The organism is Paraburkholderia sp. RCC_158 (genome assembly GCF_041355255.1).
GTDB lineage: Bacteria > Pseudomonadota > Gammaproteobacteria > Burkholderiales > Burkholderiaceae > Paraburkholderia > Paraburkholderia graminis.
Genome location: NZ_JBFUPM010000027.1, coordinates 1 through 57,671 on the forward strand (window position 1 = coordinate 1; position 57,671 = coordinate 57,671).

Below are 57,671 nucleotides of genomic sequence, written 5' to 3' on the forward strand. Positions count from 1 at the left end.
AAACCCCGCAACCCGGCGCGCGTCGCGCATCAAGCGCCCACACTTATCGGCTGTTAGTTTTTAAAGATCGGTTCGCATACTTCGCAGCGCCCGCTTCAACCACCCGGCACTGCTTCGTTCTGCGTCGCTGCATCAGCAGCAGAGAAGCGAGATTATGAAGATCGAGTGACAAGCCGTCAACCCCCTCCTCGAATTTTCTTTTGCATGCGCGCACGACGCTCGTCACGTTCGCGCGCTACATATATATAGAGAGCTTCCACATAGGACGACGAGGGCAACCTGGGACAACGCACTCGTGTGAACACGAGCAAGTTGGTCTATAGTTACAGGTCTGCCATTCGTCGGTCGCGCACAGTATGAAGACCGGCAACAACATGCGACGAATTGCTGCGCACAATGCGCGCGAAGGCGCAAGCTCGTATATAATGCGAGCCGCGCGAATTTCGCACATTCTATCGGCCCGCTCCAAGCGGGCTCATCTTTTTTGCTCCCCAGAGCACACAGCCTTATAACCGCGTTGAGTCACTCAGGTGATGTTGAGCCATGCTCGAAACGCCTGACGGTCGCGTCTTGCGTCTCATAGCGAAGCCTCTCGAGGAGAATACGTGAACCCTTTTGATCGCGAAGATTCGCAACACGAAACCGCAGCCTACACAAAGGCTCCGTCGGGCCGTACGCCCAAGGGCAAGGGTGCGGGCAAAGCGATCCCCGTGGCGGCCGAACTGCCGCCGCAGCAAGCCGAAGAGCGTCAGCGCCAGATGCGTGCGCTGATCCAGTTGGGCAAGGAGCAAGGCTACCTGACCCATGCCCAGATCAACGACCACCTGCCCGATAACTTCGCGCAGACGGCGGCGATCGACAGCATCGTCAGCGCGTTCAACGACATGGGCGTGCAGGTCTACGAGCAGGCCCCGGACGCCGAAACGCTGCTGCTGAACTCGAACGCCCCCGCTGTCGTCTCCGACGATCAGGCGGACGAAGAAACCGAAGTCGCGTTGTCCACGGTCGACTCCGAGTTCGGCCGCACGACCGACCCGGTGCGCATGTACATGCGCGAAATGGGCGCAACCGAGCTACTGACGCGCGCGGGCGAAATCGCGATCGCGAAGCGCATCGAAGACGGCCTGCACGAAATGGTGCAGGCAATCGCCGCATGCCCGCTCGCAATCTCCGCGATTCTGGCCAGCGCCCAGCAAGTCGCGGACGGCGAGTTGCGCATCGACGAACTCGTTGACGGCCTGAACGAAGACAACGTCCCTGCGGAAGAAGAAACCGCCAGCGCGGATGCCTCAGCCGATGTCGACGCGGATGCCGACGAAGACGACGACAGCGATAGCGACGACGACGTCGGCCCGGCCGACTCGTCGGCGGCAGACGAAGCACGCCTGAAGCAGCTCACGAGCGACTGCCTCGAAATCTTCGCGCAAGTCGGCATTCTGTACGACCAGATGAACGCGTCGCACACGCGCGGCGACGTCAGCTCGAAGGCGTACCAGAAGGCGCGTGAAGAGATCCAGCAGCATCTCGCGAAGATCCGCTTCACGGCGCGCACCATCGACCGTCTGTGCGGCGACGTGCAGCATCAGGTCGCGCAGGTGCGTGCAATCGAGCGCAACATTCTGCAGATCGTCGTCACGAAGAGCGGCATGCCACGCGAGAAGTTCATCGAATCGTTCTCGGGTCATGAAGCCGACCTCGGCTGGACCGAGCGTGCGGCGCGCGGCAACACGCCGTACGGCGCGGCGCTCGAGCGCCATCTGCCGGCAATTCAGTCGGAACAGCAAAAGCTGATCGACATCGAAGCCACCGTTTCGCTGCCGCTCAAGCATCTGAAAGAGATCAACCGCCAGATGGTCGCGGCTGAATCGAAGATGCGCAAGGCGAAGAGCGAGATGATCGAGGCGAATCTGCGTCTCGTCATTTCCATCGCGAAGAAGTACGTCAATCGCGGCATGCTGTTCCTCGATCTGATCCAGGAAGGCAACATCGGCTTGATGAAAGCGGTGGACAAGTTCGAATATCGTCGCGGCTGGAAGTTCTCGACGTACGCAACGTGGTGGGTCCGTCAGGCCGTGACGCGTTCGCTCGCGGACCAGGCGCGCACCATCCGCGTGCCGGTGCATATGATCGAGACGATCAACAAGCTCAACCGCATTTCGCGCGAGATTCTGCAGCAGACGGGTCAGGAAGCGCATCCGTCGGTGCTGGCCGAGCGCATGGATCTGTCGGAAGAGAAGGTGCGCGGCATTCTGAAGATCGCCAAGCAGCCGGTGTCGATGGAAACGCCTGTTGGCGACGACGGCGATGCCACGCTCGGCGACATGATCGAAGACTCGGCGGCTTCGTCGCCGGCGGATGCGGCGATGCAAGCCGACTTGCGCGCCGCCATCGACGACGCGCTCGACTCGTTGTCGCCGCGCGAAGCGAAGGTGCTGCGTATGCGCTACGGCATCAACACGAAGTCGGATCACACGCTGGAAGAAGTCGGCAAGCAGTTCGACGTCACGCGTGAGCGCATTCGCCAGATCGAGAGCAAGGCCATGCGCAAGCTCATGCATCCGAGCCGTGCCGATCGACTGAAGTCGTTCCTCGACCGCTAAGCAACAACCTCCGCATCACATCGCGCTTGCCGTGCACATCGCACGGCAAGCGCGCCCCGCCTCAAATCCTCAAGTCCTCAAGCAGCAGTTCGTCCGTTCAGCCGGACACGCTCGCGAACAGTCAAATAAGCAGCGAAATGATGCCGCCAAGGGCGATGCCCGCCGCGAGCCAACGTCCCGCTGTGTAAAAAGCATTGCGCTCTTCGTGCGGCTGATCCGGCCGTTCGAGTCCGAGCGTGCCATACGCAAACGACTTCACCGCCGACGAGTCCGAACCCGAAGCGCCTTCGCTTGCCGCATCAGGCGCAAGAGCCGCCGCAGCGGCGCCTTCGCTTGAGATATGCACAGCCGCGTCCTGCTCAGACGTGTTCGAGTTAGAGGAGCGCGACGCAGCGTCATCGCCCGAGCCGGCAGACGATAACGAAGCATTCTTCGCTGCACGAGCAGTGGCTTGTGATGTCGACGGCAATGCGCTGTCGATTTGCATTGCAACCTCCGTTCGTTTCTTCAAGGCTTGCGGCGCAGAGCCGCTTACAAGCTGTATCGACCGTGACCGGCTGAAACTTGAAGCCCTGTAAGGGAGGGTAAGTGCAAGCGCCCAACACCACTATCATTGTTGTCCACAGAAACTGGGAACAAGCCTGTGGATATCCTGCGCAAGACTCGCTCAAGTGTCTGAGCGCGCACAGTTTTCATCGCGTGCACGTGCTGCGGCTCGATCGTACGCAAGCGAACAAACACCCACCGCTCAAGGCATCACAAACGTCTTAACAAGCGTCAGTTCGCCGGCTTTGCGCATCGGTACGCGGATCGTTTCGCTCTTTTCGCTGGGCGTGTTTTCGTTGCTGATGATCGTCACCTGAGCGACCGTCATGTCGCTGCGGCCGCTGCCACTGCCGTAGTAATTCACGTAGACGAGATAGGTGCCCTTCAACGGCGCGGCCGACGAATAAATCTCCGGCCCATAGCCCGTCGTCACGTCGACGTCCAGCGCGCCGCCGTTCGGCATCACGCGCTCGCCGTACCATGCATGCGCGCCGTCGGGCGACATTACATGCAAGTCGAGGTCCGTGCCGTCGGTGTCCCACGCGAGCACGACGCGCAGCTTCGGCTGCGTCTTGCCGCTGTAGGCGTCGTAGAACTGTACGCGCTTGCGGCTGCCGTCCGGCGCGCGCAGTTCGACGCTGTTGCTGCCCGCAGGAAACGCATAGGGCCGCGAAAACTTGCCGTCCTCTTCGATGCGTTGCGGCAACGGCGTGCCATCGACCACCAGCGTACCGACCGTGTTGCCGTTCTTCTTCGGCGCGTTGCGAATCTGCCCCTGGATCAGCGCGAATCTGGATTGCCCTTCGGGCGTCGCCACCGATACCGCCGGATAATGCACGTCCTGCGTATAGCGTTCGTTGTCTCCGCTGGTATTGCGCCAGCCGTTCAGCGGCGCGCTCATGTCGATGTCGCTCGCCTGCGCGGCCGACATGCCCTGCAAGCATGCGAGCAGCAGCAAGCCGCGGCCCGCGTTCATCCATCCCGTCGTTCTGCGCTTCATCGTTACTGCTCCCGTCCCGCTATCAAAGTCGCTCGCTCTTCACGAGCATCAGGTCGCCGATTTTGCGCAGCGGCACCATCATCGTTTCGCGCCGTTCGTTCGGCGTGTTTTCGTTGAAGACCAGCGTCAACGTCGCGGTGATCACGTCGCGGTCGTGCGCGGCGGCGTCGAAGTTGTAGCCGGTCGAATCGAAATTGCCCCAGTAGTTCAGAAAGAAAAGCCACGTGCCATGCTCCGGCGCCGCCGACGAAAAAATCCCCGGCCCCGCGCCGTCCACGGAATCGACGTCGAAGCCGCTGCCGTCTTCCAAAGTCGGATTGCCGAAGAACGCGTGCAGGCCGCCTGGCGTAATCACATGCAAATCGACCTGCGCATGCGGGTCGTCCCACGTGACCATCGCGCGCAGCTTCGCCTGCGGCTTGCTGCGGTCCGCTTCGTAAAACTGCATGCGCTGACGCTGCCTGCCATCGGCGGAAATCAGTTCGATGCTGTTCGAGCCCGCACCGAACGCCCACGGCCGCGCGAACGCGCCTTCGTCGTCGGTATAGAGCGGCGTTGCATTGCCGTTGACGACGAGCGTCGGCGGCTTACGCGCGTGCTTGTCGATCTGCCTGAGGCGTCCTTCGATCAGCGTGCGATAGCGCTGCGCGCCGCGATCGATCGGCGGCCGCGGATAAGCCGCGACGAATTGCTCGCCTTCGTTCGTCAGCCCGCTATGACGCCAGCCGCCGAACGCGCCGGTCAGATCGGCGACAGCGCCGTCTTTCCCAGCCGCGTAGGCGTCAGCGAAAAGACCCGCGCCGAATGTGCCCACCACGCCCAAAGCAGCCGCACCCAGCAGCGTCGCGACACGCGAGCGAGCCCAACTCGCCGCCGAAGACCGCCTCAACCGGAATAAAAACGTCACGTCGTTCATTGGATCGGATTGTCGGTACGAATCAGCACGCGCGCGGTGCGCTCGACGAAATCTTCATCGAGCCCACGCGGATGGTGCTGAAACGCGAGGTGAACATATTCATGTGCGAGCGCGATGCGATCTTCCTCGCTCTGCAGGCGATACACATACACGCGATTGCGCTGCGCATCCGCATACGGACGTCCTTCGCGGACCGCGCAGACCGCCGGCAAATCGGGCGTCTCGTAGCCGGCTGCGCCGTCCATGCGCCGCGCCCACAACGGCGCGTTGCGCTGCAGCCATTCGCGCGCGCCGGCCACCGCGACGCAATCGCCGGACAACGGACTCTGGAACGAAGTCAGCGTCGCCTGCGGCCACGTGCGCGCGAGGATCGCGTCGAACGTCAGTCCCGTTTGCGCGGACGCCTTCGCGGCGAGCCAGCTCATTTGCCCAGGTGCGGCCTTGTCGTGGTGATACTGCACGGGCACGCCGGTGAGCACGAGCGCGTCGGTCACGTCCGCGGCACGGCGCGCCGCTGCGGTCGGCGCACGCGGCAGAACGCGCTGCGTGTTGCTGCTGTCGTCGATACGCAAGCAGCCGTGATCATGCGCGCCATGCTGTACGGCGTAAGTGCGCGCCGCCACGGCCAGCGCCTTGGCCGCTTCCGGCTGCGCCGTGTCGCCTTCGCGCTCGACCACTCGCGCCACATAGTCGTTCATGCCGAAGCGGCCGATCAGTTGCGGCACGCCCGCCGCATTGCGATCGAGCCGCAGTTCTCCGCGGCTCGTCACGCGCGCCCAGTTGCCGTTCGCAAAGCCCACGCGAAACTCGCCGTTCAGCGGCCCGTCGGGCACCATCGCCGTCGGTCGCTTCGGACTCTTCTCGCCGAGCACTTCGCGAATCGGATAGCGGCTGAAAAAATCGACGACGACGCATGCGCCGTCATCGGGCACAGCGACTTGCGTGAGCAGCGGCGCGATGCGCGGCGCAGCGGACGCGAGCACGCGCGCGCTGCCGCCAGGGCCGCCGAGCCAGATCGGCGTGCCGTCCGCGAGCCAGCCTGCCGCGCCGCCGATCGATGCGCCGGGCCGCGCCGCGTCGGGCATCGTCCAGGTCTTCGCGCGCAGCAGGCTGCCGTAGAGCGACACGGTGCCTTCGCCCCGGCCGCTCGTCAGCACCGAGACCAGCGTGCTTGCCGCCGCTTCCCGAGGGCGCGCCGGCGTCGCCTGCAATGCGGCAAGCAGTTGCGCGACGGGCACGCGCTGCGTCGGAGTCATCGCGTGAAGATTGCGCAGCCAGGCCGGCGCATTCGCGGCGGTCCAGTATTTGCGCCAGTCGACGGGATCGAGTTGCAGGCGCGCGGGCTCGAAAAAGCGCCCGCACGATTGCACGAGTGCGTGTTCGCGATCGATACGGCCGCCGGTCATGCAGCAATACACTTCTTCGGGATCGCCGCCGCTGCATGTGTAGTCCGGCGTCGCGATGTTGCGGTCCACGAGATAGCCGTAGACGAAGAGCTTCCATACGCTGCCGAGCGGCGTCTCCAATGTCGCGGGCAACGGCACGGCGGATTGCGGCGAGAGACCGACAGCGGCGCCGCCAGTGTCGGCCTGCCAAAGCTGGCTTTGTCCATCACGCAGCCACGCAAAGCGCAACGCCTGTTTGGACGCGGCACCGGACGCAACGAAAGCGGACGCCGATGCCAACGCCACCGCCGCATACCCGCGCTCGACATTCGCTGCAAACAACACGCACATCGCGGCCACGGCGAACGCGGTCCGTCGCCTTGCTGCAACGCGACCGCGTACCGACCTGACGAGCGTGCCGAGGAACATTGCCGACGCCTCGCTATTGAATGCGCAACGTCGTCGCGCGATCGCTCTTGCCGCCTTCGAACGCCTTCGCATCCGGCTGATACATGCGGAAGTAGCGCGCGGGCGGCAGCGCGAACGTGCCCGGCAATGCGAAGCGCACCAGTTGCCGCAACGCGACCGGACGGTCGAGCAAAGGCACCGGCTGATGATACGAAAGCTCGCCCATTTCATACGATGCCGCGCGCGCGAACGGTTGCGGCCCGCTCTCGCCTTCCTTCTCGCCAGGCAAGCCGTCGATCGACACGCCCCAACTCGTCGCTTCGACGCTGCCGCCAGGCGGCAGCGGCACGTCGAGCAGCCCATAGTGATAGGCGTTGCCCGAACGCGGCGTGAGCGTCACTTCGTCGACGTACAGCGCATTGCTGTCGATCGCATCGCCCGATTTCACGAGACGTGCGGTGAACGCCGAGCGACCGACGCTGCTCTCGGCGGCGCCCTGCTTCTTCGGATCGGCCTTCACTTCGAGCGGCTCGAGTTTGTAGAAGCGACGCGCGACCGTGATGTTCAGGCGACTGTCCTCGCTCGCATGACTGCGGAACGAGACGATTGCGCTGACGTCCGCGCGCGCGGCGCCTGCGTCGAGCGCGGACGGCAGTGCGGGCCCAGTCCATTTCCACAACGGCGTGCCGGTCGCTGTCGCAGCGCGCGTCCAACCCGCGCCTTGCAGCGACGGCAACGACGCAGCGGCCACGTCGCCGCCGAGCGCCTTGCGCAACCACAGCAGCGTCAACGCGCGGTCGAGCGTCGGGTAGTCGGCGCTGCTTTTCGCCAGCAACGCGGTCGCATCGACGCCCGCAGCATCGCCTGACATCGCAAGCAGGCTTTGCACGAGCGGCGCAGGATCGTTGCCCAACGCGACGCGTGCCGCGCTTGCCGCGGCATCGAAACCGTCCGGCATTTGAGCGCCCGTACCGCGTGCCATGCTCGCGACAAGCAGTGTCGCCATCTGTTTGCCGCGCGGCGAGTCGGCTTGCGCGAACACGATGCTGTCCGTCGGGCTGTATGCGGCATTGGCCGCAGCGCGAGCCGATGCTTTCGCCGTGGCCGCCGCATCGTTCATCAAGTCAGCCGCGACGCCCGATACCGGTGTCGCAACCGGCAAGCCCATCTGCTGCATGAACCACAGCGCCAACGCAGGATGCAACAGCGGCTCTTTCGCGCCAGCGTCGCGATACACCTCCATCGCGTGTTGCCAGTTGGCGGCGGGCAAGCTGATGCCGAGGCTGCGGCTCGCGAGCCAGTCCGCGTAATACGCGTAGGCCGTGATAAGCGCGCTGCCGCCGGTCGTGTCGCCCCACCAGCCGAACGTGCCGCCGACTCCCGCAAGCATCGCAAGACGTTGCCGCTGATTGCGCAGTAACGCTTCGATGCCCTGCGTCGAACTGGCGTTGTCACCACGGCCGATCGCGTCGTGTGCAAGCGCGAGCGGAATCAACCGGCTCGACGTCTGCTCGGCGCAGCCATACGGATAGTCGATCAGATCGTCGGCCACGCGCATGAACTGGCTCGCCGCATTGCCGACGAAACGCACGCTCACGTCCTGCGCGTCTTGCGGCAGATTGAGCGGCTTGCCGGTACCGTCGAGTGTGACGGTGTTCTGGTGCAGATCGAGCCAGCCGCTTGCGTCGAGTCGAATTGTGGTCTGCAAGCGATCCACGTCCTTATCGCCGCGGCGCAAGCTCGCGTTGATCACGCCGGCCTTCAACGCGCCGCTCGGCAGACGCAGATAGTTCGCGCCGCGCTTGAGCGTGACCTTCTGATTCAGCGACAGACCGCCGCCCTCGACTAGCCACTGCGCGTCCATATCCGCTTCGGTCTGATTGAAGGCGATCATGTCGATGGCCGGCTGATCGTTGACGCGGAAACGCGACGGCCCGCTCCACTTCAGATACAGCGCCTTGTCCGAGCGCACATACGCGGTGCGCTGACCGACCATGCCGTCGGGCGCGGCCGCGCGCACGGTGATGCGCCAGCGCGCGAGCGAGTCCGGCATCTTGAAGGTCATCGTCGCATGGCCGCTCGCGTCGGTTTTCAGATTGCCTTCCCACGCGGCCGTGTCCTGATCGTCGCGACGCGGCCGTTCCAGCACCTTCACGCCGCGCTCGTTGTAGTTCGCGCGTTGCGGGCCGCCGGGCGCGCCCTTGAGCGGCGAACGCGCGAGGTCGTAGGTAATGAACGACAGACTCGACGAGGTCCGCACGTTGTTGCGTCGCGGATGATAGAAAAAGTCGACGATGTTCGGCGCGATCTCCGGCTGCAGCACGTAGACCATTTCATCGACCACGCTCACCGTCAGATTCGCCGCTTCCGCTTTACCGTTCAACGTGCTGTCGAAGTTGAGCGTGACCGTGTCGCCGGGACCGTACACCGGCTTGTCGCTTTTCACACTCAGTTCGATCTGCGGCTGCGCGACCACGATGCCCGCGTTCTGAAACGCGTATTCGCCGGCATGCACGTACAGCACCGAGAACGTCATGTTGGGCGCGAAGTCCTCGCCGACCTTGATGCGCGCTTTCCATTGCATCGGCGTCACGCGTTGCAGTTGCAGCCAGTCGCCGCCTGCGCTCAGCAGCGCGCGCCGCTCGACGTTATCGCGTTCGAGCGTCAGCAACGCATCGTCGACGGGTAACGGGAAAGTGATCAGCGCCTCGGCCGTATCGCCGATCTTGTACTTGTCACGATCGAACACGATCTCGACGCTGCCCGGAATCGCCTTGAGCCCGTCGCCCGCGACCCAATGGCTGACGGCGGCGAGCAGATTGCCGCTATCGTCCTTCACCGACAGCATGTACGAACCGGGCTGATCGAATTGGACCGCGAACGACAGCTTGCCGCCCGCGCTCTTGGACTCACTCTTCGCTTCGCTCTTCAACGTGCCTTCGGCATGCGTTTGCGATTCGAGACGCGTCCACTCCCATTTTGCCGGCGCGTGCGCTGCGGGGTCGAGCGCGGCCAGCGCTTGCAGATCGAAGCTCACCGCTTCCTTCGGCTGCGAGAACGACTTCGCGGTTGTCAGGCGATACGGCGTCGCGCCGCGAGCAATCAGCACTTCGCGCGTCACGCGCACCTTGTACGCGGCGCCGTCCTGCGCGAACAGCGTCAGCGCATAACGGCTCGGCTCGGTCGCGGCCGGCAGCGTGAGGCTTGCGTTGCCGTCGCTGTCGGTCTTCAGTTCCTGCTGCTCCAGCTTGACGGGAAAGAGCCCCGCATAGCGTAATTCACCGTCGACGATCGTCACTTTCTGCGCCCGCAGCGTGACCGAAATCTTGCTGTCGCGCACTGGCTTGCCGTCGGGATAGCGCAACTGGATCTTGCCCTTCAGCGGCTCGCCGGTTGCGTAGTCGGCTTTATCCATCGACAGGTTGACGTCGAAATGCGGCTTCACGTATTCGGCGACGCGAAACGCGCTGCCATACACGTCGCCGTTGTAGTCGAAGCGCAGCGTGTAGCCGCCGGCGGTCGCGTCGGCGGGCAGCGTGAACGACGTGTCCGCGCCTGTATCGGAAGCGAAATGCGCCTTCGTGGTCGCGACCGGCGAGCCGTTCGGATCGAGCACGTCGAGCTTGATGTCGGCCTCCGCGGGCGCCGACGATTGCGTCGCGTTCTGGAACGTGCGGCCGATGAATTTCACATGCACGGGGTCGCCCGGACGATACATCGGCCGGTCCGTGACTGCGTAGATTTTCGTGTTGTAGATCTCGCTGTCGTAATAGAAGTTCTCGGACACGAACACGCCGCCCTGCGGATCGACGCCGAGCACATAGCTGCGCTCGGGGCTGACGTGTTGCAGCAGAAGCGCACCGTCGCCGCCCGTCGTGCCGCTTTGCAAAACGCCCACGCCGTCGGTCCAGTTCACGTCCGTATTCGCGACCGGCTTGCCGTTGTCGCGCCGCGTGGTCCACACGAGCATTCCGCTCGATGCCGCCTTCACGACCGCGACTGTATCCGACACGAACAGCAGCGTATGCGCGCGATAGTTGCCGATCACGGCTTCGACGATATAAAGCCCCGGCGGCAGCTTGCCGACCGGAATCATCACGTTGCCCGCGCTTGCCTCGATGAAGTTACTGCTGCTGCCCGCGAGGTTCACGCCTTTGGGCGGCTCGATCACTTTCGCGTCCCAGATCGGATAGCGAAAGCGCGCGACCATGTCATAGCCCTTCAGCGGCGCGAATTGCGAGTTCTGTTCAAATTGCGTCTGCTTGCCGGTTTGCTCGCCGAGCTTGAATTGCGGCGCGGCTTCGGTTGCCTTGCTGCGGGTCGCGAACGAAAGCACACGCTGCCATGCGCGGCGCGCCTCGGTGAACCAGCGGTCCCACAAATAAGCGAGCGTGTTCGCGAGCCCTTCGCCCTGATAATTCGGCGCGACATTCAGCCGATGCAAATTCTTCTGCGCCTTCAGAAAGTCGAGCGGTTTGCCCACGCGATACACGACGATGTCCGCGCCGCCGTAGGGCTGCAATGCGTCCTTGAAATCGCGGCCGGGCGCTTCGAGCCGAACCTGCGCCGTCTGATTGCTGCCGAAGCTCGCATCCGAGAGCAGGAAGAACGGTTGACCGTCCACCTTCTGCGAGCTGTAGTTGCTCGTCGGCGTGGCGTTCAAGGTGGGATTCGCGGCGATGCTGGACTCGGCGGCGGCAGCGCTCGACGATGCGTCGTCGCCGGCGAATGCGGCGCTGCTTGTCGCCGCGAGCGCGATGGCCGCAAGCAGCGTCGCCAGGATAAGTGCCGAGCGACGGCGCGTGCTGCGCAACCAGTGGCTCATCGCGACAACGGAATTCATTCGGGTCATGGTGTCAAAAAGTCCAAACGAAACACGCCGACGAAGTTCGGATTGCCGTCGAGCGGCTGCCAGCGGGAATCTTTCCATTGCATCAGGTCGGAAACGGCGACCGCGCGCAGACCGGTATCGGTCGGCGTGACGGTGCCTGTGTGATAAGCGATGTAGCGCTCGAGCCAGATCATCAGATGCTGGTCGTCGCCCTGATCGAAGAACAGCAGGTCGCCCGGCAGCGCCTGGTTGACGTCCTTCGAAACGAAACGGCTATTGCGTTGAATCAGCGCGATGGCCGACGCATATGCGCCCGTCGAGCCGTCGATCTGCGTCCAGCGATTCGCGATCGTGCGCTGCGATGCGGACAGTTGCAGTTCGGGCGGCAGACTGCTTGTGTCCGCAAGACCGGTCATGCCGTTCGCGCGCAGCCATTTGCTGTCGTGCATGCGCAGCGTTTCGCCGACGGCAAAGCGCACGAGGCCCGCGCAGTCGCGTTGCGTCCAGCGCGGCGTCGGGCCGCGGCGCATTTGCTGATCGACGATGCGCGTGAACCACGCGCGAAACGCAGCGGATTGTTGAGTGGTGAGTGCGTCGGGAGCGGGCGCTGTCGTGGTGATGCCGAGCGCGTGTGCATAGGGCACGACGGCGGTTAGTGCGAAAAACGTGGCGATGCGCGAGAGGCATGCGCGGCGAGAAGCCGTGGTGACGCTTGCGGTGTCCGCATCCCAGGCCGCGAGCGCGACTCCTCGCGCCGCTTGCGCCTCGCGAGGCGCACGCATAGCGCCTGCTACACGAAGGCGGCGCACTTAATCGCCCTCGGTGCCGGGCTGGTCCGCGGGCGCCTGAGTCGCGGCGTTGTTCGACGCGGTGTCGCCGCTGGCATCGTTGTTTGCATCGATCTTCGCACGATCGAACCACCACTCGACCGGCACCCAGCCCGTCGAGCCAGGCAAGCTCTGCGGCAGCGACAACGACAGCGCCGGATAGTGCGCGAGCGCGCGCAGCTTCGGCGTCAAATGCGTACGCGACGCGTTGCGGAATACGGCCTCCTGATCGGCCGGCAGCGCGGCGCCTGCTTCGCGTTCGATCAGCGCGGCCGCGGATGCAGGCGTCAGCGTGAGGATGGTGCGCGGCAAACGCTCCGGCGCGAGCGTATCGGCGAGCGCGGGGTAACGCTTGTCGAGCACCGCGAGCGTGTCGTCGACGAGACGCGCATCGGGGGAAAAAATCACATAGCCGTGCGCGAGTGCGAGCGTCACCGGGAAATAGCGTTCCGCCGATAACTGCGAGGCGAACGACGCCTTGCTGCTCAACGCCGTGCCCGAGCGAGCGCTGACCGGCCGCTGCCACACGGTGACATCCGCGCCCTGCTCGCGCGTGCTGACAGGCAAGCGGCGATAGCCCGCGTTGTTGCCGTCCACCTTCGCCGCCTTCGCTTCATAGGCGCCGATCACGTCGCCGAACGTCTTGCCGAGCGCGCTTTTGAGCGCCGCGATCGACGCGGCATCCTGCGCCTTCACGCGCGCGATGAACACCGGCGCGACCAGCGTCGACTTCGCGTACCAGCAGACAGCCGCCGGTCCTGTCAGACGATCGCCGATTGCCGCGGCCGCATCGCCGCCATCGGCGACCTTGCCCAATAGCGCCGATGCCTCTTTCCAGTCCGCCGGCAAGCTTGCGCACGCCGCGGCGTTGGCCGGCAACGCACGCCACAAGTCAGCGCTGTTCCACTGCTGCGGCAGCTTGCCAGGATCGATCAACGCCGAGGTGCGCCAGCTCGCCGCGGCGTTGCCGTTCGGCGAAAAATCGAAGCGCAATGCGTCGATGCCGGAAAAGAACGCCTGATAGCCGAACGACAGATAATTCGCCGACACGATCAGACGATGACCCTTCGGCGCATCGCCGGCCGCATCCAGCCGATAGGCGCGCGCGGCATCGTCGCGACCGGACGAGAGCATGTCGGACACAGCATCGGCGCGTTCGCTCAGCACACTGCCCTTTTCGTCGAGCAGCACGCCCGGCGCGGACAGCACGACCAGACGGTCGTCTTTCGTCGCGAACAAAAGCGTGCGGCCGACTGCAAGTTTCAATGCATAGACCGGCACGTCGCCCGAGAGCTTCGCGACCTGGCTCAGTTGCGAGTCGCTTGCAGCGACGTTGCCCACGCCTTGCAGCAATTTCGCAAGACCGTTGCGGCGGATGGACATGATCCAGTAGCCGAGCCGGCCGTCCGGCGAACGCCACAGCAGCACATGCGCCGGTTCATCGAAAACACGGCGAATCAGTTCGTCGCGCCAGTCCAGTTGATGTTCGAATGCAAGGCGCCGCAAAGCACCTTCGGCGGAAAGGCGCGTATTGGCCGATTCGTAATAGTCGACGAAGTCTTGCGTGAGCACGTCGTGAAGTAATGGCACACGCAACATATCGCGCGGCAAACGCGAGAGTGCTTCGCTGTCGATCACCGCGTCGGGATGGTGAATATCGAGAACGACTTCCCCGGTATTGGCCGCCTTGCGATGTGCGAATGGACGCCACACCGCCTGAATGACGACGGCAGCCACGATCAGAAGCACGGCCACGAGGATTGCAATCTTTTTACGCGACATCTTCATCTGATTTTTTCTGTTCGATGCGACGATATTAACGTCGATGCCGGTCGCATTAAGCCGCCGTAACCGATCGCTGAAGGCAGCGATGATAACCGATATTTTTAACCGCACAACAGCCGAAACTGCATTTAACAAAATCGAGCTGACCTCGATTAATGCAGCAGGAGATTATAAAACCGTGCGTCGCCGTGCCAGTCGGCTAATGCGGTAGTCGCCCCACAACTCGTGCAGCAATATCGTTTTCATTAGAGGCAAAAAACCTACACGAGCCGGGTCTTTGGATTACGCGCAATTTTAAATGCCGCGCAGCGTATGCAGAACGGAATCACTTCCGTTCTGAAGTTTGCCAATTGCCGCCGTCGCCCGCATCGTCAAAAATCCTTCATGATCTTTTGCCCATAATTCGACGGTTTTACCATCCGTCGACGGCGTGCCGCACACCTTCAAAGGCTGACCGGCAAAAGTCGGGCGAAGCGCCTTGTAGGCAAAACTCTGCAGCGTGGCTTCCGGTTGTTCGCGGCGCACGAGGTCGGCCAGCAGCGTCGCGATCAACGGACCGTGCACAACCAGCCCAGGATAGCCCTCCACCTGCGTCGCATAAGGCTGGTCGTAGTGAATGCGATGGCTGTTGAAGGTCAACGCCGAATAGCGGAACAACATGACGGCGTCGGCGTCGATGGTGCGGCTCCACGTTTCGCCTTCCGGCGCGAGTTGAGGCCGCTGCGGCCGCGCGTCTGCCGGCGGCGCATCGCGGTAGACAATGTCGTGCTCTTCTTCGAGCTTCAATTGACCGTCGACCTCGATCGTGTTCTGCACGGTCACGAAAACGAGGCGGCCGGAGCGCCCCGTCTTTTCTTCGATGTTCGCAATCGTCGACGTACGCGTGGCGTGCTCGCCTACTTTCAGCGGCGCATGGAAGGTCAAGCGGCCGCCCGCCCACATGCGGCGCGGCAGCGGCACCGGCGGCAGAAAGTCGCCGCGCCTCGCATGGCCGTCGGGCCCAGCTTCGGAGAGCGGCGAGATCGGCAAAAAATAGAGCCAATGCCAAAGCGGCGGAATGGTATCGCCGGTTTCCTCGCGATTCAGCGTCGCGGCCAGGGCCGCCAGCGGAAACGCGGTGATGTGGTCTTTGGCGACTTGCTCTGCGCCGAGCCAATCGTCGAGTTTTTCTATTACATCGGACATGGCATGCCTCCGGTGAGCATTCAGACTCGCAGCACGTACTATGGACGACGCGATACGGTTCCGCAAAGCTCGGCGTTCTATCGCATCGATGAGAATTGCAGAGCAAGAGTCGGAGTGCGCGGCGCCGGACACGCGCTTACACTGAATCATCGTTCGTATATCGCAGAGGGAGACAGTCATGAATACGGTGGCGAAGCCGTCGCGCCATAACCCGGCTCACGCAAGTTCGCTTGCACCGCGCATCGAGGCGACCGACTGGTTCAACGTCGAAGAAGAACTGAACGGCTATGGATGCGCGATGTTGCCCAAGCTGCTGACCGGCGACGAATGCGACGCGCTCACCGCGTTATATCCGCACGAGGAGTTGTATCGCAGTCGGGTTGTGATGGCGCGGCACGGTTTCGGGCGGGGCGAATACAAGTACTTTGCGTATCCGTTGCCGCCGTTGATCGCGGAGTTGCGCCACGGGCTTTATCCGCATCTCGTGCCGGTGGCGAATCGCTGGAATGAAGTGATGCGAATCGATGTGCGCTATCCGGCGGCGCACGCGGAGTTTATCGAGCGCTGTCATGCCGCGGGTCAGACGCGGCCTACACCGCTGATCCTTCAATACGCCACCGACGACTACAACTGCCTGCATCAGGACCTTTACGGCGAGCATGTTTTCCCGCTGCAGGTTGCGATTCTGCTGTCGGAGCCCGGCGACGACTTTACCGGCGGCGAATTCGTAATGACCGAGCAGCGTCCGCGGATGCAATCGCGGACGGAAGTCGTGCCGCTGCGCAAGGGAGACGCCGTGGTGTTCGCAGTTCATCATCGGCCTGTGCAGGGCACGCGCGGGGCGTATCGGGTGAATCTGCGGCATGGGGTTAGCCGGTTACGGTCGGGGCGGAGGTGTACGGTGGGGGTTATTTTTCATGATGGGAGTTGAGGGGGTTGTGCGGGTTACCTGCTGCCAATCGACGTAGTGCCGGGACAGGCAACGCCCACCACGCGAGACAGCAATGGCCTGCATGTTCTCAATGGTCAACGGCTTCGTTCGGCTTCCGCGGTTTTGGCGGGCGCGAGTGGCAGCCCTGTCGCCGGGTCGAGATTCTTTTCACGCGCCAGTTTTGCAACGAGCGATTCGGCAGGCTTCTGCGGCGGCTTGGCCGCGTCCTGTTCCTTCTGCCACTGGAACGTGCCGTCCCATGCGGGCAGTTGCGCCGGCGGCAGCGGCACGATCTGGTCGACATCGGGGACTTTCGGATTCAGACCTTCATTGTCGTCGAGGAATTTACCGATCGCCTTGTAGCGGCGCGAGCGTTCGGGATCATTCTCAACATCGAGGTAATACAGCACTCGATTTTGCGGAGTTACCTCAAAGCCATTTTCAAGAGCCCACGCCGCCTGCCGGTTTCCCGCCATGACGCCCTGCTGGAAAGCCTTGAGGGCTTCGGCATAAAACTTTTCTGTCGAACGACCGATAGCCATCGAAGTCGCGGCCTTGCCATGTCCCTGGTCGGCTGCACACAGGTACATTTGCAGCGCAACCTCGGGGGCGGCATCGATAGGGTCCAGTTTCTCGGCGAGGTAATACTGCGCATCCGGGCTGCCGAGGTCCGCCGCCTTGCGGAAATAGCGCAGGGCCGTGACGCTATCCTGCATCAGGCCGTAGCCGAGTTCGAGGTAATGCGCGATGTCGTAATAGCCGCCAGGCACGCCCTGTTTCACCAGTTGCACCGCCAGATCAACCGTCTCTTTCTGTGCGTTCGGTGAATCCGCCAGTCCCGTCGACACCAGCGCCTGAAGGTTGGTGTTGGCCTTGTAGTGATCGTGGGCCGCGGCGATCCGGTAATACCGCGCGATATCGCTGAAGTCCTTCGGGCCGTCCTGCTTTTGCAGCCAGCGGGCGTATTTGAATAACCGGTCCGCATCGGGATCGAGTGGCGGCAGGTGGTCGGCCTCATGCACGCAGGTAAAGGCGAGATTCGCGCGCACGGCGCTCAGGTCAGGCAGTGAAGTCAACGGGTTGTCCTTTGTGCAGGCGCAGGCAAGCGCCGCCAGCACGGCGACAACAACGCCTCGCCTCATGAAATTGCCCCGGAATTATCAACGGCTTCATACATGGTTCAGGCTGTCTCGTCGGTGTAAGCCACAAGACGCCAGCGCGCATTGGTCCGGTAAATGCGCATGCCGAGCAGCGCGTCGAGTCCCGGAATGGGCCGGGGATTCTTCATCGCGAGTTGCGGCATCGTTTCGCCTTTTCTGAAACGGCATGTCGCTTCGAGATTCCGGTCTGCCCAGCGCCCGTCGCTCCAGATGCCGTCCTGCGGACATACCGCGCCCGTGGACACCACCGTGCCGAGCGGCACGCGTTCGGCCTCTGCGGTTTTGGCGGGCGCGAGTGGCAGCCCTGTCGCCGGGTCGAGATTCTTCTCACGCGCCAGTTTTGCAACGAGCGATTCGGCAGGCTTCTGCGGCGGCTTGGCCGCGTCCTGTTCCTTCTGCCACTGGAACGTGCCGTCCCATGTGGGCAGTTGCGCCGGCGGCAGCGGCACGATCTGGTCGACATCGGGGACTTTCGGATTCAAACCTTCGTTGTCGTCGAGGAATTTGCGGATCGCTCTGTAGCGGCGCGAGCGTTCGGGATCATTCTGAAGAGCAAGGTAGTTCAGGCGATCGTCCGATGGTGGGCCCTTGAAACCGTCTTCCATAAACGACGCGGCCATGCTGTCTCCCGCCATGACGCCCTGCTGGAAAGCCTTGACTGCTTCGCCGTAGAATTTTTCTGCCGCACGACCATCGGCGAGGGAGGTCGCGGCCTTGCCATGTCCCTGGTCGGCTGCACACCGGTACATTTGCAGCGCAACCTCCGGTGCGGCGTCGACTGGGAACAGTTTCTCCGCGAGGTAATACTGCGCATCTGCACTACCGAGATCCGCCGCCTTGCGGAAATAGCGCAAGGCCGTCACGCTATCCTGCTTCAGCCCGTAGCCGAGTTCGAGGTAATGCGCGATGTCGTAATAGCCGCCCGGCACGCCCTGTTTCACCAGTTGCACCGCCAGATCGACCGCCTCTGTCTGTGCGTTAGGTGAATCGGCCAATCCCGTCGACACCAGCGCCTGAAGGTTGGTGTTGGCCTTGTAGTGATCGTGGGCTGCCGCGATCCGGTAATACCGCGCGATATCGCTGACGTCCTTCGGGCCGTCCTGCTTTTGCAGCCAGCGGGCGTATTTGAACAACTGGTCCGCATCGGAATCGAGCGGCGGCAGGTGGTCGGCCTCATGCACACAGGTAAAGGCGAGATTTGCGCGCACCGCGCTCAGGTCAGGCAGTGAAGTCAATGGGTTCTCCTTTGTGCAGGCGCAGGCAAGGCTCGCCAGCAGGACGACAAGAATGCCTCGTCTCATGGTTCAGTCTGCATAAGTGCGCTCGGCGGAGGTACGCAGGAAGCCCACAAGGGACGCCATTGGGGCCTGCTTCAAGCCTTGGTACTTGGTGTTCCGGGAAATGATCTTGCTCCACTGCGTGTACGCCTCCGGAATGTCGTCCTGCGCGCCCAGATCGTTCGTATGAAGCGCCCACAACTGCTTACGCAGAGCGCGCGTCGCTCCGCCGTGCTCATGGCAGATATTCAGTTCGCTGTCGACTTCCATGCTGCGTCGGTTGACGTTGGCCGAGCCGTGCGTCGTAAACACGTCGTCGACAATCATCAGCTTCTGGTGGATGTAGACGTAATCCCACGCCTGACCTGCCGGCGTATCCGGGGCGACCAGGGTACAGACCAGCACTTTCATGCCGGGCATATCCTGCGGCGGCACGAGATCCCCGTCCTTCGTCAAGCCGTCCGCGCTGACGCTCGCCGTCCGGCGTTGCTCCTGCCTCGTCTGCTCGAGTTTCTGCTGTAACTCGCTCTGCCGGGCCTGTCCGTCCTGAAGGTAGTTGGCCAGCCCTTGCATATGCGAGAAATCCGCGCCCTGCATCATCGCGCGCTTGCTGGCGGCCTGTTCGTCGGCGAGCTGCTTCTCCAACGCCTGTTCCTGCTGCGCAAGCTGGTCGTTCCTCTCCAGTTTCTCGATACCGGGCATCCGGTCGCCATATCCGAGCGCATCGAGCATCTGGTAGGTGCTGACCGTCCCGAGGCCGATGCCGTCATCGTTCGAGTTCGTGATCACGAACAGATAGACGACGCCGTGCTTCGCGGGATTGCGTCCGCCCGCTATCTGCGCGTTGACGTTCTTCCGCAGCTTGTCCGCCACGGGCATGTAGCGGAAATACTGGTTTTCGATATACACAAACTTCGTCGTGTTGTTCACCGCCTGGAGGTACAGCGCTGAGATGTCCTTGGTGGCGTCCTTGCTGCCCTTGCCGTTCTTGCCGAACTGTGACTGCGTGCGCACAATCTGCGCCATGACCGGCGTACCGTTTTTCGGGTCGCGGCGCAGCGTCAGTCTGCCAGCCAGTGCCGCCCGAGCGTGAGTCAGGTTCTGGCCGGTTGCGTCGTCCCAAGCCTGGCAGAAGTTACGGTTCAGGCAGTCGAGGATCGGCCCCGTTACCTTGGCGGACATGTCTTGTCTGGGATGAAGGCCGTTGCGCCCCATCCGCGGCGCCTGCCTCAGGTAGGTGTGGTCGTCCCTGTCCCAGTATTCGTCAAGCGTGTTGTGCCCCATCACGAACCCGATTGCCTGTTCCGGAACCTCGTAATCGACAAGCACCATCTTCTGGTGATGCGAGGGCTCAGCCGTCATCGCCGCAGTGTTGACATCTCTAAGCTTGGGATCGCCGTGCGGGCCGCTCATCCACGTCCGCCATGCGATTTCAGCGCGTTCCCTCAGATCGAAATCGCGCGTGGCGAATTCGATGTTCTTCAATGGCTTCAACGCGCCCGGCAATGCGCCGAGTACCGCCGCGGTGGTAGACTTTGCCTTCGACAACGGATTAACTCTCGTCTCGGCTGAAGTCCGCGTCACATTATTCAGGTTAGCTCGTCGGTACCAGAGCTGATCGAACTCCTGCTGGGCACGGGTACGGCCGTCGCTTGCGGCACCCGCCAAGCCGAATATTCCGTGGTTACCAGGCATCATGTCTTCCGAGAAGGAAGCCACGTGCAGCGAATCGCTCCAGACCAGCAGCCGGATCTTGATGCCGGGTTTTTCGAGCCCCTTGAATTCGAGCAGTTCACCAATTGACGGCGAACCGTGCGCATCGCCGCCGCGTCTGAAATACATCGACGGCTGGAAACCCCAGCACAAAATATCGATGCTGTGCTCCGCCTGCCGTATCGCGTCGAACACAGCCCCAAATGCCGCCTCGCCGTTCACGAGCGGAAGGTACGTTGCGGGCGCAGGGTTGTATTCGGTGTTCTGAACAAACCACGGGGACGGGACCGTTGCACTGCGGGTGCTGGACAGCGCGACCGGAACGGTACGGGATTGTTGTTTTGTCATTCAGACGTCCGTATCAGGGTTGAGCAGCTTGTTGTAACTCGTGCGGTGTTCCGCGCGATCGACCGCCCCAGCAGCCGTTCCGGGCCGGCCTTGGTGAAACGGAATGCCCTGATTGGCGAGTGCACCGTTGTCAGCGTTGCCCCGGTATTCTTCCGCAGCGGGAATCGTGTAGCTGACGCCGTTCGCGAGCTTCAGCGAGTATTCCTGCGTCGTGGGATGGTGATCGATCTGAAGCAGCCCGGTTTCATCGAATACACCCTGCTTAACCAGCGCGCCGCCAGCGAAAAGCTTGTAGGGCATGCCGGCCGACATAGCTGCTCTCGTCGCCGGCGATCCCGCTGTATTTACCGTGAACGGCACGGTCGGCAGACCGGCCAGCGAAGGATGGTTCAAGTCGAGCGGCATGTTCAGCGACGCTTTCCCCTTCTTCTGAACGGTAATGGTCTTGATGAACAGATCGAGCGGCCCGCCCAGGGTGATGCTGCCGTCCTTCAACTGGATGAACGCGCCGCCTGACTCGAGCGTGAGCTCCTTCTTCGCGACGATCCGCACTGTGCCGTTGACGCTTGCCATCGTCAGGTCTTGTGCGGCTAGCAACGACATGGCATCGCTCTGTGCCTGCACTTCAACCGGGCCTTTGGCCGCAAAAATCTTCACGCCGAGCTTCTGCGCGAACAGTGAGATCTTCTCGCCCGCTGCAACCGTGAAGCGTTTCGCCACGCTCCAGTCGGCGTTCTTGCCGGCAACGGTTGAGATACTTTCCTGCGCCGAAAACTGCACGCCGCCGCCCGCGACAATGCCAGCCGATGCAGGTGTGCTCATCAGCAGTCCCGGCTTTTTCAGGCCGTCGAAATCCTCCTTCATCTGCTGCTGTGCGCCCGTGTCGGCAGGCTCGGCCTTCGCGCTGCTGGCGGACGCAGCGAGGGCCTTCGCCATCGCCAGCGCGCTTTCCAGCTGCGCAATGGTTTCCTGCATGTCGAGCTGCTTGCGGCTCGCGCCGGGGCGGTCATAAGTCGTGACCATGATGCCCTTGCCCGCGCGCAGCGCCCCCCAACCCGATGACCTTAGCTCATAGCCTTCGCCCCGATATTCGAGCTTGCTGTTGACGAGGTAACCAAGATTGAGTTGCGACTTGCCCGAATGCTCGGTGCTCAGCTTGATGCCTTCCTGGCCCGCCCAGTCTTCCATGCGCAGCTTGTTGTTCGCCTGCGTGCGGATCATGTTGCGTGAGAGCCAGCGACGGTCATTCGTCACCAGGTCGCGCGCCTGGCTGTGATGGTGGAACGCGGTGATTTCGGGCTTGTCAGGATCGCCGTCCCGGAAGGCAATCACGGCCTCGTCGTTGTCCAGCGCGACGAAGTGCATGCCGGTTTGCAGCTTGCCCGCGAACGGCTTTGCAAGCCGCAGCGGTACGCTCTCAGCACCCTTGGGCCAGTTGCCGAAGTCGGCATCCAGACGGACGATGTAATAGCCCGCGGCATTCAGATAGCCGTAGGTGTATTTGTCCGGGCTGCAGATACGGGCGCTGAGCGTGCCAGAAATGCGGGCCCATTTGTCGGGTTCAAGCTGGAGCCGGAAACGCCGGTCGGCGGGGATCGCCTTGTAGCTGCTCGAATACGACGCATCGCGCGCGCCGCTGTGCGTGACCTCAATGATCACCTGGCCTTTCGGCGCGTCGGGCAGGACAATATCCGTCTCCAGCGCGCTTGCGCACTGCAACGCGAGTACGTTGCTTTCGCCCTCGTAAATGACCTGTCGAGCGATGGCCGCTTCGTGGCGCAACTGCGCTTCCCACTTGGCGCCCGCCTGGTCGAGATGATGCGTGCCGTAGATGTGGGGCTGTCCGTAGGTCGTGGAATCGCCAGGCGCCACGTTAGCGGAATCCCGGTATCGCTCCCATGCTGACTCAGGGTTATAGTCCGCAACCATGAACGACTGCGGCACTGTCTCTGTGTGAGTCTTCAGTGTCGTCACCGCCTCCACGCCGCCCGCTTCGAGACCGGCCGCTTCGCGGTACGACACGATCCGCCGTGGATCGTCGTAGAGGTAATGATCGATGTCATCTGCAAAGACGATCTGGTCACCGTATTCCGTTTCCACGATAAAACAGTAGATCCCAGCCTTCTCCATCAGCATGTGGACATAATCGAAATCCGTCATCTGGTGCTGGAAGCGCCACAGATGAGCCGGATACTGACGGCGCAGACGGAACGATGTCTGGTGATCCCGGATGCCATGACGGCGCAACACCGCCATGAGTATCTGCGGTGTGGCGACGCGCTGGTAGACCTGCGTGTCCGTAACCGCTTGGAGCCGTCCGAAGTGCGACTTCAGAACGAATTCGTAGCGGACATAGTCCTTCGTGGTCTGCACCGTCGAGAAGCGTTCGATGTACCCGGAAAACTTCCGCAAGGCGCCATCGTCGGCCACCACGGAGAAGCAGGCGTCAAGGTTCAGATAGTCAGCCCGTGCAAGCTGCTGCGGGTGGGTCAACTCGATGCGCACCTCGGTGGGCGCGCCCATCTTCTCGGTTGCCGTGAACGACACGACCGACAGCGCCGCCGCGCTGTCCGTGCCAGGTACGTCGAGAAAATATGCCTGGCGCCCGGTTATGGCACGCAGCGCGTCTTGCAGGTCTGCCATGACCCGGCCTCCTTGCTGATTGTGGGAGACGCGGCCGGGTACATGAGGACTGCAAACGTCAGGCTGGCCGCGATCTGGAGCCATTTCAGCTCTTCACGCGTTTTTACCTGGCGGGGTGATTCACTTCAATCAGATGTGTCTGAAAGTCCGTAGTCTGTTGTCAAACGGAAAAGGGCGACCGAAGTCGCCCTGTCGCCAAAGAACTGTCATGGACCGAATAGCGTCGCCCAACAACCTCAAACCACCCTCGCCCCCACCCGCCGATTATCTGCACGCATGAATGAACTGTGCTCAACAACCGCCCCAAACAGCAACCCGATCGTCGCCCACATAATCGCCTGCATGCCAAGCGCGGCCACGCGGAATTTCCACAGCAGCGCTGCCGGAAAACCCGCAGGAACTTCATCGATAACCGGCATCGACACCTGCACAACGGCAATGATCGCGACGAAGACAAGTCCCGCCACAATCGATCCGTTCCATGCACCGAGCTTGATGGCCGCGCGGCGTCGGACCTTCAGCGAAAAGACCAGCGCTGTCAGCGAGATCGCGATCATCAGAAAGAAGAGTCCCGTGCGCGGTCCGATCGTCGCGGGGTCGCCGACCGCGGGCGGATTCGCCGGATACTTGATGTTCGGAACGATCACCAGCGCGACGAATGCGCCAAGCGCGAGCCACGCCGACAACGCGCGCGCACTCATCGGGCCGACTCGCCCGTAAGCGTAGGCAAACACGAGCGAGAACAATCCGCCGAACGCCGCGCCGTACACGACCACGCCGGTCAGCAATCCCAAACCGGCTTGCGTATCGCGACTGACGAGTTCCTCCTCATGTGCATGCTGGTGCTCATCGGCATCGGCAGCAGCAGTAGCCGCACCCGCATGTTCATGCTCATGCCCATGCGCTGAGCCACCCGCCTCGCCAGCCTTCTCTTCGAACGCAATCGCCTGATTGACCTGCGGCTCGCCCACCACTCGGGCGAACGCGAACGTGACGAGTCCTGCGGCGATGCCTGCAAGCATGCCGCGCAACAACAACTTACCGACCATGCTCTGCTCCGTTAGTGGCAGGGAAAGCCGAGCAGATGGCGGCCGTCGTGCACGAACTCATGCACGTACATGCCAGGCACGAGAGACGTGGCGCCCTGTTCCGCGCCGACGAAGTACAGCGCGAGCAGCAACAGCAATCCGCCGAACACGGCCCAGGGCAACAATTCGCGCAGCGGAATCGGCGCGGGCTGAACGGCGGGCTCGCGAGCGGGATCGAAAACAGCTTCAGTCATGAAGGACATCTCCTGGGGTAACGCGCCCCGTAGTCGATTGCAGAGGAATGGTGCGAAGCTCAGGTCTGGCTTTCGGCTTGCGATGCCGATTACAGTGGCGCGACCGCGCCGGGCTCTCACCGGCTTCCGCGCTTCGCAGTCCGGCTATTCTACGCGGTAAACTTCGGCGCCAGCTAGCGCGGACTGACGCGCGCGCATATTGAATGGAACGCGAAAAATGAACCTTCGGCTGCTGCTGATCAGCCATGCGCCAACCGCGGCCATGCGCGCGGGCCGCTTTCCCGCCGACGATCCACTCGACGCTCGCGGCCTCGCTGACGCGCAAGCCGCGCAAGCGCGCTTGTCGCATCTATCGCATCTGGCCGCGTTCAACGAAGCGCCCGCTTTTGTCAGCCCGGCCGCTTGCGCCCGCGATACGGCCTCGGCCCTGGGTCTCAACGCGAAGGTGGACGCAGCGCTCGCCGATATCGACTATGGCAACTGGACAGGCCGGCGCCTTGCCGACCTCGCGGCGCAAGCGCCAATCGACCTAACCGCATGGATGCGCGATCCCGACGCCGCCCCGCACGGCGGCGAGTCATTCAGTCAGGCAGTGAAGCGCATCGGCGAATGGCTCGACACGCTCGACGTTGCGCTCCACGATGCACAAGGCAAAGCGTCAGGCAACGCGCGCGACGTCATCGCCGTCACCCACGCAGCGATCATCCGCGCCGCTGTCATACATGCGTTGAGCGCCTCGCCGGCCATCTTCCCTCGCATCGAAATCGCACCGCTAACAGTGGTCGAACTGCATCGCTCGGAACAACGCGGCTGGACATGGTGGCCCGCATCGTCGTGAGTCTCCCAGAACACACATCGTCATTTACCCGATACCGATAAACGCAGCTTTCCCGATCCCGCAGACGTCAACGTGATCTGCGTGCGCCTCGCCGGCGCACCAAGATAAAAATGCTGACGTCCCGGCGAATTCTGATCGTGCGTCGCGTCCGGCAGGCATGAAGCAATGTCGGCGGCGACCGCTTGCAATGCGTCCGCGCTCGACCCCGCATCGCGATGCGGCGTCCACATGCACTGATAGCTTCCCCGCGCCGCCGAGCATTGCGCGTCGTCGCCATACGGTTGCGCGACGCCCTTGCCGTCGTCCGGCGAAAGCGCAGTGAATCCGTCCGGCGCCGCGGCCACGATCCGCTTCAACGACGAACACGGGCTCGGCGAATCATCGGCACTCGCGCGATACGGCGTGAGGCTTGCGAGTAACGCGACAGCGAGCGTGCTGATGAACAGCGTGCTGGTTTTCATAGCGGCGCGCGTCCTTGAAAGTGGCTGATGGATTGCGCCAAAGCAGCAGGCTTCGTGCCCTCGCGGCGAAGCAAAGCGAATGCACCCTGCAAATAGGCATGCAACTTGCATCCTGGCGATACCGGCTGACCGAGCCCGGTTTATTCATTGACGCCACGACTACGCCATGTCAAACGACGCGAACAATCACACGCCTAAACGCCTTTGCTCGGGAATCGACGGGATCGACGACGTGCTGGGAGGCGGCCTCACGCCGCACCGCATGTACCTCGTCGAAGGCGCGCCGGGTACGGGTAAAACTACCCTGGCATTGCAATTCTTACTCAAAGGCGTTGAGCAAGGCGAGGCAGGTCTGTACATTACGCTCTCGGAAACGCGTTCCGAGTTGATCTCGGTCGCGGACAGTCACGGCTGGGATCTCGGCCGCTTCCACATTCTCGAGTTGCTTTCCGACGAAGGCCTCGACCCGCAATTCGAGCAGACCGTGCTGCATCCGGCTGAAGTGGAACTCGGCGAGACTGTGCGCAACGTAATCAAGCAAGTCGAAGAACTCAAGCCCGCGCGCATCGTGCTCGACAGTCTCTCCGAGTTGCGGCTGCTGTCGCAGAACACGCTGCGCTATCGTCGGCAGATCCTTGCGTTAAAGCGCTATTTCGCCACGCGCGCATGTACGGTGCTGCTGCTCGACGACAACACATCCGATCCGTCCGACGTTCAATTGCATAGCATCGCGCACGGCGTGATCTCGCTCGACAACGTCGTGCACGATTACGGCGGCAACCGGCGGCGCATGCGCATCGCGAAGATGCGCGGCATCAAGTTCCGCGAGGGCTATCACGACTTCTCGCTGGACACCGGCGGCATCAAGGTCTATCCGCGGCTCGTCGCGGCCGAACATCACGCGGACTTCGACACGCAGACGGTGAGCACCGGCACGACCGGTCTCGACGTGCTGCTCGGCGGCGGCCTGATACCCGGCACCAACGCGCTGATCGTCGGCCCCTCGGGCGTGGGCAAAACCACGACCGTGGTCTCGTGCCTCATCGCGGCTCTCGAGCGAGGCGAGCGCTGCGTCTACTACGTGTTCGACGAAACGCTCGTCACGCTGATCGCGCGCTGCACGACGGTCGGCCTGAACCTGCAGCCCTATGTCGAAAGCGGGCTGCTCACGTTGCGTCAAATCGATCCCGCCGAAATCTCTCCCGGAGAATTCGCGAGCGACGTTCGCATGTCCGTCGAGAAAAAAGGCGTGAAATATGTCGCGATCGACAGCCTGAATGCATATTTGCAAGCGATGCCGGGCGAACGCTACCTGCTGCTGCAAATGCACGAACTGCTCGGTTATCTCAACCAGCAAGGCGTTATCACGATGCTCGTGCTGGGGCAGCACGGCATCATCGGCGAAATTCAGACCGACATCGACATCAGCTATCTGAGCGACGTGGTCGTTCTGTTCCGTTACTTCGAGCACCACGGCGAAGTCCTGACCGCCGTGACCGCCGTGAAGAGCCGTGCGAACGCGCACGAACGCTCGATCCGCCAGTTCAGGCTGTCGAACAACGGCGTGGAGGTGGGCGAAGCGCTGCGCGACTTCGAAGGCGTGCTCTCCGGGTTGCCGTCTTATAGCGGCAGCACCGCGCTGCTCGGTGCGACCGATCACCTCATCGATACGTCGCGGCAGTAAGCTCATGGAGCAACGCGTCCTGATTCTCGCGCCGTTTGGCCGCGACGCCGATGTCATTGCCGAAGTCCTGAGCAAGGACAAGCGGACGTGCGTCGCCTTTAGCGATGCGGACGCGCTGACCGAAGCGCTCGACGCCGGCGTCGGCACCGCGCTGATTGCCGAAGAAGCGCTCGCCGACAGCCGTGCAACGCGCCTCTTCGAGTGGCTCGAACATCAGCCCGCATGGTCCGACTTGCCGTTTATCCTGCTCGCGGCGACGCGCGTCGGTCATCGGTCGGCACGCGGGCTCGAAGTGCTCGAGCGGCTGGGCAATGTCGTCGTGCTTGAACGTCCGCTGAACTCGGAGACGCTGCGGCGAGCCGTGGCGTCGGCGCTGCGGGCGCGCGCACGGCAATACGAATCGCGCCGCCATCTCGCCGAACGGATCGAAGCACAAGAAGCATTAGTCCAGCTAAACGATTCGCTCGAAAGCCGGATTGCCGAACGTACGCATGAACTCGCTTCGGCCAACAACCGGCTGATGATGGAAATCCACGAGCGCGCGAAGGTGCAGGCCGTGCTCGTGCAATCGCAGAAGATGGAAGCGCTCGGCCAACTCACGGGCGGGATCGCGCACGACTTCAACAATCTGCTGAACGTCATCATGGTCAACTCCGAGTTGATCGCGCGCGTGAGCGGCGACGAGCGCATTCGCGGCATGGCCGCGACCGTCAAGCGCGCGACCGAACGCGGCGCCAAACTCACGGGCCAGTTGCTCACGTTCTCGCGCAACAGCAACCTCGACCTGAAGGCCGTCGACGTGGTCACGCTGCTGCAAGGCATGCGCGACATCATTACCGTGTCGCTGGGATCGGGCATCAGCTACAGCAACGACTTCGAACGCAAGGAGATGTGGACGCACGCGGACGCGAACCAGCTCGAGCTTGCGGTGCTGAATCTCGCGATCAACGCGCGCGATGCGATGCCGGGCGGCGGCGAGCTCAGCGTGCGCGTGAAGGAGCGCACTGCGCCCGACCAGACACTCGCCGAGGGCCGCTATGTCGTGATCGAAGTCGCCGACACGGGCGCGGGCGTGCCGCCCGACCTCGTCACGCGCGTGTTCGATCCGTTCTTCACGACGAAGCCGATCGGCAAGGGAACCGGCCTCGGCCTGAGCCAGGTGTACGGCATCGCGCGCCAGGCCGGCGGCACCGCGCGGCTTTTCAGCCAGGAAGGCGTCGGCACCACGGTCGAACTGTGGCTGCCGCTACGCGAGCGCGTCGCGCCGCAGAATGCCAAGGCTTCCGATACCGAAGCGAACGCCGTCGGCGAAAAGCGCGTGCTCGTGATCGAAGACGACAGCGAGGTGCGGGCCATGCTCGTCGAGTCGCTCAAAATGCTCGGCTACAACGTGACGGAAGCCCCCGACGGCCGCGCCGGACTCGCCCGTCTGACGGACGACAACCCCGACCTGCTGATGGTCGACTTCGCGATGCCTGGCATGAATGGCATCGACGTAATCGCGGAAGCGCGTAAGATGCGCAGCGATCTGCCGGTGATTCTCGCAACCGGTTACGCCGACGTCGATATATCCGGTCTTTCGGTGGAGCGCTGCACGGTGTTGCGCAAACCTTTCCAGCTCGACGATCTCGCGCGGACCGTCCGGCTCGGATTGATTGGCTGATAAAAACGCCCGCTTCAGCCGGCGCGCAGAAAATTTTCCAACTACATTGCTTGGCTAACGATTGTCTGACAGTGCAGCGTAACGCGCCATGATCTACCCCTCCCTTCGCGACTGGCTCTTCTCGGTCAAGACGTTTGCCGCCGCGATGATCGCGCTGTACATCGGCCTCGCACTGCAATTGCCGCGGCCTTACTGGGCGATGGCGACGGTCTACATCGTGTCGAATCCGTTCGTCGGCGCGACACGCTCGAAGGCGATTTATCGTGCGCTCGGCACCGCGCTCGGCGCGTCGGCGGCCGTGCTCCTCGTGCCGCCCTTCGTCGAATCGCCGTATCTGTTCAGCGTGGTCCTCGCGCTGTGGGTCGGCACCCTGCTCTTTCTCGCGATCTCGGATCGCACGGCGCGCAGCTACGTGTTTCTGCTCGCGAGCTATACGCTGCCGATCATCGCGCTACCCGCGGTCACGAATCCGGCAGGCGTGTTCGATCTTGCGGTGAGCCGCACCGAAGAGATCACGCTCGGCATCGTCTGCGCGAGCATCGTGGGCAGCGTGGTGTTTCCGAGCCGGCTCGCGCCGACCATCATCGAGCGGACGGATGCATGGTTTCGCGACGCCGCTTTCTACTCGACGGAAACGCTGTCGGGCCGCATTGCAGGCGCGGCGATTTCCGGCGCGCGGCAGCGGCTCGCGGCGACCATCAACGGTCTGGAATTGCTGCTCAGCCAGCTCGCCTACGATCACACGCGCCCTGACCTTCTCACGCGCGCGCATGAACTTCGCGGACGCATGCAGTTGCTGCTGCCGCTCATGTCGGCGCTCGCCGATCCGCTGATCGCGCTTTACAACGCAGGCAGCCACAAGTGGCCGGAAGGGCTCGAGGCGCTGCTCGCCGACATCGTCAAATGGTTCAATGCGCCGCTGCCGGCCGCGAGCGCGGGCCATCACGCGGACCCGGCCGCGAATGCGCTGCGCGAACGCATTGCCGCGATGCAGCCGCCGCCCGAGGCACTCACCACCTGGGACGGCGCATTGCTGTCGAGCGCGTTGTGGCGCATGAAGCAGGTGATCGACGTCTGGGAGGACTGCCGCTCGCTGCGCATCATCATCACGCGTGAAGAAGGCTTGTGGCGGCCGCGTTTTCGCCATTGGCGGCTCGGCGGCACCGAGCGCTTTTTCGACCGCGGCATGATGCTGTTCTCGACCGGCTCAACCGCGGCCGCGGTGATTCTCGCGTGCAGTCTGTGGATCGCCTCGGGTTGGGCGGACGGCGCAAGCGCCGTGACGCTCGCGGCGGTCGCCTGCTGCTTCTTCGCCGCACTCGACGAACCCGCGCCGATGGTGTTCCGCTTCTTCGTCGCGACCGCGATCAGCGTGCTGGCCGCAGGTGTCTATCTGTTCGCCGTGTTGCCGCACGTGCATGACTTTCCGATGCTCGTGATCCTGTTCGCCGCGCCGTTCATTCTGGTCGGCACGCTGATTCCGCGCCCGCAATTCAATATGGTCACAGTGCTCGTCGCCGTGAACACGGCCACGTTCATCAGCATTCAGGACGCGTACGACGCCAACTTTCTGACCTTCCTCAACAGCAACCTCGCGGGCCTCGCGGGACTTCTTTACGCTTATCTGTGGACTCGCGTGACGCGGCCGTTCGGCGCCGAGCTCGCGGCGGCTCGCCTGCTGCGCTCGAGCTGGAGCGATGTCGCGTTGACGGCATCCACGCGGCCCATCGAAGACCCGCGCAATCACGCCGCGCGCATGCTGGATCGTCTGATGCAACTGATCCCACGGCTCGCCGCGACCGACGACCATCGTCATCCTTCCATCGAAAGTTTTCGCGATCTGCGCATCGCGTTCAATTCCCTCGATCTGCGCCGTCTCACGCGCAAGCTCGGCGGCGAGGCGCCGGCCGCGATCGAGCAGGTGCTCGACGGCGTGCGCGGCTATTACGAAAGCTGCGTGAACCGCCACGCGCGCGAGCCCGTGCCCGCGAGCCTGATGTCGTCGATCGATTCGGCCGTCGCGCGCGTCACCGCGCAAGGACTCGCGGATGCCGGCACGCCCGACGCGACCGCGCAAACCTCGGCACGTCACTTGCGCGACGCGCTGCACGCGCTGATCGGCTTGCGTCTCTCGCTCTTTCCGGCCACGCTGCAAGCCGCAACGCCACCCGCGCAGGAGGCAAGCGCCTGATGCGCCGTTCAACCCCTTGGCCCCATTCCCACGATGATCGGTGAAATAGACATCTTCGGCGTATTCGTGCCGGCCGTGCTCGTGCTGATGCTGGTCGCCTATCTGATCAATCTCGCGATTCGCGCGGTGCTCGCGCGCGTCGGCTTTTACCGCTTCGTGTGGCATCGCTCGATCTTCGATCTCGGCATCTATGTGCTGGTGCTGGGCCTTGTCGTCGTCGTTTCGCACAGACTCGTTTCGTGAAATCAACGTGAAAAAAACCTGGTTCTCCGTCGGTCAGATCGTGCTGACCCTGATCGTCGCCGTGGCCGCGGCGCTCGTGCTGTGGAAGCTGATCGGCTACTACATGTTCGCACCGTGGACTCGCGACGGACACGTGCGCGCCGACGTGATCCAGGTGGCACCGGACGTGTCGGGGCTGATTTCATCGGTAGATGTAGTGGACAACCAGCAGGTCAGGCAAGGCCAGGTGCTGTTCGTGATCGATCACGCCCGCTACGCGCTCGCGCTGCGTCAGGCGCAGGCCACCGCGCAGCAACGGCGCGCGACGCTCGACCAGGCGCGCCGCGAAGACGTGCGCAATCGCAAGCTCGGCAACCTCGTCGCCGCCGAAGTCGCGGAAGAGAGCCGCTCGCGCGTCGACCAGGCGGAAGCGGCGCTGGCGGATGCGAACGTCGCGATCGACACGGCGAAGCTGAATCTGCAACGCGCGACGATCGTGAGCCCCGTCGACGGTTATCTGAACGATCGCGCGCCGCGTGCCGGCGAATTCGTCGCGGCGGGACGCGCGGTGCTGTCGGTGGTGGACATGCACTCGTTTCGCGTCGACGGCTATTTCGAGGAGACGAAGCTCGGCGGCATCCACATCGGACAGCCGGTCGACATCAGCGTAATGGGCGAGCCGCAGGTGCTGCGCGGGCATGTGCAAAGCATCGTCGCGGGCATCGAGGACCGCGACCGCACGCAGGGCACGAATCTGCTGCCCAATGTGAATCCCGCGTTTAGTTGGGTGCGGCTCGCGCAGCGCATTCCAGTACGCGTCGCGCTCGATGAAGTTCCGCCCGATTTCCGCATGATCGCCGGGCGCACCGCTACCGTATCGGTGCGCGAGCTGGCGGAGGCGCGCGCCGCGCGTCCCGCGCAGGCTTCGGAGGCGTCGAGTGTCTCCGCAACACCGCCCGCGACTGCCGCGGCGACTTCGGGCGCCTCGCAATGAAAGCGTCTCGCTTCGTGGCGTTTTTGCGCCTGCCTTTGCGCGCGTTCGCGCTGGTTCCGCTCGCCGCGTTGCTCAACGGCTGCATGAATGTCGGCCCGAACTACTCGCTGCCGAAAGACGCACTCGTGAACGCGCCGCTCGCGAATGCGCCGATCGAAGGCGCGGACTCCGCGCTCACGTCACACGCCGACGTGCCCGCGGTGTGGTGGAAGCTGTACGACGATCCGGTGCTCAACGGTCTCGTCGACGAAGCGCTGCAATCCAATACCGACTTGCGCGTCGCCGCCGCGAATCTCGCGCGCTCGCGCGAGGCGCTCGGCGTGGCTCAGGCGCAAGGCGGCTTTTCCGGCAAGACGTCGGCAGTGTTTGAGCGCGCGCAGGAATCGGCCGAACAATACCTGCTCACCGAGAAACTGCCGGTCGTGAACGAAGGCGACGTCGGGATCAGCGTCGCGTATGAAATCGATCTGTTCGGCAAGCTGCGGCGCGGCGTGGAAGCGGCGCAGGCCGACGCCGACGCCGTGCAGGCCGCGGGCGATCTCGCGCGCATCTCAGTGGTCGCCGACGTGGTGCGCGCCTACGTCGAGCAATGCTCGGCCGCCGAGGAACTGAAGATCGCGCAGCAGTCGCTCGCGTTGCAAAGACAGCGCGTGGATGTCTCGCGGCGTCTGCGTGACGTGGGCCGCGGCAATCAGACGGAAGTCACGCGCGGGCAAACCCAGGTCGATACGTTGTCCGCCGATATTCCGCGCTACACCGCGCGTCGCAAGATCGCGCAATACCGGCTCGCGGCATTGCTCGCGCGCGCACCGTCCGACTTGCCGCCCGCGGTTCTCGCCTGCGAGAAGCTGCCGCAAATCCGTCAACCGATTCCCGTCGGCGACGGCGCCGCGCTGCTGAGGCGCCGGCCCGACGTGCGCGAAGCCGAGCGTCAACTGGCGGCATCGACGGCGCGTATCGGCGTTGCGACCGGCGCGCTGTATCCGACCGTGAGCATCGGCGCATCGGCGGGTTTGACGGGCGTTCTCGAAGATCTCGGCACGTCGCCGACAGCGCGTTGGGGCTTCGGTCCGCTGATCAGCTGGACGTTCCCCGCCAACGGCGCGCGCGGCCGCGTGCGCGAAGCGCAGGCGTCGAGCCAGGTCGCACTTGCGCGCTTCGACGGCGTCGTGCTGACCGCGTTGCGCGAAACGGAGACCAGCCTTGCCACCTATGCATCGGACTACGCTCGCACGGAAGCGCTACAGGCCGCGCTGAAATCCGCGGCGCAATCCGCGGACGAAACGCACCGGCTGTATCGCGCGGGCCGCGAGTCGTTCATCTCCGATCTGGACGCGACGCGCACGCTGACGTCGACGAAAGCGCAAGTCGCAGCGGCTGAAGGTCAGGTGGCGATCGACCAGGTGAATCTGTTTCTGGCACTCGGCGGCGGGTGGGAGCGGGATGGGCAAGCTGCGGCTGGGGTGGCGGGGGCTTCGGCTTCGACACCGGCTTCGGCTTCGGCACGGACATCGGCAGCAAAAACCCAAGCCCCGTAGCCGCATCACCCGACCTTACGTTTTATTTTTGAATAACTTTCTTTTGCCTTTCATTTGCGGTTAAATACCTGGCACTCACCACACGTTACGAGGCCAAGGTATGTCGTCATTCATGAAAAGCGCAGCAGCATTGGGCGGATGCATCGGCATCTTCACGGCGGTCGTGGCCATCGTCGAAATTCTGGCAGGCTAAGCCCGTTGCTCGCTCGCGAAGCGCCGGCTTGCGCTACGCAGGCCGGCGCTTCGCCGCTTGATGAATCGCGGCGCGCACCCGCGGATACGTGCCGCAACGGCAGACGATATTGCTCATGGCCGCGTCGATGTCGGCGTCGCTCGGATGCGGCTTCTGTTTGAGCAGCGCGCAAGCGGCCATCAGTTGCGCGCTTTGACAATAGCCGCACTGCACGACATCGAGATCGATCCACGCGGCCTTCAGTGCCTGCGCTTCGCCGCCTTGCAACCCTTCGATGGTCGTGATCTTCTGCGTCGTCAAATCGGACATGGGCGTCCGACACGACAGGCGCGCGTTGTCGTTCAGATGCACCGTGCAGGCGCCGCAAATGCCGACGCCGCAGCCGAACTTCGTGCCCGTCATGCCGAGCTCGCAACGCAGCACCCACAATAGCGGCATGTCCGGCTCGACTTGCACGGCCACCGCGCGTCCGTTGATGTTGAGCGCTGCCATATCGGTCTCCGGCTTCAGGTGAACTTCAAAGGCAACGTACGCAGTCGCTTGCCGGTCAGTGCAAACACTGCATTGGCAACAGCCGGCGCGATTGGCGGCACGCCCGGTTCGCCGACGCCTTGCGGATGCAACTGGCTCGGCATGATGTCGACTTCGATGATCGGGCAATCGTTGATCCGCACAACCGGAAAGTCGACGAAGTTCTTCTGCTCGACCTGGCCGTTGACGATCGTGATCTCGTCCTGCAACGCGGCCGAGAGGCCGAATACGATTCCGCTCTCCATCTGCTGACGAATCAGATTCGGATTCACCGGCAAACCGCAATCGATGACACATACCACGCGGTGCACGCGAATCATCCTGTGCGGTCCAATCGATACCTCCGCGACCTGCGCGACCACGCTGCCGAACGCCTCATGAAGCGCGACGCCACGCGCGCGCGGAGCGCCATCGGCGGCAGGCGTCAACGGATGCGTCCAGTCGGACAATGCAGCGACTCGTTGCAACACCGCCAGATGCCGCGGATGCTGCGCAAGCAGTGCGCTGCGAAACACAATCGGGTCCTGGCTGGTGGCGGCGGCGATCTCATCGGTAAAGCTCTCGGTGAAGAAGGCCTGATGCGAGTGGCCGACCGAACGCCAGAAGCCCACCGGCACGGGCAAGTCCACGATCTTGTGCGCGACGCGCGCCGTGGGCCACTCGTAGGGCTGATCGAACGCGCCTTCGGCTGTCGTCTTGTCGAGCGGAATGCGCGGCGCGCCGTAATAACGCGCGAGCGCTTCGGGCACGATGGCCTGACTCGCGGACGCGCTGTGCCACGCGACGAGCTTGCCGTTATCGTCGAAGCCCGCCTTCAGGCGCGATACGCATGCGGGGCGATAGAAGTCGTGCGTAAAGTCCTGCGCGCGCGACCATAGCGTTTGCACCGGACGTCCGCCGGCCTCGCGCGCGATCGCGGCGGCCTGTGCGATGTAATCGGTTTCGAGGCGTCGCCCGAATGCGCCGCCGAGCAACTGCGCATGCACATGAACCTTGTCGTCGTCGATATGCAGCACTTTGGCGACGTGCCGCCGCGCGAGCGCGGGCGTTTGCGTCGATACCCAGACGGTCGCCGCGCCGTCCGCGACCTGCACGGTGCAGTTGAGCGGCTCGACCGCGCCGTGCGCGAGATACGGCGCGTGATATTCAGCCGTGATGGTGCGCGCCGCGCCGCTTAGCGCATCGTTGATGTCGCCGCGGCGGTAGTACGCGTGGCCGTCCCCGTCGTCGAGGGCGAGCGCGAGGCGGCGCTCCGCTTCCGCGCTCGAAAGCGTGGCCGCGGCGCCATGCTGCCATGTCACTTTGATCGCGTCGACGGCGTTGGTCGCGCGAAATGGATTGTCCGCGATCACGGCGACGCCGCCCGTGCCGCCCGCATACGGCGCGAAAGCGAGCGCCTTCACGAAGCCGCGCATTCGCTGCGCCGCGCTCGCGTCGAAGCTCGCAACCGTGCCGCCGAGCGTCGGACACATCACGACACTCGCGTAGAGCAGGCCGTCGGGCAACACGTCGATGCCGAATCGCGCGCTGCCGTTGATCTTCGACGCGGCCTCGATGCGGCGCAACGGTTTGCCGATCAGCGTGAAATTCGCGGGGTCTTTCAACGCCACCTTGCGAGGCAGCGGTTGTTGCGCCGCCATCGACGACAACTCGCCGAAGCTCGCCTTATGTCCCGACGGATGCGTGACATACCCGCCTTGCGTCACGCACTCGCCGGGCGCGACGTGCCATTGCGCGGCGGCCGCGCCAATCAGCATCGCACGCGCCGAGGCGCCCGCTTCGCGCATGGGCGTCCACAGGTCGTTGATGCTCGACGAGCCGCCGGTCATCATCGTGCCGGCTTCACGCGTGAGCTTGCGCGTGTACCAGACGACCGCGCGCTTCGTGATGCTGTCGTGATCGGGACGAAACGGCAGATCGTCGATGACGTTCTGCACGCTGTTGTAGATGTTGTCGATCGGCGCGTCCTCGACACGCACGCGCGACCAATCGGCGTCGAGTTCTTCGGCAAGCAGCATCGCGAGACCGGTGTGAACGCCCTGGCCCATTTCCGCCTTGCTCATCATGATCGTCACGCTGTTGTCGGCGGCGATCTTGACCCAGCCGTTGAGCGCCGTTTGCGTGCCTTCGACGGGTAACGGCGCGTCGGTCGTGAGACGCTGCCGCGCCGGCAGCACGGACCAGCCGACCAACAACGCACCCACCGCGCCGGCGCCGCCGATGACGAAGGTTCTGCGCTTCATGATGAATGGCCCATCGGCTTGCCCGCCGGTAACAAGCTGCAAGGGCGCGATGCGCGCCCTGCGTCCCCACGCAATATTAGTAAGACGGAGGAACGGCCGCGGACTTAAATTCGTCGGATGAAGCCGTGCGCGCGCGGGGCGGGCGCGAGGGGCACGCTAGCGAGGCGGACCGCCTGGCTAGCGTGCCGTGGGGCGTTTCATTAAATGTGCAGAGCGTGCGGCTTTGCTCTGCCGTGCTTTGGTCAACAGGCTCAGCGCCGGTTCGAGCCCGACACGACATCGATCCATACAGCCAGCACCAGAATGCCGCCCTTCACGATCATCTGCCAGTAGGCATCGACGTCGAGCATCGACATGCCGTTGTCGAGACTCGCCATCACGAGCGCGCCGATCAATGCGCCGTAGACCGTGCCCGAGCCGCCGCGCATCGACGTTCCGCCGATAAAGCACGCGGCAATCGCGTCGAGTTCGCCCATCGAGCCCGCCGACGGCGATCCTGCGGCCAGGCGCGCCGTGTTCACGATGCCGGCGAACGCGCACATCAATCCCATCAGCGCGAAAATGGCGAGCTTCACGCGATTCGTGTTGACACCGGACAGGCGCGTCGCTTCGAGATTCGATCCGACTGCGTAAATGCGTCGGCCAAAGACGGTTTGCGTGGCGACCCAGGTAAAGATGCCGAGCAACGCGAGCAGCAGAAGAACGGGCACCGGAATGCCGCCGTAACGATCGAGCGTCGCCACGAAGCCCGCGAGAATCGCGCCCGCGCCGACCACTTTTGCAACGTCCTGCCAGACCGGCACCACGCTCAACTGATAGCGCTCGCGATTGCGGCGCTGACGTATCGTCAGAAACGCGAGCAATATAAACAGCACGACGGCAAGCGTATCGCCGGCCAGTTTCGGCAGATAGCCCTGGCCGACGAACACGAAACTGTCGGAGACCGGCGCGATGGTCGAACCGCCTGTCACGCCGAGCAGAATCCCGCGATACGCGAGCATGCCGCCGAGACCGACAATGAACGACGGCACGCGCCGGTATGTCGACCACCATCCGTTGAAGAGGCCGACGAGCACGCCGAGCAGCATCACGGCGGGCAACGTGACGCCTATCGGCCAGTGACGGTTGACGTCGAGTATCGCGGCCACGCCGCCGAGCAGACCGAGCAGCGATCCGACCGACAGATCGATCTCGCCCGCGATGATCACGAACACCATGCCGCACGCGAGCATGCCGGTGATCGACATCTGCCGCAGCAGGTTCGACAGATTGCGCGGCGTCACGAAGGCGCCGTGCGTGAGCACCGAAAAGAAAATCCAGATCGCGGCCACGGCAATCAGCAGCGCGAGAATCTTGTAGCGCGCGAACAGTTGCTGAACGCGTTGCGGACCGCCGAATGCGCCTCGCGGCGCAGTATTGTCGGCGCGTTGGGAAGTAACGTCGGGCGTCATGCTGCACTCGCTGCGGTTGGGTTCGGGACTCGCTGCACGGGACGGATCGCGGCGCTGAGAATGTCTTCCTGCGTGAGGCCGTCGTTGACGAAATCGCCGCGCAATTCGCCCTCGCCGATCACGAGCACGCGGTCGCTAATGCCGAGTACTTCCGGCAATTCGGACGACACCATCACGATCGACATGCCGCGCTGCGCCAGTTGAAAAATGAGTTTGTAGATTTCGAATTTCGCGCCGACGTCGACGCCTCGTGTAGGTTCGTCGAGAATCAGTACTTTGGGATCGGTCAGCAACATGCGCGTGAGCACGGCTTTCTGCTGATTGCCGCCGGAAAGGCTCGCTATCGACAACATCGGATGAGCGGCGCGCACGGAAAGCCGCTTCATTTCCGTATGAATCGTGTCTAGCTCGGCCGCCGAATCGATGCGTCCACCCGATGCAAAGCGCTGCAGCACCGCGAGCGTGATGTTGTGGCCGACGCTCAGGCCCGGCACGATGCCGTGGCGCTTGCGATCTTCCGGCACCATGCCGATGCCCGCGCGAATCGCATCGATAGGCGCGCGAATTTTCACGGGCTTGCCTTCCATGACGACCGTCGCTTCGCTCGTGCCGGGATAGGCGCCGAAAATCGCCTGCATCAATTCCGTGCGCCCCGCGCCGACGAGCCCGGCCACACCGAGAATTTCGCCGCGCCGCAACGCGAACGACACATCGTTGACGCGCTTGCGGCGCGGATTCGTCACGTCGAAACAGGTGACGTTGCGCGCTTCGAAAACGACGTCGCCAATCGGATGCGGTTCGCGCGGGAACAGGTTCTTGATCTCGCGTCCGACCATCAGCGAAATGATGCGGTCTGTCGTCAATGCGTGCATGGGCTCGGTGGCGACATGGCGTCCGTCGCGAATCACGCTGATCGTGTCGCAAACGGCGGCGACTTCGTCGAGCTTGTGCGAGATGTAGACACAGGCCACGCCGCGCCGCTTCAGATCCCGCACGATGTCCAGCAGAATGGCGATCTCCGAGGAAGTAAGCGACGACGACGGTTCATCCAGAATCAGCAGCTTCGCGCGCTTATTGAGCGCCTTCGCAATCTCGATCAACTGCTGATGGCCGCCGCCATAGTTCATCACCGGTTGCGCCGCATTGATGCCCTGAATGCCGAGCTCGCGCAGCAATTCGTCCGCGCGCTGATACATCGCGGCGTAATTCATGCGGCCGCCGGGCAGCGTGATTTCATTGCCGAGAAAAATGTTCTCGGCCACCGACAATTCGGGCACCAGCATCAATTCCTGGTGAATGATGATGATGCCGGCGCGCTCGGTGTCGCGTATGCCCGCTGCTTTCAGCGGCGTGCCTTCCCAGGTTATTTCGCCATCCCAGGTACCGTGCGGATATACGCCGGACAGTACTTTCATCAGCGTCGATTTGCCTGCGCCGTTTTCGCCGCACAAGCCGACGCACTCGCCCGGCGCGACCGTCAGGTCGATTCCGTCGAGTGCTTTCACGCCTGAAAATGCCTTGACGATGCCGCGCATCGTCAGTAACGGTTGCGTCATTCGCTATGCCTCGCTGCAAGGCGCGCGATCGCGCCGATACGCGACAGCCGTATCGGCGCAAACCGCGCGCGCGTTACGCTCATTGGCTCGCGAGCTGGGCCTGGGTATAGAAGCCGTCCTTGACGACTACATCGACGTTGCTCTTGGTGAGCAACGTAGGCTGCAGCAGCACCGTGTCGACTTTCTTCTTGCCGTTGTCGTACTGCGCGTTAAACGCGGGCTTCTCGCCCTTCGCCAATGCAACCGAGAGCTTGGCGGCTTCGCCGGCAATCAGCTTCAACGGCTTGTAGACCGTCATGGTCTGCGTGCCCGCAATCACGCGCTTGACCGCGGCCAGGTCCGCGTCCTGACCCGACACCGGCACCTTGCCCGCCATGTGCTGCGCGGCGAGCGCCTGGATCGCGCCGCCTGCCGTGCCGTCGTTCGACGCGACGATGGCGTCGATCTTGTTGTTGTTCGCGGTCAGCGCGTCTTCGACGATGCGCAGCGCCGTGGATGCGCTCCACTCCGGCACCCACTGCTGGCCCACCACTTTGATGTCGCCCTTGTCGATGGCGGGCTTGAGTACCTTCAACTGTCCTTCGCGTAGCATCTTGGCGTTGTTGTCGGTCGGTGCACCGCCGAGCAGGAAGTAGTTGCCCTTCGGTTGCGCGTTAAACACGCCTTGTGCCTGCAATTCGCCGACCTTTTCGTTATCGAACGAGATATAGCCGTCCACGTCGGCGTCCAGAATCAGGCGGTCATACGACACGACCTTGATCCCCGCTTTTTTCGCTTCGGCCACGACGTTGCCAAGCGTCTTCGAATTGAACGGCACGATCACGATCACATCCACGCCGCGCGAGATGAGGTTCTCGATCTGCGAGATTTGCCGCGCCTCGCTGGCGTCGGCGGATTGCACGGATACTTTCGCACCGAGTTTTTCCGCAGCAGCGACGAAATAGTCGCGATCGCGCGACCAGCGCTCGACGCGCAGGTCGTCGATACAGAAGCCGATTTCAGGGTGATCCTTGCTTGCGTGCGCAAGCGGCGCGATAAGCGAAAGGCTCGCCAACACCGCTCCACATACGAGCGAACTCAATACAGTACGACGCGTTGCGAATTTCATCTCTGTCTCCTTCTTCTGATAGCCGGAATTCCGGATTGGACGGCCTGCGCTGCGAGCCGCAGGTCCGGACAAGCGACAACCCAAAGCTTCTTTTTATGCGCGCGAGTTGCACCCGCGCGCTTTCTTCATTTGCAACGATGATGCCCTTTAGCGTCCGCTATAAATAGCCTGATTCACGATGTTTTCCATGCGCTCCTGGTGGCCGCTTGCATGCTGCGGATTGAGGTCGCGCGACAGTGCGTCTGCGGCGAGTGTCGACAGCGAGTAGTCGCCGGAAAGAATCTTGCGGCCAAAATCAGCGTCCCAACCGGCATAACGCTCACGCTTGAATTGACCGAGACGGTCGTTTTCGATCAATACGGCCGCGCGTTCGACGGCGAGCGCGAGGTTATCGATTGCGCCAACGTGGCCGTAAAAGAGATCTTCCGGATCGACGCTTTGCCGCCGCACTTTCGAGTCGAAGTTCATGCCGCCTGTCGTGAAGCCGCCGTGGCCCAGGATTTCGTAGAAGGCGAGCGTCAGTTCTTCCACGCTATTGGGGAATTGATCCGTGTCCCAGCCGTTTTGCGGGTCGCCGCGATTGGCGTCGACGCTGCCGAAAATACCGAGCGCATAGGCCGTCGCGATCTCGTGATGAAACGAGTGGCCCGCAAGCGTCGCATGATTCGCCTCGATATTCACGCGAATCTCTTTCTCGAGACCGTATTGCAGCAAAAAGCCGTGGACGGTAGCGACATCGTAATCGTATTGATGCTTGGTCGGCTCTTGCGGCTTAGGCTCGATCAACAGAGAACCTTTGAAGCCGATTTTGTGTGCGTGGTCAACGACCATATGCAGGAAGCGCGCGAGTTGATCGCGTTCGCGCACGAGGTCGGTGTTAAGCAGCGTGTCGTAACCTTCGCGCCCGCCCCACAATACATAGTTATCACCTCCGAGCCGTTGCGTTGCGTCGAGCGCATGGCGCACCTGGGTCGCGGCAAACGCGAAGATGTCCGGGTTTGGACTCGTCGCGGCGCCGGCCGCATAACGCGGATGCGAAAACAGATTGGCGGTGCCCCATAGCAGTTTGATACCCGTGTCCTGCTGCTTGCGCGCGAGGTAGTCCACTATGCGGGAAAAGTTCTCGCTGTATTCCTTCAGGTTCGCACCTTCGGGTGCAACGTCGGTGTCATGAAAAGTGTAATACGGCGTGCCGAGCTTCGAGAAGAATTCGAACGCAGCGTCTGCTTTCAGATGCGCCATTTCCATCGCGTCGCCCGGTTGCTGCCAGGGGCGCTTGAAGGTGCCCTGCCCGAAAATATCGACGCCCGGCCACACAAACGTATGCCAGTAACACACCGCTATCCGCAGATGTTCTTCGAGCGTTTTGCCGAGCACCTTTTTGCTTTTATCGTAGTGGCGGTACGCAAGCGGATTGTCCGATTGCGGGCCTTCATAACGGATCTCGGGAATATGTTCGAAGTAGGACATCAGCGTCTCCTTCCCATCTAAAGGGATTATGTTGCACCGCAACCCGTGCGACGTGGCGGGGGCGGTCGATAAGGTGACGCCATGCTGCCGCTTGCCGGAGGCATCGGCAATTGCGAAATTGCGCAGTGTGCTTGATGTTTCTTACCGCCCGCCATTTTGTTTGCCCCCGTGCGCTATTGGCGGCCTAGAATAACCGGACGCTTAAAAATACGGATTCAAAGGAGACAAAGGTTGTGCGGGTTTCAACGTCCGCCGGCCGCTCACCGCCATGACCCGTCCGCAAACACCACAGACGACGCATCGAATCGCGCTGCTCTTCAACGCGAACAAGGTCTACGACCGCGAGATCATTACCGGCATCGGCAACTACTTGCTGTCCACGCGCGTGGCGTGGGACCTCTTTCTGGAAGACGACTTTCGCTGCCGGTTGACGGGCATCGAGCGCTTCGACGGCGACGGCATCATCGCGGATTTCGACGACCCTGCCGTGAGCGAGGCGCTGCGCGATTGTCCATTGCCGGTGGTCGCTGTGGGATCGTCATTCGAGGACCCGGCGCAATATCCCCCGGATTTACCCTATATCGCGACGGACAACAGCAAGCTCGTCTCGCTCGCGTACACGCATCTGATTGGCGCGGGCCTCGAACACTTTGCTCTATACAGCCTGCCGCAAGCGCAAGAGAACCGCTGGGCGCAGCAGCGCGAGCTTGCATTCGCACATTTGCGCAACGCGGACGGCCACAGCGCCGAACAGATTCAAAGCGAGATCTATCGCGGTCTTTCCACGAGCGCGCCTTCATGGAACCAGGCGACCGAACAACTCACCGCGTGGCTGCGCGAATTGCCGAAGCCGGTCGGCATTATTGCCGTGACCGACGCGCGTGCGCGGCATTTGCTGCAAGCGTGTCTGATTGCGGGCATTCCGGTGCCGGAAGAAGTGGCGATTATCGGTATCGACAACGATCCGCTCACGCGCACGCTCACTCGTATTCCACTTTCTTCCGTGATTCAGGGTACTGAGGAAATGGGCCGCACTGCGGCTCACCTATTGCATCAGATGCTGCATGGCGCGCGCTTTCCTGGGCGGCGCATTCTCGTGCCGCCTGTTGGCATCAACGTACTCGAATCGACCAGGCATCAGCCGCTCGCGAGTCCCTATGTAATGCGCGCGCGGCATTTTATTCGCCAGTATGCTTGCCAGGGTATTCGCACTGAACAGGTGGCCGACTATGTCGGCGTGTCGCGTTCGTCGCTCGAAGAGTACTTTCGACGCGAGCGCAAGTGCACGGTGCATCAGGAGATCTTGCGCCATAAGCTCGATGTCGCGAAAGCGCTGCTTGCAAAACGCGATGCGTCGAGTGCGGAAGTGGCAATACGTTGCGGCTTTACGTCGCTGCAATACATGTACGCCGTATTTCGTCGGGAGCTTGGGTGCACGCCACGCGAGTACCAGGAGCGCGCGAGCTTGACTCAGGCTTCGACGCCAGGCTGAGCATGCCTTTACTTTTTTATTTTCTATCGACGACATGATCAGCATCGCACAACTTTCTTCCGAGCCGTGGGGCACGCTCAATGGCGGCGATCCGGTACGGCTCTTTACATTGCGTAACGCGCACGGCATGAAGGTCGCGATTAGCGATCTCGGCGCGACGCTGGTTTCATGGCATGCGCCGGATCGCGCGGGACGTCTCGGCGATATTCTTCTCGGCCACGACACACCGGCTCAGTACTTCGCGGCCACGACTTTTATGGGCGGTCTGATTGGCCGCTGGGCGAACCGCATTGCCGACGCGCGTTTTACGCTCGACGGCATCGAATACACACTCGACCGCAATGAAGGCGCGAAGCTGCTGCATGGCGGAAGCGTCGGTTTTCATCGCGCGATATGGGACGTGAGCGAAGACAATGGGTCGCTGTTGATGCGGCTCGAGTCGCCGGAAGGCGATGCCGGTTTTCCAGGCAATGTGACCGCGCAAGTGCGCTACACGCTCGACGACGACGGCACCTTGACCATCGAATACGAGGCCATTGCCGACGCCGCGACGCCGCTCAATCTCACGAGTCATGGGTACTTCAACCTGACGGGCCGCGCGGGCGCCGATATTCGCGGACACATGCTGTCAATCGACGCGGACCGGTTCTTCGAAGTCGACGCAGCGATGATCCCTTCGAAGTTGGCCGACGTAGCGGGCAACGCATTCGACTTCCGGCAAAGCGCGCCGATCGGCGCACGCCTCGAATGGCCGCACGCGCAACTCGTGCAAGCGGGCGGATTCGATCACTGCTACGTGTTGCGCGATGCACCTGGCGGCGCAGGCAAGGTGCGAGAAGTCGCGTGTCTTTACGATCCCGGCAGCGGCCGCGAACTGACCGTGTCGACGGATCAGCGCGGCTTGCAGTTTTATAGCGGCAACTTTCTAAAAGGCGATGCAGGACGCGGCGGAGCTCGCTATCAGACACATGCGGGACTGTGTCTGGAAGCGGGCGGCTTTCCGAACCAGGTCAACATGCCGGAGGAACAGGATGACGTGATCCTGCGACCTGGCGACACGTACCGGCAAGTCACCGCGTATCGCGTGGGTGTGCGCGAAGGCGTGTGACAAAACGCCTTCATTTGCAGTCGCTGGGATTACAGCACGCCGACTTATCAATTGCTGCAAGAGTGAATTACTGCATTGGGGGTTTGCCCTCGAATAACCGCTTCCTACAATCCGCGCATGGTGCCGACGATCCACAGCGGCATCGGACGACACCATTCCCGGAGGGAAGCATCATGAACACGCTGATCAAGGCAGTGACTCTTGCTGTTGCGCTGGCCGCGCCAGTTGCATCGTTTCCACAATCGGAACAGCCGCTCACGCGCGCGGAAGTGAAGGCTCAGTTAAAGCAGATCGAACAGGCCGGTTATAACCCGGCGGCTGCAGTGGATGCCAATTATCCCGCCGATATCCAAGCGGCCGAGGCTCGCGTTGCCGCACAGAACGCAATGGCTCAGAGCGACACGACCGGTTACGGATCGACGGCAACGGGATCGTCGCAAACAGGAGCGGCCGCGCCGGCTCAGTGACGACCGCTTTTCCGTAGATACGACATCGCACAGATTCGCTTTAAGATGACCGCTCGAAACGAGGAGCGGTCATGGGATCAACCGTCAAGAATTCATTGCTGTGGGTGTTCGAGCCTATCGAGGACGACCCCGGTTTCATGAGGAAGCGCTTATTCGGCTTTGAAGCAGCTTATGTCGATGGCTTGCTTTGTCTCTCGGTCGGCAATGGCGAAGAGCCGTGGAATGGATTGCTGGTATGTACATCGCGCGATCGCCACGCAGATCTTATTCGCGAGTTTCCTGAGCTCGCACCGCATCCTGTACTCGGCAAGTGGCTTTATTTGTCGCAGACGCATGAAGAGTTTGAAGCGCTGGCGGGCGCGGTGGTTGAAGTAGTCGGAAGGCGCGACTCGCGTGTCGGCGTCGAGCCCGCGGCAAGAAAGAAGAGCGCGAAAAAGAATCGCTTCGTCTGACGGCACGCGATCGACATCTCGCGATGGGTCCCATCGTCACCTACGACACGAAGATAAACGGAAAGCACCCGCTTGCGCAGTACGGCGAGTTTTATGGCAACCGCGACGGTTGCTTTTTGATCCAATCAGACGCGGGCGCGCACGCCCGTCGCGACAACTCATTCGCGCGCGGCGACTCAATCTTTCGCCTGCGCGTTTCCAATCAGAAAGGCAACGAGTAAGCACCAGCGCCGTCGCCGGTTTGCGACGAGCGCCGCGTCGGCATGCTCAGCCACGGCGAATGTTATTATCGGAAACACGCAATACAATCGCCCTTCAGTAGCAAACAAAGCAGCAACTCATGGACACGCACATCACGAAGCCCGCCGAACCCTTGACGACCGATCTGGGCCGTCGCGTACGCGCCGCCCGTCAGTCGCAAGACCTGACGCTCGAAACCGCGAGCCGCCTGTGCGGCGTCTCACGCTCGACGCTCTCGAAAGTCGAAAACGGCCTCATGTCCCCGACTTTCGACGTGCTGCAAAAAATCGTCCTTGGACTGAAGATCGAGATCGGCGAATTGTTTGGCTCTGCGCCGAAGATCAGCGCAAATGGGCGTCGCGCACTCACGCGCAAAGGCGAAGGACAGCGCCACGCATATCGCGGCTATCAAATGGAATTGCTCGCGACCGATCTCGCGCACAAAGCCATGCTGCCGTTTCGCATCCGCATTTCGGCGCACACGCTCGATGCGTTCGACGACTGGGGCCGCCACGAAGGCGAAGAGTTTCTCTACGTGATTAGCGGCAGCGTGTGCCTCTATTCCGAGTTGTATGCGCCGACGCATCTGAACGCCGGCGACAGCCTCTACTTCGACAGCCGCACCGGCCACGCCGCAGTGTCGACGAGTGAAGAGGATGCCGAAGTATTATGGATGGCGACAAGCGCCGACATTCCGCAAGCACCCGCAATAGACGAATCGCCCCGGAAATAGCGCAACGTCTCAAGCGTTCGCTTGTCCTCGCGCCTGTGCGAGCGCACTGAGATTGCCTTCGCCGAAACCATGATGTCCCTTGCGCTGAACGATCTCGAAGAAAATCTCGCCGGGTCCGCGGCGCACGAAAGTCTGGAAAAACAATAGCGGTATACCGTCCGCGCCAATCTCGCCATCCACGAGAACATGCGTGCGCTTCAGGCGCTCGACGTCGAGTCCATGTCCCGGCAAACGCGCGTCCAGTTGCTCGTAATAGCGCGGCGGCGGCTCGACAAATTGCACACCGTTGGCAAGCAACTGCTCGACGCAAGCGAAGATGTCGTCGGTTGCAAGTGCAATGTGCTGCACGCCCTCTCCCGGATGATCGGGCAAGTATTCGTGCATCAGGTTCGTACGGCGCGTGCCTTCCTCGTAAAGCGGAATGCGGATCGCGCCGCACGGCGACACCATCACACGCGATTCCGCCGACACATGCCAATTCGCGTGCAGTTCGTGAATCTCGCGGAAATTGAGCAGATCGCGATAGAAGTCGAGCCACTCCTGCATGCGGCCTTCGCCGACCGTTTGCGTCAAGTGATCCACTGCGACGAGGCCGGTGCCCGCATGGCTCAGATCCGCCTGCGCGGTGTCGATCTGGATCGGACGGAAGTCGATGTCGAAGATCGAAATATCGCCAAGCCCGCCGCGCTGGCCGCCGCGTCCGCGCCAACGGTCGACAAAGTAAATGTGTGAATCGCCAATGCCCTGAATGGCCGGAATCAGCAACTCGCCTGCGCCGATTCGCTCGCCTTCGAACGCCCACGCGCCGAGTTCGATTGCGCGGTCGAAAGCGCGCTGCGCATCGGCCACGCGAATGCCGATCGCGCAAATGCCGGCGCCGTACTCTTCGGCGTAGCGCGCGGCGAACGAATCCGGCTCCGCGTTGATCAGGAAATTCATTTCGCCCTGCCGGTATAGCGTGACGTCCTTGCTGATGTGGCGGGCAATCGCCTTGAAGCCGAGTCTGACGAACGTGTCGCCGAGCGCCCGCGGATCGCGCGAGGCGAACTCCACGAATTCGATGCCGGCCGTGCCGAGCGGATTGTGCTCAGGCGCCGACACAGCGCGAAGCGCGGCCTCTGGAGTGGGCAAGTCGCTGGGCATGGCAATCTCCTTGTACTGTGTTTCGACGCTGTTTTCTGTGTGGCTCATCGCGGTGGAAGCCGTGCAGCACTCGCAGTGTGACACTGCGTGGGCGATGTGATGCAACCGCGCGCGGTCGTCGACGGCTTTCGCACCGTGTTTTTACACCGGCTCGCGCCTGGTTCGCAACTTGAATTTGTACTGGATGGTTCACAAACACCGTGAGTCGCGCGCTCGAATATCCGGTGCTCCGGTGAGCGCAATGAGCCTGAAACGCCAACTCTGTTACTTCGCCGCCGCCGTGCGGCGCACCCGCTTGCGCACAGGCTTGCTCGCCAGTTTGCCACCGCTCGCCGCCATCCTCGATTGCGCGACCTCTCGCACCGCGTCGATAAACGCACGCCCCACCGGCGAAGGCTGCGTGTCCGAGCGCCGGATCAGACCGACAGGCTCGTCGGTGCCCGCAAACGGCAACGGCAAACGCACGAACATGCCGTGCGCCAACTCGTACTCCACCGCGCTCAGCGGCACGAACCAGACGGCGTCGTTCTCGAGCGTCAATGCACGCCCCGTCGACACCGACAACACTTCGACAAACGCGGACAACGGCAGCACGCCCCATGCGCTCAGCAGACTGTCCGCCGACTGCCGGATCAGCGTGCCGAACGGCGGCAACACCACCGGGAAATCCTGCAATGCGGCGGACGGCAGGCCCGGCGTGTCGCCGAGCGGATGCCCCGCCCGCACGACGGCGATCAGCGGTTCGCTGAACAACTGCTCGAAGCTGAGGCCGACCATGCGCTCGGGATCGGCGAGCCGGCCGACTGCGAATTCAATCGTGCCCGCTTTCAGGCGCTCGAGCAATTCGGGGTTCGCGCCGGTTGCCAGACGCACGATCACGCGCGGCCAGAGCGACGCAAACCGCTTGAGGACAGGCGGCATCAGCGCGGCGGCGACGGTCGGAAGAATCCCAACTTCGAGCGTGGCCGCGGCGGCGCCTTCGGCGCGCGAAAGCAGATCGACGCCTTGCCGCAATGCGCTGACGCAGGCGCTCGCGTGCGGCATGAAGAGTTGACCTTCGCGCGTCGGCACTGCGCCGTGACGGCCGCGCTCGAACAGCTTCACGCCGAGAATGGCCTCGAGTTCGGCGACCGTCTTGGAGACGGCGGGCTGGGTGATCGACAGGCTGTCAGCCGCCCGCTGGACGCTGCCGAACTGGGCAACGGCCAGAAAGCACTGAAGATGACGGAATTTGACGCGACTGTCCGCGAGGCTGCGTTGCATAACGGCAGGTTATACGAAAAACGCCAAAACGTCATTTTTCATAACCGGACAGTTTGGATAAAGTGGCTTCATAAACTTGCATCCCACAATCCCCGAAGGAGACATCGATGGACGATTCCTTTCTCAGCGCACGCGATTTCGCGTCGCATCCCGAGTACATTTATCCCGGCTACGGTTCGTCGGTTAAACGCGGTCCCACGCGTCCGCTGATCCCGTTGAAGGAAAAGCTGCGCGATCAGCGCGTGCCCGTCTACGGCACCGAAGACCTCGGCGCGCTCGACAACGATCTGACCCGCAACGCCGTGCGTAATGGCGAGCCGCTCGGCGAACGCATCATCGTGACGGGCCGTGTGCTCGACGAGGGCGGCCGACCGGTGCGCAACACGCTCGTCGAAATCTGGCAGGCGAACGCCGCGGGCCGTTACGTGCACAAGGTCGATCAGCACGACGCGCCGCTCGATCCGAATTTCTTGGGCGCGGGCCGCTGCATCACCGATAACGAAGGCCGTTATCGCTTTCTGACGATCAAACCCGGCGCGTATCCGTGGGGCAATCATCCGAATGCATGGCGCCCGAATCACATCCACTTCTCGCTGTTCGGCGAGCATTTCGGTTCGCGCCTCGTCACCCAAATGTATTTTCCGGGCGACCCGCTGCTGGCTTTCGATCCGATCTTCCAGGGCACGCCGGAGCATGCGCGTGACCGGCTGATAGCCAACTTCTCGCTCGACACGACGCAAGAGTCGTACGCGCTCGGCTACGACTTCGACATCGTGCTGCGCGGCCGCAACGAAACTCCGATGGAGCGCTAAGCCATGACCACTCTCAAGCAAACGCCCTCGCAGACGGTCGGACCGTACTTCGCGTACGGCCTGTGCCCGCAGCAATACGATTTCGACTTCAAGAGCCTGTTCACGCCGGTTCTCGCGGACCGCGAGGCGGCCGGCGAGCACATCACGATCGTGGGCCAGGTGTTCGACGGCGACGGCAACGTGATTGGCGATGCGATGCTCGAAGTGTCGCAAGTAGACGCGGACGGGCACTATCCGGAATCGCGCGAGGACATCCTGAAGACCGGTTTTCGCGGCTTTGCCCGCGTCGGCACGGGCACGGACCCGCACAAGCGCTTTGTCGTGGAGACCATCAAGCCCGGCCGCGTGAGTGCGGACGAGGCGCCGCATCTGAACGTGATCGTCACGATGCGAGGCATGCTGCTGCACACGTTCACACGCATTTATTTCGAGGACGAAGCGAATGCCAATGAACGCGATCCGGTACTGGCAGCCGTTCCGGCCGATCGCCGCGATACGCTGATCGCGCGGCGCGACGCGAATACCGCGAACGTGTATCGCTTCGACATCCGCATGCAGGGCGACAAGGAAACGGTTTTTTTCGACCTGTGACGCGGAATCCCTACACTTTCATATAGCTTTCGCCTACACTGAAAGCGATCCGTCAAGCGACTGGATCGCGAAACTCCGAGTAGTTGAGCCCGCCTTAGTGCGGGCTTTTTTTGCGTCCGCTGAAAATGCAGGATCGATCTGCAGGCTCGATCATCACAACGAGCAACGCAGCCAGCGGCGGATTCTGATCACGTCCGCAATATGATCGTGCGGACCTGGCGCGCCGAGCACGACAATGTCGATCGGCCTGCCGTGCACGATCATTCGCACGACAACGCAGTGTCCCGCCTCGTTAATGAAGCCGGTTTTCTGCAATACGATCGACCGGTCGCCGCTTCTCACCAGCGCATTCGAGTTGTGATAACTCAAACGCGCGCGCGGACCGCCAGGAAATACCCACTGGTCGCGGTCGGTCGAATATGCGCGAATCAGCGGATAGCGGCTGGCGGCCGCCACGAGCCGAGCCAAGTCGCGCGCCGTCGACACGTTATGCGACGACAAGCCCGTGCCGTTTACAAACGACGTATGGCGCATGCCGAGCGCGCGCGCCTTCGCGTTCATCGCGGCCACGAAGCCCGGCCTGCCGCCGGCGTAATCGCGGCTCAACGCGGCAGCCGCGCGATTTTCCGACGACATCAGCGCAATGTGCAGCATGTCGTGGCGCGACAAAACCGAGCCGACGCTCAGACGCGAACCTGTGAACTTGTCGAAATCCTGATCTTGGACGGTGACGTTCAGCGGTGCATCGAGTGCGTGCCGTGTGTCGAGCGCGACGACCGCCGTCATTAGTTTGGATACCGAAGCGATCGGCATCACGCGATCGGCCTGCTTTTCGGTGAGCACGGTTTGCGTTCGTTCGTCGACCACGAAGACTGAACGCGCGCGCAGCAATGCGCGAGACTTTGGCGTATATCCGCAGCGGGGCAACAGGCGGAGCCCCGCATGGGCCCCATGTGCGGTATTCATCGATGTACGCGATGCGGGTTCTCGAGGCTGCCGGTTGCGATGCGCGGTCACTCCGGCAGTACGCCGTCCATTGCGCGGCTCGCGCGCAATGCGTGCGGCGTGGCGGCGCGATTTCGGCGCGAGCTTGCTTGCGTGCATGGAACGCTCGTCGTCGGTGACATGCTTGCGCCTGTGCGCCTTACGCGTGGCGACCTTGTTCGCTTTTCCGGCGCTTCGCGCTTTGGCCTTCGACGTGTGCCGCGGGGGCGGCGAGATATGACGGCTCACGCGGACCGACGAATGCCCAACAGGCTCGTGAGTCGCCCCGAAGGTCCAGCCGACGTTCAGGCACAACAGGCCGAGCACGGCGACATAACGGAGCCACGCAGCAAAACGGAATTCAGGAAATGACGATGAAGGAGTGGGTCGACGGTACGGCATTCAGCTTCCAGTTCTGTGCCGCGCGCGCCCGTGATGAAGAACTGCAGCGGAGCGCGTGGCCGGCAACGACCCGGGGATGTTAAGGGAGATCGCGCACACGATCAACGGCAAATGTCCGCGCCGGTTCGTCGTAAGCGGCGTGGATGTCGCGACAGCACCGCGAACGCTTAGCAGCGAAAGTGGTCGATGTTCTGTCCGGCGTAAATGGCGCGCGCGAGCCAGTCCGGCTTGTCGCCGTGGCCGTCCCACGTATTGCCGAACGCGTCGCGATACATGACCGCGCGCGTCGCGGCGGCGTCTGCGGCTATCGACTCGCCGAGCGCTTCGATCGTGATGCCGTATTCGTCCATGCGCCGGCGTATCCACGCGATCAGGCGCTCACGCGCATTTCCGTCGAGGTCGAACAGCCGTTGTTGTTCTTCTCGCTCTTTCATCATGACCGGTTGCAGCTAATAATGTTTGTGATGGAAATAAAATGGCTTGGCTAAAAGAACGCGAAGCCTATGCGCTATTCACGCATGATTGAGATGAGCCGCGTGCAATTGAGCTTGCAATGCCTCTCCCGATGCGCAAAGAAACGCATCTGGAAATCATGCCCAGCAAGTCTCGGATTTAAGGGGAATTCGCCGCTACTGCTTGAATCGCACCGCGCTTGCCCGGAGTCCCGAAGCACCTTCAGCGTATGAAACCAATTCTAGCATTCAAACAATTCTGCTTGCAGCCAGCGTGTACTTCTTTGCATTGCGCGGCGCTTATTGTTTATTGCATTGTGAATATCGCCGATGTGAAACCGATTCAATAAAGCAGAAGCGGCACGCTCACGCCCGTGCTATGTTTCGGCACATCCTCTGTTCATACTCAGTGGAAACGCAAAGGAGACACGCCATGCCTGCCTCAACCGCCATCCTCACTATTCTTGCCGCGCTGCTGTTAGGCGCGATGAGTCCGGGACCGAGTTTCGTCATCGTCGCGCGCAATGCGATTGGTCTGTCGCGCGGCGACGGTCTGGCAACGGCGCTCGGCATGGGCATCGGCGGCGTGTTTTTTAGCGGCATTGCACTGCTCGGCTTATACACGTTGCTGGCGACCGTCGAATGGCTTTATATCGGCCTGAAAGTGGCCGGCGGGCTTTACCTCATTTATCTGGCCTCGAAGATCTGGCGCGGCGCGGCCAAACCGCTTGCGTTCGACGCGACGCAAAGCGTGCCGACCAATCCACGTCGATCTTTCTGGATCGGTCTCAGCACGCAACTCAGCAATCCCAAGACAGCGGTTTATTACGGCAGTATTTTCGCGGCGCTTTTGCCGCAGCATCCGCCGCTCTGGTGTTATTTCGCGTTGCCGCCCGCCATCTTCGCCATCGAAGCGGGCTGGTACACGATCGTCGCCTTGTGCTTTTCGAGCAAGCGCCCGCGCGAAATCTATCTGCAGTGGAAAGCGTGGATCGATCGCATCGCCGCAAGCGCCGTCGCGGCACTTGGCTTGCGTTTGATCGTGACCGCGCACAAGGTCGGTATCTGACATTGTGCGGACCAACGGCTTTGCTTGCATCGACGAAAAGCCGTTGGCCGCAAACAGGGCGGCTATCAGGGCCGCATTGCCAGGCCGCGGCCGGCTGCGAGCGAACGACTCTCCAACGATAGTTACAAGATAAGTGTTGACGCCGGTATGCCCCAGCGGTTACTGTTGCATCCGAAGTTCAAGAAGTTCGATTGCTGTTCATCAATGTCTCGCTCCCTCAGCGGTATTCGTTGTCCTCTCCCTCCTTGACGCTTCAGCCGCTCTTTCGCAAGAGCATATTTTCTATTTCTTTCCTCAAGGATTCTTCATGGATACCGGTACCGTTAAGTGGTTCAACGACAGCAAAGGCTTTGGCTTCATCACCCCGGACAAGGGCGGCGACGACCTGTTCGCGCACTTCTCCGAAATCAGCGGCAACGGCTTCAAGACGCTCGCTGAAAACCAGAAGGTGAGCTTCGAAACCAAGCAAGGCCCGAAGGGTCTGCAAGCGGCCAACATCACGCCGCTCTAAGCAAAGTTTGAAGGGCTCGGTGTCCGGCAACGGACATCGGGCTGCAGCGACATCCTCGCGGAGCTTCGTCTCCCACAGTTGGCGCGCGATCGCTTCAGAGTTGCAGCTATGTCGGCAACTCGCCCGAGCGCCAAACGCCTCGTTGCACCTCATTCCCCTTTCGGCTTCAACGCCCTTTTAGCTTTCCGGCTGCGCCCTGATTCGGCTCGCAATGGCTTTGAATCGGCTCGTCCGCGCGACTCAATGACAGTTCGCATGGCGGCCGCGCACCCGTACATTATTAAAATACAAATGCAAAACAAACATATTCATCATTACAACGGCTATGCCGTTCAACCTTCGGCGCACCGTCTGCCCGATGGCACCTTCTCGTCCAACCTGCTGCTCGAACGCGCTGACAGCGCGCGCGCGGATGGCCTCTACCAGTTCTATTCGCTCGACTACTTCGCCGACGAAGAACAGGCATTGGAGCATTCCGCACGTTGGGCACGCGAGTGGGTCGATACGCGCGGTTGACGCCACGATAAGCGCGCGAAGTCAGAAGCTCTGATCTATTGCCGCTTATCGTCAAAGCACAGGCCAGAACGGCCACGCTTTTCGTGCCCAATTTATCGGCACGCGGATAAAGAATCCGCTTCGACAGCCGTTATGCGAACTATGGCGCGGCCTCGCCCGCGCTCCCTATTTCGCGCTCAACGCACTGTCGAATCCGATAAATGAACCGTCTGACACTAAAACAGAAGTTGTGGGTGCCCCTGCTGCTTTGCTGGGTAGCGCTGCTGATCGTGACTGTCGTCAACGCGCTCGAAGCGCGTAGCGCACAAATGGACGCGCGTCGCTCGGCGCTTGCCGACGTCACGGACATGGCGGCGTCGATTGTCGCGGACTACGCGAAGCAGGCGGACGCCGGCAAGCTTTCCGTCGACGACGCGAAGCAGCAGGCCATTGCCCGCGTGACGGCACAGCGTTATGGCAAATCGGGCTACGTGACGATCGTGCGCAGCGACTCCGTAATGGTCGCTCATCCGATGAGCCCGCAGCTCAACGGCAAGGACATGAGCGGCTTTCGCGACGCAAAGGGCTCCGCGCTCTATCACGACATCGCCGCGGCGGGCGGCTCGTCGGCCGGCTCGGGCTACCTGCGTTACTGGTGGCCGAAACCCGGCGAGACCAAACCCAGCGAAAAGATCGGCTACGTGAAGCGCTTTGCGCCGTGGAACTGGGACTTCATCGCCGGCGCCTATATGGACGACATTCAGGCGCAGTTCTACGAGACGCTGCTGCGCTCGGGCGGCATGCTGCTCGTACTCGGCGTGCTCGTGTCGTTCGTCGCGTCGCGCGTGGTGCGCAACGTCTCGCGTTCGATCGGCGGCGAGCCGTCCGCGGCGGCGCAGATCGCCATGCGCATCGCTCGCGGCGATCTCGCGACGCCTATCGACTTGCGTGGCGACGATACCTCCAGCCTCCTCTTCTCACTGCGCGAAATGCGCGATCAGCTCGCGGCCACCGTCGCGCGCATCAAAAATTCGGCCGACACGATCACCGTGGCTTCCAAGGAAATCGCCGCGGGCAATCTGGATTTGTCGAGCCGCACCGAAGAACAGGCGGCGTCGTTGCAGCAAACCGCCGCCAGCATGGATGAACTCACCAAAACTGTCACGCAGAACGCGGACAACGCGGCGACCGCGTCCGAACTCGCGAGAGACGCGTCGAGCATCGCCGCGCGCGGCGGCGAGGTCGTCAACGACGTCGTCGAGAAAATGGCCGGCATTACCGATAGTTCGCGCAAGATCGGCGAGATCATCAGCGTGATCGAGGGCATTGCGTTTCAGACGAACATCCTCGCGCTCAACGCCGCGGTCGAAGCCGCGCGCGCCGGCGAAGAAGGCCGCGGTTTCGCGGTTGTCGCGGGCGAAGTGCGCAATCTCGCGCAGCGCAGCGCGACGGCGGCCAAGGAAATCAAGGTGTTGATCGACCAGTCCGTCGAGCAGGTCGGCGAAGGTTCGACGCTGGCCGGCAAGGCCGGCAGCACGATCGGCGAGGTCGTCGAGGCGGTGCGCCGCGTCACGGCGATCATGAACGAAATTTCGGCGGCGTCGAAGGAGCAAAGCTCCGGTATCGGGGAAGTGAATCTCGCGATTCGCCAGATGGACGACGTCACGCAGCGCAACGCCGCGCTTGTCGAGCAGGCCGCGGCCGCCGCAGGCTCGCTGGACGAGCAGACCGAGCGGCTGCGCGAGGCCGTCGCGGTGTTCAGGGTCGGGCAAGCCGGCTGATCTTTGCCGACGACGCACGCACGTTTCTCGCGCGCATAAAAAAAAGGTGCCGCGAACGGCACCTTTTTGTACAACAAGCAGCTTCTGGTGAAGCTTAGAAGCGGTGACGCAGACCGACCGTAGCAGCCGTCTGGTTCTTCGACGACGACGGAGCTTGCGTGATATCGCCGCTGTAGATCGAAGCGACACCGCCGTCGCCCATTGCGTGCTGGTACACGGCTTGAGCGTAGACGTCCGTACGACGCGACAGCGAGTAGTCAGCCTGCAGGCCGATCTGGTGGTAACGAACCGAGGTCGAGCCACCGTTTGCGGCAACGCCATAACCCTTGCCGTCGGTGAACGTGTACGCCACGCCCAGGCCGAGAGCCGGGGTCAGGTTGTACTTGCCGTTGACTTCGTAGTTGTTAGCGCGCAGCGATTGCTGAACACCTGCAACGTTGTCGATACGCGATTGCGTCCATGCCAGACCGACAGTTGCCGGGCCGAACGAGTACGAACCTGCCGCGCCGAATTCGCGCTGACGGAAGTTGCCCGTCAAGCCTGCGAACGCGCCGTCCGAAGCGCCGCCGTTGCTAGCCGTGCCTGCTGCGTTCGTTGCGCCCGGGTTGTTCTGCTGTGCGTAAGCAGCGCCCAAACGCAGACCTTGCCACTGGTAAGCAGCGCCCAAGCTGTATTCGCGGTTGTTTGCGAATGCGC

At 62.5% G+C, this 57,671-nt stretch carries 47 protein-coding genes and 1 riboswitch (1 of these 48 running past the window's edge); of the genes, 21 read left to right on the plus strand and 26 right to left on the minus strand.

The window, feature by feature from the left end:
- Positions 1–605: 605 nt before the first annotated feature.
- Positions 606–2,600, plus strand: a complete 1,995-nt coding sequence (gene rpoD / locus AB6809_RS31730) for an RNA polymerase sigma factor RpoD (RefSeq protein ID WP_029971594.1) — start codon at positions 606–608, stop codon at positions 2,598–2,600.
- A gap of 121 nt (positions 2,601–2,721) precedes the next feature.
- On the opposite strand, the gene AB6809_RS31735 is transcribed toward rpoD, so the two are convergent.
- The 8 genes from AB6809_RS31735 to AB6809_RS31770 all read right to left on the minus strand — a co-directional run bounded on the left by AB6809_RS31735 (position 2,722) and on the right by AB6809_RS31770 (position 15,483).
- Positions 2,722–3,087 carry a hypothetical protein gene (locus AB6809_RS31735; protein ID WP_029971593.1) on the minus strand — a complete coding sequence of 122 codons (366 nt, stop codon included), beginning with the start codon at positions 3,085–3,087 and terminating at the stop codon, positions 2,722–2,724.
- 261 nt (positions 3,088–3,348) lie between these two features.
- Positions 3,349–4,146, minus strand: coding sequence for a YfaP family protein (locus tag AB6809_RS31740; protein WP_029971592.1), 798 nt, complete (start codon positions 4,144–4,146; stop codon positions 3,349–3,351).
- A 22-nt stretch (positions 4,147–4,168) separates the two neighbouring features.
- Complete coding sequence (locus AB6809_RS31745; RefSeq protein ID WP_029971590.1) at positions 4,169–5,062, minus strand: YfaP family protein; 894 nt, start codon at positions 5,060–5,062, stop codon at positions 4,169–4,171.
- Positions 5,059–6,876 (minus strand): DUF2300 domain-containing protein, encoded by a 1,818-nt coding sequence (locus AB6809_RS31750; RefSeq protein WP_029971589.1) that lies wholly within the window; start codon positions 6,874–6,876, stop codon positions 5,059–5,061. Before AB6809_RS31750 ends, AB6809_RS31745 begins: the two co-directional genes overlap by 4 nt.
- Positions 6,877–6,889: 13 nt before the next feature.
- Positions 6,890–11,707, minus strand: coding sequence for an alpha-2-macroglobulin (locus AB6809_RS31755; RefSeq protein WP_371028024.1), 4,818 nt, complete (start codon positions 11,705–11,707; stop codon positions 6,890–6,892).
- Positions 11,704–12,468 (minus strand): DUF1175 family protein, encoded by a 765-nt coding sequence (locus tag AB6809_RS31760; protein ID WP_035570709.1) that lies wholly within the window; start codon positions 12,466–12,468, stop codon positions 11,704–11,706. Before AB6809_RS31760 ends, AB6809_RS31755 begins: the two co-directional genes overlap by 4 nt.
- A 27-nt stretch (positions 12,469–12,495) precedes the next feature.
- Positions 12,496–14,301, minus strand: a complete 1,806-nt coding sequence (locus tag AB6809_RS31765) for a DUF2138 domain-containing protein (RefSeq protein ID WP_029971585.1) — start codon at positions 14,299–14,301, stop codon at positions 12,496–12,498.
- Between the two features lie 291 nt (positions 14,302–14,592).
- Positions 14,593–15,483, minus strand: coding sequence for a MaoC family dehydratase N-terminal domain-containing protein (locus tag AB6809_RS31770; RefSeq protein WP_051154154.1), 891 nt, complete (start codon positions 15,481–15,483; stop codon positions 14,593–14,595).
- Between the two features lie 178 nt (positions 15,484–15,661).
- On the opposite strand from AB6809_RS31770, the gene AB6809_RS31775 reads away from it, so the two are divergent.
- Positions 15,662–16,414, plus strand: a complete 753-nt coding sequence (locus AB6809_RS31775) for a 2OG-Fe(II) oxygenase (RefSeq protein ID WP_029971583.1) — start codon at positions 15,662–15,664, stop codon at positions 16,412–16,414.
- Between the two features lie 95 nt (positions 16,415–16,509).
- On the opposite strand, the gene AB6809_RS31780 is transcribed toward AB6809_RS31775, so the two are convergent.
- From AB6809_RS31780 to AB6809_RS31805, 6 genes are all read right to left on the minus strand, one after another.
- Positions 16,510–17,490, minus strand: coding sequence for a sel1 repeat family protein (locus AB6809_RS31780; protein ID WP_307260897.1), 981 nt, complete (start codon positions 17,488–17,490; stop codon positions 16,510–16,512).
- 104 nt (positions 17,491–17,594) lie between these two features.
- Positions 17,595–18,875 carry a sel1 repeat family protein gene (locus AB6809_RS31785; RefSeq protein ID WP_371028025.1) on the minus strand — a complete coding sequence of 427 codons (1,281 nt, stop codon included), beginning with the start codon at positions 18,873–18,875 and terminating at the stop codon, positions 17,595–17,597.
- A 3-nt stretch (positions 18,876–18,878) separates the two neighbouring features.
- Complete coding sequence (locus tag AB6809_RS31790) at positions 18,879–20,912, minus strand: phospholipase D-like domain-containing protein (protein WP_029971580.1); 2,034 nt, start codon at positions 20,910–20,912, stop codon at positions 18,879–18,881.
- A complete protein-coding gene (locus AB6809_RS31795) occupies positions 20,913–23,555 on the minus strand; it encodes a type VI secretion system Vgr family protein (protein WP_371028026.1) in 2,643 nt (880 codons plus the stop codon).
- Between the two features lie 236 nt (positions 23,556–23,791).
- Complete coding sequence (locus AB6809_RS31800; protein WP_029971578.1) at positions 23,792–24,604, minus strand: CbtA family protein; 813 nt, start codon at positions 24,602–24,604, stop codon at positions 23,792–23,794.
- A gap of 11 nt (positions 24,605–24,615) precedes the next feature.
- Positions 24,616–24,837 carry a CbtB-domain containing protein gene (locus tag AB6809_RS31805; RefSeq protein ID WP_029971577.1) on the minus strand — a complete coding sequence of 74 codons (222 nt, stop codon included), beginning with the start codon at positions 24,835–24,837 and terminating at the stop codon, positions 24,616–24,618.
- A 40-nt stretch (positions 24,838–24,877) separates the two neighbouring features.
- A riboswitch (cobalamin riboswitch) is annotated at positions 24,878–25,016 on the minus strand.
- Between the two features lie 38 nt (positions 25,017–25,054).
- Between AB6809_RS31805 and AB6809_RS31810 the strand changes: the two genes are divergently transcribed.
- Positions 25,055–25,675: a histidine phosphatase family protein gene (locus AB6809_RS31810; RefSeq protein ID WP_029971575.1), complete on the plus strand. Its 621-nt coding sequence runs from the start codon at positions 25,055–25,057 to the stop codon at positions 25,673–25,675.
- 20 nt (positions 25,676–25,695) lie between these two features.
- Here the strand turns inward: AB6809_RS31810 and AB6809_RS31815 are convergent, their stop codons facing one another.
- Positions 25,696–26,136, minus strand: a complete 441-nt coding sequence (locus AB6809_RS31815; RefSeq protein ID WP_029971574.1) for a hypothetical protein — start codon at positions 26,134–26,136, stop codon at positions 25,696–25,698.
- A 166-nt stretch (positions 26,137–26,302) separates the two neighbouring features.
- Between AB6809_RS31815 and AB6809_RS31820 the strand changes: the two genes are divergently transcribed.
- The 6 genes from AB6809_RS31820 (at position 26,303) to AB6809_RS31845 (ending at position 34,428) form a co-directional block, all read left to right on the plus strand.
- Entirely contained in the window at positions 26,303–27,820 is a 1,518-nt protein-coding gene (locus tag AB6809_RS31820) for an ATPase domain-containing protein (protein WP_006047729.1), read from the plus strand.
- A 4-nt stretch (positions 27,821–27,824) separates the two neighbouring features.
- On the plus strand, positions 27,825–29,483 hold the full coding sequence (locus AB6809_RS31825; RefSeq protein WP_029971573.1) for an ATP-binding protein: 1,659 nt from the start codon (positions 27,825–27,827) through the stop codon (positions 29,481–29,483).
- Between the two features lie 88 nt (positions 29,484–29,571).
- Positions 29,572–31,674, plus strand: coding sequence for an FUSC family protein (locus AB6809_RS31830; RefSeq protein ID WP_029971572.1), 2,103 nt, complete (start codon positions 29,572–29,574; stop codon positions 31,672–31,674).
- A gap of 33 nt (positions 31,675–31,707) precedes the next feature.
- The gene (locus AB6809_RS31835; RefSeq protein ID WP_006047726.1) at positions 31,708–31,917 is read left to right on the plus strand and encodes a DUF1656 domain-containing protein; all 210 of its coding nucleotides are present in this window, start codon (positions 31,708–31,710) and stop codon (positions 31,915–31,917) included.
- A 7-nt stretch (positions 31,918–31,924) separates the two neighbouring features.
- Positions 31,925–32,890: an HlyD family secretion protein gene (locus tag AB6809_RS31840; RefSeq protein WP_029971571.1), complete on the plus strand. Its 966-nt coding sequence runs from the start codon at positions 31,925–31,927 to the stop codon at positions 32,888–32,890.
- Positions 32,887–34,428 (plus strand): efflux transporter outer membrane subunit, encoded by a 1,542-nt coding sequence (locus tag AB6809_RS31845; RefSeq protein WP_371028027.1) that lies wholly within the window; start codon positions 32,887–32,889, stop codon positions 34,426–34,428. Before AB6809_RS31840 ends, AB6809_RS31845 begins: the two co-directional genes overlap by 4 nt.
- Positions 34,429–34,654: 226 nt before the next feature.
- On the opposite strand, the gene AB6809_RS31850 is transcribed toward AB6809_RS31845, so the two are convergent.
- The 6 genes from AB6809_RS31850 to xylA form a co-directional block, all read right to left on the minus strand.
- Positions 34,655–35,113 carry a (2Fe-2S)-binding protein gene (locus AB6809_RS31850; RefSeq protein WP_029971568.1) on the minus strand — a complete coding sequence of 153 codons (459 nt, stop codon included), beginning with the start codon at positions 35,111–35,113 and terminating at the stop codon, positions 34,655–34,657.
- 14 nt (positions 35,114–35,127) lie between these two features.
- A complete protein-coding gene (locus tag AB6809_RS31855) occupies positions 35,128–37,395 on the minus strand; it encodes a xanthine dehydrogenase family protein molybdopterin-binding subunit (RefSeq protein WP_307260883.1) in 2,268 nt (755 codons plus the stop codon).
- 251 nt (positions 37,396–37,646) lie between these two features.
- Entirely contained in the window at positions 37,647–38,846 is a 1,200-nt protein-coding gene (locus tag AB6809_RS31860) for a sugar ABC transporter permease (RefSeq protein ID WP_006047720.1), read from the minus strand.
- Positions 38,843–40,402 (minus strand): D-xylose ABC transporter ATP-binding protein, encoded by a 1,560-nt coding sequence (gene xylG, locus AB6809_RS31865; protein WP_307260881.1) that lies wholly within the window; start codon positions 40,400–40,402, stop codon positions 38,843–38,845. Before xylG ends, AB6809_RS31860 begins: the two co-directional genes overlap by 4 nt.
- Before the next feature lie 79 nt (positions 40,403–40,481).
- Positions 40,482–41,510: a D-xylose ABC transporter substrate-binding protein gene (gene xylF, locus AB6809_RS31870; RefSeq protein WP_029971564.1), complete on the minus strand. Its 1,029-nt coding sequence runs from the start codon at positions 41,508–41,510 to the stop codon at positions 40,482–40,484.
- 147 nt (positions 41,511–41,657) lie between these two features.
- Complete coding sequence (xylA, locus tag AB6809_RS31875; RefSeq protein WP_006047717.1) at positions 41,658–42,980, minus strand: xylose isomerase; 1,323 nt, start codon at positions 42,978–42,980, stop codon at positions 41,658–41,660.
- A 268-nt stretch (positions 42,981–43,248) separates the two neighbouring features.
- Between xylA and AB6809_RS31880 the strand changes: the two genes are divergently transcribed.
- The 6 genes from AB6809_RS31880 (at position 43,249) to AB6809_RS31905 (ending at position 47,472) form a co-directional block, all read left to right on the plus strand.
- Positions 43,249–44,472, plus strand: a complete 1,224-nt coding sequence (locus AB6809_RS31880; protein WP_006047716.1) for a DNA-binding transcriptional regulator — start codon at positions 43,249–43,251, stop codon at positions 44,470–44,472.
- 34 nt (positions 44,473–44,506) lie between these two features.
- Positions 44,507–45,580, plus strand: a complete 1,074-nt coding sequence (locus AB6809_RS31885; RefSeq protein ID WP_029971562.1) for an aldose epimerase family protein — start codon at positions 44,507–44,509, stop codon at positions 45,578–45,580.
- 173 nt (positions 45,581–45,753) lie between these two features.
- On the plus strand, positions 45,754–46,047 hold the full coding sequence (locus tag AB6809_RS31890) for a DUF4148 domain-containing protein (RefSeq protein ID WP_029971561.1): 294 nt from the start codon (positions 45,754–45,756) through the stop codon (positions 46,045–46,047).
- Positions 46,048–46,118: 71 nt separating this feature from the next.
- Positions 46,119–46,499: a hypothetical protein gene (locus tag AB6809_RS31895; protein WP_006047713.1), complete on the plus strand. Its 381-nt coding sequence runs from the start codon at positions 46,119–46,121 to the stop codon at positions 46,497–46,499.
- 23 nt (positions 46,500–46,522) lie between these two features.
- Positions 46,523–46,720 (plus strand): hypothetical protein, encoded by a 198-nt coding sequence (locus AB6809_RS31900; RefSeq protein WP_006047712.1) that lies wholly within the window; start codon positions 46,523–46,525, stop codon positions 46,718–46,720.
- Positions 46,721–46,839: 119 nt separating this feature from the next.
- Positions 46,840–47,472 carry a helix-turn-helix domain-containing protein gene (locus tag AB6809_RS31905; protein WP_029971560.1) on the plus strand — a complete coding sequence of 211 codons (633 nt, stop codon included), beginning with the start codon at positions 46,840–46,842 and terminating at the stop codon, positions 47,470–47,472.
- A 9-nt stretch (positions 47,473–47,481) separates the two neighbouring features.
- On the opposite strand, the gene AB6809_RS31910 is transcribed toward AB6809_RS31905, so the two are convergent.
- Entirely contained in the window at positions 47,482–48,615 is a 1,134-nt protein-coding gene (locus tag AB6809_RS31910; RefSeq protein ID WP_029971558.1) for a 4-hydroxyphenylpyruvate dioxygenase family protein, read from the minus strand.
- A 264-nt stretch (positions 48,616–48,879) separates the two neighbouring features.
- Positions 48,880–49,878: a pca operon transcription factor PcaQ gene (gene pcaQ, locus AB6809_RS31915; protein WP_029971557.1), complete on the minus strand. Its 999-nt coding sequence runs from the start codon at positions 49,876–49,878 to the stop codon at positions 48,880–48,882.
- 107 nt (positions 49,879–49,985) lie between these two features.
- Between pcaQ and pcaH the strand changes: the two genes are divergently transcribed.
- Both pcaH and pcaG read left to right on the plus strand, forming a co-directional pair.
- On the plus strand, positions 49,986–50,690 hold the full coding sequence (gene pcaH / locus AB6809_RS31920; RefSeq protein ID WP_006047708.1) for a protocatechuate 3,4-dioxygenase subunit beta: 705 nt from the start codon (positions 49,986–49,988) through the stop codon (positions 50,688–50,690).
- A gap of 3 nt (positions 50,691–50,693) precedes the next feature.
- Positions 50,694–51,281 (plus strand): protocatechuate 3,4-dioxygenase subunit alpha, encoded by a 588-nt coding sequence (gene pcaG, locus AB6809_RS31925; RefSeq protein WP_029971556.1) that lies wholly within the window; start codon positions 50,694–50,696, stop codon positions 51,279–51,281.
- Between the two features lie 153 nt (positions 51,282–51,434).
- Here the strand turns inward: pcaG and AB6809_RS31930 are convergent, their stop codons facing one another.
- Both AB6809_RS31930 and AB6809_RS31935 read right to left on the minus strand, forming a co-directional pair.
- Positions 51,435–52,667, minus strand: coding sequence for a serine hydrolase (locus AB6809_RS31930; RefSeq protein ID WP_029971554.1), 1,233 nt, complete (start codon positions 52,665–52,667; stop codon positions 51,435–51,437).
- Between the two features lie 167 nt (positions 52,668–52,834).
- Positions 52,835–53,101, minus strand: a complete 267-nt coding sequence (locus AB6809_RS31935) for an H-NS family nucleoid-associated regulatory protein (RefSeq protein WP_029971552.1) — start codon at positions 53,099–53,101, stop codon at positions 52,835–52,837.
- Between the two features lie 451 nt (positions 53,102–53,552).
- On the opposite strand from AB6809_RS31935, the gene AB6809_RS31940 reads away from it, so the two are divergent.
- The 4 genes from AB6809_RS31940 to AB6809_RS31955 all read left to right on the plus strand — a co-directional run bounded on the left by AB6809_RS31940 (position 53,553) and on the right by AB6809_RS31955 (position 56,975).
- The gene (locus AB6809_RS31940; RefSeq protein ID WP_006047704.1) at positions 53,553–54,188 is read left to right on the plus strand and encodes a LysE family translocator; all 636 of its coding nucleotides are present in this window, start codon (positions 53,553–53,555) and stop codon (positions 54,186–54,188) included.
- Between the two features lie 307 nt (positions 54,189–54,495).
- Positions 54,496–54,699, plus strand: a complete 204-nt coding sequence (locus AB6809_RS31945; protein ID WP_006047703.1) for a cold-shock protein — start codon at positions 54,496–54,498, stop codon at positions 54,697–54,699.
- A gap of 291 nt (positions 54,700–54,990) precedes the next feature.
- Complete coding sequence (locus AB6809_RS31950; RefSeq protein ID WP_029971551.1) at positions 54,991–55,215, plus strand: hypothetical protein; 225 nt, start codon at positions 54,991–54,993, stop codon at positions 55,213–55,215.
- Positions 55,216–55,415: 200 nt separating this feature from the next.
- Positions 55,416–56,975, plus strand: coding sequence for a methyl-accepting chemotaxis protein (locus AB6809_RS31955; protein ID WP_371028028.1), 1,560 nt, complete (start codon positions 55,416–55,418; stop codon positions 56,973–56,975).
- Between the two features lie 94 nt (positions 56,976–57,069).
- On the opposite strand, the gene AB6809_RS31960 is transcribed toward AB6809_RS31955, so the two are convergent.
- Positions 57,070–57,671 carry the 3' portion of a porin gene (locus AB6809_RS31960; RefSeq protein WP_006047700.1) on the minus strand. It continues 541 nt past the right edge of the window, so only the last 602 of its 1,143 coding nucleotides appear in the window; its start codon lies beyond the right edge, outside the window — the gene reads right to left on this strand; the stop codon is at positions 57,070–57,072.

Coding starts and splice junctions, on each gene's coding strand:
- AB6809_RS31735 (WP_029971593.1), bottom strand. CDS start 3,087: ATGCAAATCGACAGCGCATTGCCGTCGACATCACAAGCCACTGCTCGT.
- AB6809_RS31740 (WP_029971592.1), bottom strand. CDS start 4,146: ATGAAGCGCAGAACGACGGGATGGATGAACGCGGGCCGCGGCTTGCTG.
- AB6809_RS31745 (WP_029971590.1), bottom strand. CDS start 5,062: ATGAACGACGTGACGTTTTTATTCCGGTTGAGGCGGTCTTCGGCGGCG.
- AB6809_RS31750 (WP_029971589.1), bottom strand. CDS start 6,876: ATGTTCCTCGGCACGCTCGTCAGGTCGGTACGCGGTCGCGTTGCAGCA.
- AB6809_RS31755 (WP_371028024.1), bottom strand. CDS start 11,707: ATGACCCGAATGAATTCCGTTGTCGCGATGAGCCACTGGTTGCGCAGC.
- AB6809_RS31760 (WP_035570709.1), bottom strand. CDS start 12,468: ATGCGTGCGCCTCGCGAGGCGCAAGCGGCGCGAGGAGTCGCGCTCGCG.
- AB6809_RS31765 (WP_029971585.1), bottom strand. CDS start 14,301: ATGAAGATGTCGCGTAAAAAGATTGCAATCCTCGTGGCCGTGCTTCTG.
- AB6809_RS31770 (WP_051154154.1), bottom strand. CDS start 15,483: ATGTCCGATGTAATAGAAAAACTCGACGATTGGCTCGGCGCAGAGCAA.
- AB6809_RS31775 (WP_029971583.1), top strand. CDS start 15,662: ATGAATACGGTGGCGAAGCCGTCGCGCCATAACCCGGCTCACGCAAGT.
- AB6809_RS31785 (WP_371028025.1), bottom strand. CDS start 18,875: ATGAGACGAGGCATTCTTGTCGTCCTGCTGGCGAGCCTTGCCTGCGCC.
- AB6809_RS31790 (WP_029971580.1), bottom strand. CDS start 20,912: ATGACAAAACAACAATCCCGTACCGTTCCGGTCGCGCTGTCCAGCACC.
- AB6809_RS31795 (WP_371028026.1), bottom strand. CDS start 23,555: ATGGCAGACCTGCAAGACGCGCTGCGTGCCATAACCGGGCGCCAGGCA.
- AB6809_RS31800 (WP_029971578.1), bottom strand. CDS start 24,604: ATGGTCGGTAAGTTGTTGTTGCGCGGCATGCTTGCAGGCATCGCCGCA.
- AB6809_RS31805 (WP_029971577.1), bottom strand. CDS start 24,837: ATGACTGAAGCTGTTTTCGATCCCGCTCGCGAGCCCGCCGTTCAGCCC.
- AB6809_RS31810 (WP_029971575.1), top strand. CDS start 25,055: ATGAACCTTCGGCTGCTGCTGATCAGCCATGCGCCAACCGCGGCCATG.
- AB6809_RS31815 (WP_029971574.1), bottom strand. CDS start 26,136: ATGAAAACCAGCACGCTGTTCATCAGCACGCTCGCTGTCGCGTTACTC.
- AB6809_RS31820 (WP_006047729.1), top strand. CDS start 26,303: ATGTCAAACGACGCGAACAATCACACGCCTAAACGCCTTTGCTCGGGA.
- AB6809_RS31825 (WP_029971573.1), top strand. CDS start 27,825: ATGGAGCAACGCGTCCTGATTCTCGCGCCGTTTGGCCGCGACGCCGAT.
- AB6809_RS31830 (WP_029971572.1), top strand. CDS start 29,572: ATGATCTACCCCTCCCTTCGCGACTGGCTCTTCTCGGTCAAGACGTTT.
- AB6809_RS31835 (WP_006047726.1), top strand. CDS start 31,708: ATGATCGGTGAAATAGACATCTTCGGCGTATTCGTGCCGGCCGTGCTC.
- AB6809_RS31845 (WP_371028027.1), top strand. CDS start 32,887: ATGAAAGCGTCTCGCTTCGTGGCGTTTTTGCGCCTGCCTTTGCGCGCG.
- AB6809_RS31850 (WP_029971568.1), bottom strand. CDS start 35,113: ATGGCAGCGCTCAACATCAACGGACGCGCGGTGGCCGTGCAAGTCGAG.
- AB6809_RS31855 (WP_307260883.1), bottom strand. CDS start 37,395: ATGAAGCGCAGAACCTTCGTCATCGGCGGCGCCGGCGCGGTGGGTGCG.
- AB6809_RS31860 (WP_006047720.1), bottom strand. CDS start 38,846: ATGACGCCCGACGTTACTTCCCAACGCGCCGACAATACTGCGCCGCGA.
- xylG (WP_307260881.1), bottom strand. CDS start 40,402: ATGACGCAACCGTTACTGACGATGCGCGGCATCGTCAAGGCATTTTCA.
- xylF (WP_029971564.1), bottom strand. CDS start 41,510: ATGAAATTCGCAACGCGTCGTACTGTATTGAGTTCGCTCGTATGTGGA.
- xylA (WP_006047717.1), bottom strand. CDS start 42,980: ATGTCCTACTTCGAACATATTCCCGAGATCCGTTATGAAGGCCCGCAA.
- AB6809_RS31880 (WP_006047716.1), top strand. CDS start 43,249: ATGACCCGTCCGCAAACACCACAGACGACGCATCGAATCGCGCTGCTC.
- AB6809_RS31885 (WP_029971562.1), top strand. CDS start 44,507: ATGATCAGCATCGCACAACTTTCTTCCGAGCCGTGGGGCACGCTCAAT.
- AB6809_RS31890 (WP_029971561.1), top strand. CDS start 45,754: ATGAACACGCTGATCAAGGCAGTGACTCTTGCTGTTGCGCTGGCCGCG.
- AB6809_RS31895 (WP_006047713.1), top strand. CDS start 46,119: ATGGGATCAACCGTCAAGAATTCATTGCTGTGGGTGTTCGAGCCTATC.
- AB6809_RS31900 (WP_006047712.1), top strand. CDS start 46,523: ATGGGTCCCATCGTCACCTACGACACGAAGATAAACGGAAAGCACCCG.
- AB6809_RS31905 (WP_029971560.1), top strand. CDS start 46,840: ATGGACACGCACATCACGAAGCCCGCCGAACCCTTGACGACCGATCTG.
- AB6809_RS31910 (WP_029971558.1), bottom strand. CDS start 48,615: ATGCCCAGCGACTTGCCCACTCCAGAGGCCGCGCTTCGCGCTGTGTCG.
- pcaQ (WP_029971557.1), bottom strand. CDS start 49,878: ATGCAACGCAGCCTCGCGGACAGTCGCGTCAAATTCCGTCATCTTCAG.
- pcaH (WP_006047708.1), top strand. CDS start 49,986: ATGGACGATTCCTTTCTCAGCGCACGCGATTTCGCGTCGCATCCCGAG.
- pcaG (WP_029971556.1), top strand. CDS start 50,694: ATGACCACTCTCAAGCAAACGCCCTCGCAGACGGTCGGACCGTACTTC.
- AB6809_RS31930 (WP_029971554.1), bottom strand. CDS start 52,667: ATGCCGTACCGTCGACCCACTCCTTCATCGTCATTTCCTGAATTCCGT.
- AB6809_RS31935 (WP_029971552.1), bottom strand. CDS start 53,101: ATGAAAGAGCGAGAAGAACAACAACGGCTGTTCGACCTCGACGGAAAT.
- AB6809_RS31940 (WP_006047704.1), top strand. CDS start 53,553: ATGCCTGCCTCAACCGCCATCCTCACTATTCTTGCCGCGCTGCTGTTA.
- AB6809_RS31945 (WP_006047703.1), top strand. CDS start 54,496: ATGGATACCGGTACCGTTAAGTGGTTCAACGACAGCAAAGGCTTTGGC.
- AB6809_RS31950 (WP_029971551.1), top strand. CDS start 54,991: ATGCAAAACAAACATATTCATCATTACAACGGCTATGCCGTTCAACCT.
- AB6809_RS31955 (WP_371028028.1), top strand. CDS start 55,416: ATGAACCGTCTGACACTAAAACAGAAGTTGTGGGTGCCCCTGCTGCTT.